This window comes from Corynebacterium sp. KPL4035 (assembly GCF_037908325.1).
Taxonomy (GTDB): Bacteria; Actinomycetota; Actinomycetes; order Mycobacteriales; family Mycobacteriaceae; genus Corynebacterium; species Corynebacterium kefirresidentii.
In genome coordinates, this window is the sequence record NZ_JBBMGF010000001.1 from 114,158 (window position 1) to 171,828 (window position 57,671).

The following is a 57,671-nucleotide window of genomic DNA, read 5'->3' on the forward strand; positions in this document are numbered from 1 at the left end:
TGGCCCAAGCTCAGGCGGATGAAAAGGGCTGTGACCAGGTGGTCTGGTTGGACGCTATTGAACGCCGCTACATCGAAGAAATGGGCGGAATGAACCTCATGTTTGTCTATGGCTCCGGCGAGAATGTGGAGATTGTTACGCCAGAACTATCCGGTTCTTTGTTGCCGGGCATCACGCGCGAATCTCTTCTGCAAGTTGCCCAAGACCTGGGCTACAAGGTCACCGAACGCCGCATTACGGCCGAGGAATGGCAGCGCGATGCAGAATCCGGCGCAATGTCGGAGGCCTTTGCCTGCGGTACTGCCGCGGTTATCACCCCGGTGGGCCACGTGCTGAGCGATTCCGCCGATTTCCAGGTCAATGGCAATGAAGCAGGCGAGATCACCATGACCTTGCGCGAGCGCCTAACCGGAATTCAGCGCGGTGCCGTGGAAGATACCCATGGCTGGCTGCATACCCTGGTGAAATAGGCCGCGGCTTAGGCGTCTGCGGCGATCTCGACTCCGGTAAGTAGCATCGGCAGCGCCGCTAGGGCGCCGAGGGTGGGCTCCGGCTCCATTGCCAGTTGGTGCAGTGGCTGGAGGCCCAGTTTTCTTAGCGCCAACTCATGGGCAGGGGCGGTGGATAGGGTAGTGGCGAAGAGCCACTCTTTCACCCCAGGGTTGTCGCGCTCGGCAAGGAGCGCCGCGGTTGCGGTCAAGGGGGCATCGATAAGGAGGGGCGTGCGACGCTCCGCGGCTCGGGTAATGAGCCCCACCGCAGCGGCCAGCACCGCAGACTGGCAGGAGGCTACGAGCTCCATGCCCTCGAGGTTGCGGGCGCGGAACATAGCATCTCGAATGGCAGAGACCTCTCGCTTCCAGTCTTCCACGCTGGGCTGCTTGCCGACGATCACTACCGGCTCCGTCTGCGTCATCGTCGCCATGACCACGGCGGGGACGCGGGCGCTTTCCACGCCGCCGGGAATCAGTAGGTCCGCACCGGCATCAATTTCCGCATCTGCGGTAGCGGCTCCCAAGTCATATGCCTGGGATAGATCCGTCACCGTGACTACATTCAGTCCGGCCCCGGCCCGACGCGCAGCGGTCTCGGGAGCCGGTAGCTGGGGCTCCTGCTCAGCAAAGACGATGGCTCGTATACGCTGCGGCTCCTGAGCGGGGGCGCTGCCTTGGCAGGCGGCTAGCCATTGGGCGGCTTCGGTCAGGCGCCCATAAGGCGCGAGCTGTGCGTCGTGTGCGGTACGTGCCTGAGAATCGGGCTGCGGAATGGCCATGAGCACATCTCCCTAAACGTCAGCACCGAGCTCCACGCGGGGGCGCGGAATGCGCCACTTGCGCGGCTGGCTGGCGCGGGAATATGCATAAAAGCCCAGGCTAAAGCCGGCTTCAGTGGTGCCAGGGAACTTGGTACGCACGGCATTATTGCAGCGGCGGGCCAAGATGATGCCCTCGATGGCAAAGATAATGAGGATAACCATCGCCACCGCGTTAATGACCGTCGCGATGCTTGGTACCGCGTAAGTCAAGAACACGACCACGATGAGAACTAGGGCCATTGGCATAACCCAATTGCTCAAGCTGCGGCGCGCATCTACCCAATCGCGCACATAGGCGCGTTCTGCGCCCTGATCGCGAGCGGGAAGGAAACGCGGATCACCGTCAGCCATGCGGGCCTGCTGCTCACGGTTGGCCTGCTGGCGCTCTTGGCGCTCCTTTTTCTTATATTCCTTCCACTCGTCCTTGCTCATGGACTTCTTCATGTCCTTGCGGTGCTGGTAACGCTGTGCTTCGGACATGCCATGGGGATCGCGCTTTACGCCGCGCGCGATCTCTTGTTCGGAGCGCTTTGGCGTAGGACGACCCTTCGGTGGGGTATAGCCCTTGCGCTGGGGCTCTTTCTGAATTTCTTCCTGCGCCTTGTCCTGCGCAGGAGCGGGCTCAGTGGAGGTCTTGTCATCTTTTTGCCACGGGAGTTTCACGCTCCTCACACTACAAGGTTTAGGCGCGAATAGGGGAATAGGCCCGGCCCAGTAGATGTTGTAGCAGTGGGCTACCTTTTCCCACCTGAAAGAAGCGGGTAGGGTAGTGGCAACGAAACCAATACTTATTGAGGAGAAGTGATGACCGCTCCAGCTTCCGCAACCGGCGTCATTCTGACTGAAGCAGCAGCCGCTAAGGCAAAGGCGCTGCTTGATCAGGAAGGCCGCGACGATCTCTCCCTGCGCATTGCCGTTCAGCCTGGTGGCTGCGCTGGCCTGCGCTACCAGCTTTACTTTGATGATCGCACCTTGGATGGTGACAAGGTCGACCAGGTAGGCGGCGTAAACCTCGTCGTGGACAAGATGTCCGTTCCTTACCTGACCGGTGCCAAGATTGACTTCGCTGACACCATCGAGTCCCAGGGTTTTACCATCGATAACCCGAATGCCACCGGTTCTTGCGCCTGTGGCGATTCCTTCAACTAAAAAGAAGGACAGCAAAGAGGGTGGGTGCCGATGGCACCCACCCTCTTGTGTATGTGTGGAAGGCTCTTAGAGCTTGACTGGATAGTCGCGCTGCTCGATCTGCGGATCGATGCGCTTTTCCACAAAGATGCCGTGCCAAATCATAAAGGACAGTACGGTCCACAAACGGCGGGAGTGGTCGGAGACGCCGTCGCGGTGCTCCTTGAGCATCTCGAGAACTTCCTTCTTATTGAAGATGTCCTCGGTCTGGGATTCGTTGATGGTGTCTTGGGCCCAGCCGTAGAGCTCGTCGCCGGCCAACCAGTGGCGCATCGGCACGGGGAAGCCCAGCTTCTTGCGGTGCAGAACGTGGGCCGGAACGATCTGCTCCATTGCCTTGCGCAGTGCGTACTTGGTGGTGCCGTGGGAACTCTTCAGGTCATAAGGGATGGACTCGGCCACCTTGAAGACTTCCTTGTCCAAGAAGGGCACGCGAAGCTCAAGCGAGTTGGCCATATTGATCTTATCGGCCTTGACCAAGATGTCACCGCGCATCCAGGTAAAGAGGTCTAGGTGCTGCATGCGTGCGACCGGGTCAAAGCCCTCAGACTGGGCGTAGATGGGCGCAGTAACCTCACGGTGGTCCCATTCGCGCTTCGCCCACGGGATAACCCGCTGCATCTGCTCAAAATTGAAGGAACGTGCGTTGCCATAGTAGCGCTCTTCCATGGTCATCGAGCCACGGTTGAGCAAAGACTTGCCCTTCATGCCTTCTGGCAGCACCTGGGAGAGCTTGCCCAACCCTCGGCGCAGTGGGGAAGGGATCTTCTCAAAGGGAGCGAGGGACAGTGGCTCCTTATAGATGGTGTAACCACCAAAGAGTTCGTCCGCGCCCTCACCGGAAAGAACAACCTTGACGTGCTTGCGGGCTTCTTGGGCCACGAAATAGAGCGGCACCAGCGAAGGGTCAGCTACCGGATTGTCCAGGTACCACATGATCTTCGGGATGGACTCGGCATACTCCTCCGGGGAGACAATCTTGACGATGTGCTCCACGCCAATAGCTTCCGCGGACTCTGCCGCGACATCGACCTCAGAGTAGCCCTCGCGCTCGAAGCCGGTGGTGAAAGTCAGCAGATCAGGGTTGTGGCGCTTAGCCAGGGTGGCAATAGCTGTGGAGTCAATGCCGCCCGACAAGAAGGAGCCTACGGTGACGTCGGCGCGCATGTGCTTAGCTACGGAATCCTCCAGCGCCTCCGCAATCCGGTTAAAGAGTTGCTGCTCTTCACCTTGCTTTACCTGTTGAACAGGGAAGCGGGGCTTGAAGTAGCGCTCGGAGACAACCTCTTCGCCTGGACGAAGGGTAACGGTGCAGCCGGATTCCACGCGGCGGATATTCGCGTGGAGGGACTCCGGCTCCGGGACGTATTGCAGGTCGACGTAATGCTCAATGGCGCGGCGGTCAAGGTTGAGCTCTAGACCGATCTCGTCTGCCATTTCCAGAATGCACTTCATCTCGGAGGCAAAGACAGTGCCAGCGTCGGTGGTGGCGTAGTACAGCGGCTTGATGCCGAATTGGTCGCGGGCAGCAAACATCGTCTTAGTGTGGGTGTCCCAGATGACGATGCCGAACATGCCGCGCAGGTGGTTGACCACGTCCTTGCCCCAGTGGTGGTAGCCCACCACGATAGGCTCACCATCGCCTTCGGTATGGAAGGTATAGCCGAGGCCCTTGAGCTCTTCCCGTAGTTCTACGTAGTTGTAGATTTCGCCGTTGAAGGTCATGGCGTAGCGGTCAGGCTGGTCCTCCGGACCCCAGCGAAGGGGCTGGTGGGAGTGTTCTAGGTCAATGATGGACAGGCGATTGAAGCCAAAGGCAGCATCGCCGTCGTGCCAGGTGCCTGCCGCATCTGGGCCGCGGTGGCGCATGCAAGGCAGGGAACGTTCTAGCGCGTCAACGTACTTATCTACGTCGCCCGTGGCGGCGAGCATGCCAAGAAGTCCGCACATGTAAAGATTGCTCCTTAATATAAGCGTCTATTGCTAGTCACCCACTTTACGGCTCGAGAGGTGCAAACTAGAACACGCCACGGCTTAAGGAAAGCTGTTGGCTGCCTTGGAAATAGCTTCCCCGATAGGGTGCGAACTTTCGGTTGATGTATCCCCGGGCAAGCTGTGAATTGACACACATGGCCGTGTTGGAACCTTAGGGTCCGGTTGGAACATTGTGCAGGTGGGGCGGTAACCTACAAGAAGGAGAATATGAAATGAGTGCACTAGGTGCCCTTTTATGCCTTTAAATAGGCTGGGAATCTGGCAATTTTCCTCTATTCTGATTGGGTAAGAGTGCTCTGTGAGTATTCGAGAAGTTTTGTGTGGACAGAAAGGCAGAACACACGTGGGACAGCGTAATAAGCGCACCTTTGCCCGCAAGGCGGGCGTAGCTGGCGCACTTGCTCTGGGTGGACTCGCTCTGGCAGGTTGTGACGTTCAGGCGCCAACTGCTGTAGAGAACCTCCTAGGATTCGGTTGGCCAAAGGGTATTACCCCTGAGGCAGAGGCCATGTACAACTTCTGGATTTGGGTCTGGGTTGCTGCATGGATCGTTGGTTTTATTATGTGGGGCCTATTCCTCACCGCTATCTTCCGCTGGAGCGCGAAGAAGGCGAAGAAGGATGGCAAGGGCGAGTTCCCGCGCCAGATTCAGTACAACGTACCGCTTGAGATGGTTCTGACCATCGTTCCGATCCTCATTATCATGGGCCTGTTCTTCTTTACCGTTCAGACCCAGCAGAAAGTTACCGCCTTGGATAAGGATCCGAAGGTCGTCGTCGACGTCACCGCTTTCCAGTGGAACTGGAAGTTCGGTTACGCGGAGAACCACGTTAACGGTGAGAACTATGACGGTGCTGATAAGGAACGTCAGGCCGAGGCAGAAAAGTCTGCTCACGACCCAGAGGGTATCGATAACCCGAACCCAATCCACGGCAAGTCCATGGGCGACCTTTCCTACCTGAACTACAACAAGATTGAGACCGTCGGTACTACCGAAGAGGTTCCGGTTCTGGTTCTTCCTTCCGATACCGCGATTGAATTCCGTCTCGCTTCTGGGGACGTATCCCACGCATTCTGGGTACCGGAGTTCCTATTTAAGCGCGACGTCTACGCACACCCAGAGGCAAACGCTCAGGAGCGTAGCTTCCAGGTGGAAAAGATTGAGAAGCAGGGCGCATTCGTTGGTCGCTGTGCCGAGATGTGCGGTACCTACCACTCGATGATGAACTTTGAAATCCGCGTTGTATCCCCAGAGGACTTCAACAAGTACATGAAGTTCCGCGAGAACAATCCGGAAGCTACCAACGCCGAGGCTCTCAAGGAAATCGGTCAGGACCCATACGCGGTTACCACCCACCCGTTCTCCGGCGAGCGTGATACCGCTAATGGTGACAACTTCGTCAACACGGCGGCATAAGAGATAAGGACACAACACAATGCGTGCAACATCGAAAGTCTTTTACTCAATCGCGACCTACCTTCTTGTCTCGCTGATTGTCTACATCTTCGGCGTTACCTTCGTTAAGGACGACGGCTACCTGTATGGTGCCGAGTGGGTTGGCATCGTGGGTATGTTCCTTGCCTTCCTGCTGTGCATGATGCTCGGTGCTTACCTGCACTTCACCGATAACCGCAGCGACGTCCTGCCAGAGGATTGGGAAGAGGCAGAGACCGAGGATGCGGCTGGCATCCTAGGCTTCTTCTCTCCAGGCTCCATCTGGCCGCTGGCTATGACCGGTGCTATCGCCCTCCTTGGCCTGGGTATCATCTTCCTCTACTTCTGGTTGATCGCTCTCGGCGCTGTCTGCCTCATCGCGGCATGCACCGGTCTTTCCCTGCAGTACGGTCTGCCAAAGGAAAAGCACTAGTTCTTCACTCTGAAGAAATCTCCGCCTAAAACTTCTCCGCCCTCCTAGCTTTGGAAGCTAGGAGGGCTTTGGCGATCGGTAGTCGGATGTTCCGCGAAAAAGTTCCCTAGATTCCAAAAAACATTTCTGTGGTGGGGTAGTGGCTGGATATCTAGCAAGACTGCTACCTGACTGTCTACGTCATTCGGGCACGTAGAGGCGACTTTTCGCGGGGGTCGACCGAAAGTTGTAGACCTGCGGGTTTGGGGTGGTGAGTGGGTGTGATTTATCTCTCCAGAATGTATCAATCTCGCGTACTTATTAATGCATCTACAGGTCAGAATTACTGAGGTGGGGGCGCTCGGGAATTCCTAAGCGTGGGGCGTCGTGTGTTGTCACCTGCATCGATGGGGCGTCGTAAAGCAGAGGAAAAAGTTCCCGGCGGAAAAAATAAAAATATCGCAGGGAACTGGCTGAACGTCTGCTGGCTAAAGCATCAAAAATGAATAGTGATAACGGGGGGAATCGAGGTGACTTTGCCGCCCAGAACAGCCATAATGGCCTCTGTGACGAGCGTAGTTTCTAACCAAGGTATGACAGCACCACGTGCTGCCTCACTGAACCGACCAAATATGGTCAGTGTGGGCACCATCGTGTTCCTGTCTCAGGAATTGATGTTCTTTGCCGGACTGTTCGCGATGTGGTTCACCTCGCGAGCAAACGGTCAAGAAGGCGACTGGGCGGAGCACACCGCCCATATCAACCTGCCCATGGGTTTCCTCATTACGGCAGTGCTGATTACTTCTTCTGTGACCTCTCAGTTCGGCGTGTTTGCCGCAGAAAGGGGTGACGTTTACAAGCTTCGACTCTGGTACACCGTGACGCTGGTACTGGGCGTTGTGTTCCTGTGCATCATGGCATTCGAGTGGACCGAGTTGATTCACGCAGGTGTGACTGTGCAGTCCAGCGTCTTCGGTTCGGTGTTCTACATCATCACCGGCTTCCACGCTGCGCACGTGACCGCAGGTCTGATTTCTTTTGCAATCATCCTGGCGCGCGTTGCTAAGTCCAAGTTCACGCCGGCGCAGGCGACCGCCGCAATGGCAGTGTCTTACTACTGGCACTTCGTTGACGTTGTGTGGATCGGCGTCTTCACCGTTATTTACTTGGTCCAGTAGAACTGGCCACTATCCCCAAACAGTCCTCCCGTGTTCGAGTTATCTAAAGGAAAATGATGGATAACAATTCGCAGTCCGTGGCAGTGGAGCAGACCACTGCGGCGGCTAAGAAGACCCGCCGTCGCCGCAAGGCGAAGCGCACCATTGCCGGTGGCTTCGCTTTGGCGATTGGCCTGTCCGGTGCGGGCGTCTTGGCTTCTGCCTTGACCCCAGACGCACAGGTCGCCACGGCGGAAAAAGATGACCAAGCCCTCGTTCAGGAGGGCAAGGACATCTATGACACCGCTTGTATCACTTGCCACGGTGCCAATCTGCAGGGCATCGAAGGCCGGGGTCCCTCCCTCGTTGGCATCGGCGCTGGTTCTGTGTACTTCCAAGTACACTCTGGCCGTATGCCGATGATGTCTAACGATGCGCAGGCAGAGCGCAAGGCTCCGCGTTACACCGAGCAGCAGACTCTGGCATTGGCTGCATACGTAGCAGCCAATGGTGGCGGCGCAGACATCGTTTACAACGATGACGGAAGCGTTGCCCAGGAATCCCTGCGTGGTGCTAACTACAATGGCGAAATCCAAGCAGAAGACGTAGCGAAGGGCTCTGAGCTCTTCCGCATGAACTGTGCATCTTGCCACAACTTCACCGGCCAGGGTGGCGCGCTGTCCTCCGGTAAGTTCGCTCCTGAGCTTGCCCCGGCAAGCGAGCAGGAGATTTACCAGGCAATGCTGACCGGCCCGCAGAACATGCCTAAGTTCTCCGACCGCCAGCTGACTGCAGACGAGAAGAAGGACATCATTGCCTACCTCAAGTCTGCAAAGGAAACTCCTTCCCCAGCAGGTTGGGACCTTGGTAGCCTCGGCCCCGTAGCGGAAGGCCTGGCAATGTGGATTATCGGCATTAGCGCCCTGTGCGCCGCCGCTATGTGGATTGGATCGCGCTCATGAGCAATGTAAAGAAGAATTACACTAATGCTGAGCTCGATAAGATGAGCAACGATGAACTCGCTGCTCTAGGTACCGAGCTCGATGATGTCACCGTCGCGTTCCGCAAGGAGCGCTTCCCGGTTGAAGGCGACCCGGCTGAAAAGCGTGCGGGCCGCAACGTCGCCATCTGGCTTTTCCTGTCTGTCATCGGCGGGCTGGGATTCCTCGGCGTTTACCTGTTCTGGCCGTGGCAGTACAAGCAGCTAGGGGAGGAGGGCCACATTTGGCACACCCTCTACACTCCTTTGCTGGGTATTACCGCCGCACTCGCAATTTGTGCGTTGGGTATCGCCATTGTTCAGTACGTTAAGAAGATCCTCCCAGAGGAGATTTCCGTACAGCGTCGCCATGACGGTCCTTCCGAAGAGGTTGACCGTCGTACCTTGACCGCGTTGCTGAATGATTCTTGGAAGACTTCCACTCTTGGTCGCCGTAAGACCGTTCAGGGGCTGTTGGGCGGAGCCGGCGTTCTGTTCGGCCTGACTGTGATTGCACCGCTGGGCGGCGCAATCAAGAACCCATGGAAGGTTCGCCACAACCTGAACTACGCCGGTGACGGAACTCTGTGGACCTCCGGCTGGACCCTTCATAATGAAGGTGTCAAGCTTTACCTGGCCCGCGACACCGGTACCATCGCTGAGAAGCACTCCGGTGAAACCGGCGAGCACTACAGCACCAAGGGCGTTACCCGCCTGGTTCGCGTGCGTCCGGAGGATCTGGCAGCAGGCGGTATGGAGACCGTCTTCCCGCTGGCAGAAGAAGACGTCAACGATGGCGATAAGTACGATGCCGAGCGCGATGTCTACGAGCACCACATGCACTCAATTCACGGCAACCGCAACGCCGTGATGTTGATCCGACTGCGTCACAACGATGCGCAGAAGGCCATCGAGCGCGAAGGTCAAGAAGACTTCCACCACGGCGACTACTACGCCTACTCCAAGATCTGTACTCACATCGGTTGCCCGACCTCTCTCTATGAGGCTCAGACCAACCGAATCCTGTGTCCATGCCACCAGTCGCAGTTCGACGCTTTGCACTACGGCAAGCCGGTCTTCGGTCCTGCAGCCCGTGCACTGCCACAGCTGCCTATCACGGTGGACGACGAGGGCTACCTCGTTGCACAGGGCAACTTCATTGAGCCTGTCGGCCCGGCATTCTGGGAGCGTAAGTCATAATGAGCAATAAACTCGCCCAAATGGGCAACAATATGGATGAGCGTTATAGCGCCGCCGGTGTGCTGAGGACTCAGCTGAACAAGGTCTTCCCGACCCACTGGTCCTTCATGCTCGGTGAGATGGCGCTGTACAGCTTCATCATTCTTGTACTGACCGGTATCTACTTGGCGTTGTTCTTCGACCCTTCCATTACGAAGGTCATTTACGACGGCACCTACGCACCGTTGAACGGTGTGGAAATGTCTCGCGCTTACGCCACTGCGCTGGACATCTCTTTTGAGGTTCGTGGCGGTCTGTTTGTGCGCCAGATGCACCACTGGGCAGCCCTGCTGTTCATGATGTCCATGGTGGCTCACATGCTCCGCATCTTCTTCACCGGCGCATTCCGCCGTCCACGTGAAGCAAACTGGATCATCGGCTGCGCACTCATCTTGCTGGGCATGATCGAGGGCTTCCTCGGTTACTCCCTGCCGGATGACCTGCTTTCCGGTGTTGGTCTGCGAATCATGTCCGCCATCATCCTCGGCCTGCCTATTATCGGTACCTGGCTGCACTGGGCAATCTTCAGCGGTGACTTCCCGTCTGACCTGATGCTGGATCGTTTCTACATCCTGCACGTTCTGGTCATTCCGGGCATCATCCTCGGCCTGATTGCTGCCCACCTGATTATGGTTTGGTTCCAGAAACACACCCAGTTCCCCGGACCGGGCCGTGCCGAGAACAACGTCGTTGGTGTCCGCATTATGCCGGTCTTTGCTACCAAGGCAATTGGCATGGGCATGATGGTCGCCGGCGTACTTGCTCTGATGTCTGGTCTGCTGACCATCAACGCCATCTGGACGCTTGGACCATACAACCCGTCCCAGGTCTCCGCCGGTTCTCAGCCGGATATCTACATGCTGTGGACTGATGGTGTTGCCCGTGTCATGCCAGCTTGGGAGCTCTACATTGGCAACTACACCATTCCTTCCGCGTTCTGGGTTGCTCTGCTGTGTGGTCTGATGGTCGTACTGCTTATGGCATATCCATTCTTGGAGAAGAAGTTCACCGGTGACGATGCACACCACAACCTATTGCAGCGTCCGCGCGATGTTCCTACCCGTTCCGCTATCGGCGCAGCTGCCATCGTATTCTTCTTGCTGGTCACGCTGTCCGGTGGTAACGACCACGTAGCGCACTTCTTCCAGATTTCGCTCAACGCGATGACCTGGGTTGGTCGTATCGGCTTGATCATCTTGCCTCCGATTGCATACTTCATGACCTACCGCATCTGCGTTGGTCTGCAGCGCTCCGACCGTGAGGTTCTGGAGCACGGTATCGAGACCGGCGTTATCAAGCAGATGCCGAATGGTGCCTTCATTGAGGTTCACCAGCCGCTCGGCCCGGTTGATGCCGATGGTCACCCAGTTCCCCTCGAGTACGCAGGTGCTCAGGTTCCAAAGCAGCTCAACCAGCTCGGCTTGGCGGATTCCGAGACTCAGGGCACCTTTAGCCCTGACGATGAGGCGCTCATGCACCGCGTCCATGAAATCCACTCGGATAACCACGATGAGGAAGCGGAGATGTTCCGTCGCCTCAACGAGGCTAACCGCCGCGAGGACGAGGAAAACGGCCGCATCTAAGCCCTTTTCCTGAGGATTACTCGAAACACGCTCATAGACCCACCCTGCTCCTGCTGAAGGAGCAAGGGTGGGTTTTGCGTTTTGCTGGCCCAATACTTCTCTAGGTGCTGTTGTTATTGAGGTGTAATGCCGAAGCGCAGAAAGAGTACTGGAATGGAGCCCCTGCGCGGTGAGCGGCCTTGGAGCATGGAGGAGCAATGTTTAGACGATAAACGCGTGAGAAGTCCATGGAGTTCCTCGGCAGGCGTTCATAGCCGGGCTTGTTGTTTTCGTTTGGCGTTGTCCCTACGGGCAGTCAGGCTTCGATGCTGCTTCTTGTAGGGGCTTTCTAAAGTTCCTTGTAGTTACGCCCTATTTTCTAGTCTCGCGGTGACCTTCACTATGGGTTTCGGTTAAAGATCTGTACGCGGCGAGAGGCCGATACTGCTCGGCTATGTAGGGAGGTTCGACTGTCGTGAAGGGGCTACAGTGCGGTGGAGTAGAAGGGGTTAACTTACGGCTAAATAGGGCCATCAAATGTGTTAGTGGCTAAAGTCACAAATTAGAACTTGCTTAATTGTTGAGTGTCAGCATTGTGAACATACGGCTTTGAGCGGTGTGGTCTGAGCTTTGATATTTATGCAGGTAGTAGGTTTATAAGTTCTGCTAGCGGTGAACTTATTTCGTTCTATGGGTGATAAGTCTCGTCTAGGTCAAGGGAAGGTAACGAACCGATAACAAAGCAAAATTGGGTAGTGCGAATGGACATCGGTTGTAATGATTTCGTAACCTATTCGAGACATTGAGTTACCGCCCGAAAGGTGCTCAATCTAAACAGAAGAATTACAGCGCCGCATCTGGCTCCTCCTACTGAGGGGCCGAGTGGAGGAAATCCTAAAGGAACGGATTTCCAACGAACGCTAGTCCCCCAGGGTCAGAGCTTCTCTTAGTAGAGAAGTAGGCGCGCAGGAAGAATTGGAGTTTTTCTCATGGCACAGCACCGTCGTCAGGGCATTAAGAACACCCGTCGAATCGCATCTACCGCAGCACTGGCTGCCACCGCAGCTGTCGTTGCGCCAGGCGTAGCGCAGGCGGCAGAGGTCGTCGTACCTAATACTGACTACCGCTTCGAGGTAGCAGGTCTGGAAAACGTCCCGAATATTGACCAGGTCCCGAACATTGACCGCTACGTTCCGTCTTTGGGCCAGGTTTCTGACCAGCAGAACACCAACTACGCAGCCGCCGGCCACAAGCAGGCAGCTCCGACACAGCAGACCGTTGGTCAGAAGGCGCTGGCAGCAGCCCGCTCCGTTATCGGCTCCCCGTACGTTTACGGCGCTGCAGGCCCTAACGCCTTCGATTGCTCCGGCCTGACCAGCTGGGCATACGCTCAGGCTGGCAAGCAGATTCCGCGTACCTCTCAGGCACAGGCCTCCGGTGGTACTCCGGTTTCGCTGGATCAGCTGCAGCCGGGTGACATCATCGCTTACTACGGTGGTGCTTCCCACGTCGGCATCTACACCGGCCACGGCACCATCATTGACGCTTTGAACTCCGGTGTTCCGGTTCAGGAGCGCGACATGAACTACATGCCGATTCACTCCGCTGTCCGCTTCTAATAGGTTGCGGATAGAGCCCTCCCTTCCGTGGGAGGGCTTTGTTGTGCATTAGGGGGTAAAACCCGCTATAATTGATGCGATTTTTAAATTCCTCTTAGTCTAAGGGTCCTTACGTGTCTAAACGAGTACTTCCCGTAGCTGCAATCGTGGCAGCTCTTGCTGTGTCGTCGGTTTCTGGGATTTCGCAGGTAGTTGCGCAGGAAGCGGCGCCGCAACAGGAAAACGCCACGGAAGATATGGACGCGTTGGTGGAGCGCGTTGGCGAGGTTGCGCGCAAGGTTTCCGCCAAGAATGAAGAAGTAAAAGAGCTAGAAATCAAGCTCGAGGAAAAACAGGCGGAAGTCTCTGATTCTGAGAGCGCAGCCGCTGAGGCGCAAACTCGGGCGGATGAGGCGAAGGGTGACGTGACCGCGCAGCAGAGCCGCGTCGATGACCTCGCTCAGTCGCGCTACCGCGGCGATTCTCGCTCCGCTGTATCGGGAGCGCTGGCTGCAGAAAATCCTTCCGATGCAGTTGAGCGCATGGGTTACCTCGGCGCGCTTTCCCGCCAGGCGCAGCGCACCCTTGATGCAAAGGCGAGCGCCGCTTCGACGGCGGAGGGAGAAAAGCACAAGGCTACTGAAGCCGCTACTAAGGTACGCGAGGAAAAGAAGGCGCTAGAAGAGCAGCGCGAGAAGCTCCTCAAGGAAAAGGAGGAGCTGGAAAAGCAGCAAGAGGACATCGAGAAGCAGGTAGACGCCCTCGATGAGCAACAGCGTCAGGCCTGGGAAGGGCAGTTCGGCGGTACCGATAAGCCTGATATGGATTTGGGCGAGGTTGCTGATGGTGCCGCTTCCGCTGCTCTGTCGAAGCTGGGTGCACCTTATGGCTGGGGCGCTGCAGGCCCAGATCAATTTGATTGCTCTGGGCTGATGTTCTGGGCGTATCAGCAGATTGGCAAGTCGATTCCACGTACGTCGCAGGCTCAGATTGCTGGCGGCACCTCGGTACCGCTAGAGGACCTGCAGCCGGGCGATATTGTGGGTTATTACCCTGGTGTCACTCACGTGGGTATGTACATCGGTAATGGGCAGGTGGTCCATGCCTCTACCTATGGCGTGCCTGTTCAGGTGGTGCCGTTGAAGTCCATGCCGATTACCGGAACGGCGCGGTACTAAGTGGCCCGCGTTCTGCTGGTAACCAATGATTTCCCGCCCAAGATCGGCGGGATTCAGTCTTACCTCCGGGATTTTTTAGCAACCTTAGATCCGCGCGGCGTCGTGGTATTTGCCTCGACTCAGGAGTCGCCGTCGGAATTCGATGCCGCGGTGGACTACAAGGTTATCCGTTGGCCTCGCCGAGTGATGCTGCCGACGCCGGCCACGGTGCGCCGCATGCAGGAGATTATCCGCGCCGAGGGCATTGACATCGTGTGGTTCGGTGCAGCTGCGCCCCTTGCCTTGATGGGCAAGGCCGCTAAAGAGGCAGGAGCCACCCGTGTGGTTGCTACAACCCACGGACACGAGGTGGGGTGGTCGATGCTGCCCGTCGCCAGGCAGTGCCTGCGCCGCATTGGTGATCACGCCGACGTCATTACTTATATCTCTGAATACACCCTGCGTCGGTTGCGCCGAGCATTTGGGCCGAATCCGCGGTGGGAGCATTTGCCTTCCGGCGTGAGTGTAGAAGGACTTTTCCCGGCCACACCGGAGCAACGTGCAGCTGCAAAGGCTGAGTTCGGTGTCAGCGGGCCGACTATCGTGTGCATATCGCGGTTCGTACCCCGCAAAGGCCAGGATCAGCTCCTACGCGCCATGCCCTTAGTACGTGGAGAATTCCCCGATACGCAGCTACTTCTTATCGGGCGCGGGCGCTATCGCCGGGCCTTAGAGGAACTGGCGGATATCTACTGCCCGGATGCAGTGATTCAAGAAGCAGAGAGCATTGAGACTGCCTTGCACGCGGCGGATATCTTTGCCATGCCGGCGCGCACTCGCGGCGGCGGTCTGGATGTTGAGGGCCTAGGCATTGTCTACTTGGAGGCCCAAGCGTGCGGCCTGCCGGTTATTGCCGGAAACTCCGGCGGAGCACCGGAGACAATGACGGAGGATACCGGAGTCGTCGTCAATGGCTCATCGGTGCAGGAACTGGCAGAGGCAGTAAAGGCTCTTTTGGCTGATCCGCAGCGTAGGCTCAGCATGGGGCAAGCGGGGCGTCGCCATGTAGAAGCTCATTGGACCTGGCGGATTATGGGCCAGCGATTGCGTCGGCTGATGTCCTGATGTGACCCTAACCAGGTTGTCGGTATATTCTGTTATGCATGCTTAAGAACAACTCCGCCGATCTCACTATCGGCTTTGACGTCGGTGGCACCAACGTGCGCGGTGGAGTGATCACTCGGGAAGGGGAAATTCTCGCCAGCCGTACCGTTCCCACTTCTATGGACGTCGAGCAACTGGAAGCGGACATAGTGGGTATCGTCGAGGAACTGCGCGCTGAATATACAGTGGATGCGGTTGGCCTCGCATTGGCGGGATTTCTGGATCCTTCGTGCGAAGTAGTGCGCTTTGCCCCGCATCTTCCATGGCGGCAAGCCCACGTGCAGGAATCGCTTTCGCGCAAGCTAGACATGCACGTGCGCTTGGAGCATGATGCAAATTCTGCTGCGTGGGGAGAATGGCGCTTTGGTGCTGGTCGTGGCGCGGAAGATTGGGTCTTTTTTGCAGTGGGAACCGGAATCGGCGCCACGCTGATGACGCATGACACCATTTACCGCGGTGCGTTCGGGACCGCACCAGAGTTTGGGCATATCGTGGTGTCTCCTAATGGGCGGCAGTGCTCGTGTGGCAAGCGTGGCTGTTTGGAGCGTTATGCCTCCGGGACTGCCTTGCCGGATACCTGCGCCGATCTGCGTGAACATTATGAGACTTCGTTGCCGGCGGAGCCTACAGGTAAAGAAATTACCCAGGCAGCGCGTAGGGGAGACCCGCTTGCTGTAGCGGTGATGGAAGACTTCAGCCGGTGGCTAGGCCAAGGCCTGTCCATTGTGGCCGATGTCCTCGATCCAGAGCTCATAGTGCTTGGCGGCGGCGTATCTCAAGACGCGGACTTGTACCTCGAAGGGGCCACCAAAGCCATGGGGCAAGATATTGTCGGGGCAGGGCATCGCCCCCTCGCACGTGTTGCCACCGCGGAATTGGGGTCTGCAGCGGGTATGATTGGCGTAGCCGATTTGGCCCGTAGCGGCCGTTAGAACGAACAAAGGACGACCTGGCGATGAAAAACAAGTGGTACTGGGCTTTTAAGTACATATTCTTCGGACCTGTCCTGCGCGTATGGAATCGCCCGTGGACCGAGGGAATTGAAAACATCCCAGCGGAAGGGCCCGCGATTTTGGTCTCGAATCACCAAGCTGTGATGGATTCTTTCTTCTTTCCTTTGGTATGCCCTCGCCAGATTACCTTTCCAGCTAAGTCGGAATATTTCACCACCCCTGGGTTCGTCGGTAGCTTGCAGAAGTGGTTTTTTACTTCGGTAGGCCAAGTCCCCATCGAGCGCGATAGTGAAGACGCTGGCGATGCCATTGTGCAAACCGCAGAAAGCATCTTGTCCCGCGGGGACCTTTTCGGTATTTACCCGGAAGGCACCCGTTCTCCGGATGGTCGCGTTTATAAGGGCCGCACCGGCATGGCGCGCATTGCGATGGAGACTAACCAACCGGTTTTCCCCATTGCGATGATCAACACGCGCAAAGCTAATCCCATTGGCTCGTGGATTCCTCGCCCCTTCAAGGTCGGCGTGCGGGTGGGCGACGCCATCTGGCCGCATGAGTGGGCCAAAGAGCGCGGTATGAATCCAAAAGAGCATGAGACGATCCGTGCCTTTACTGATTTTGTGATGCGCAATTTGGCCGAGATGAGCGATAAGCCTTATGTTGATGTGTACGCCTCCGATGTGAAGGCTTCACTCAAAGCTGGCCATGGTTACCCCGCCGGCGCAGAATACAAGGGGAGGTAATCACTATTCCCAAGGCCCGCTTAGCCTGGCCAGATACCGCTAAAGGCGTATCCATTATCGGCGTCGTGCTGCTGCACGTCACGCTGGTAGTTCCAGAAGGTGAGCTAACGTGGTTGGCTGCCCTAAACGTATGGCTGGACCCGCTCCGCCTACCCTTGTTCTTTCTCGTATCCGGCTATTTCTCTACCAAGATTTTTCGCTATTCTTTTAGCGAGCTATTTACTCGACGCCTGTGGTTTTTCCTCGTTCCCTATACGGTGTGGATGACCGTTGAACTATGGACCAAGCGCATCGAGTATCACTGGGTTTTCGGTGATCCCTATCTCCAGGTTACTGAGCTACTGTATAACCTGCTTTTGGGGCACACGATGGCTTGGTTTATTCACTCGCTCATTTTGTTCAATATATTTTTGTGGGCCGTGCGCAAGCTGCCAGCGTGGGCGGGCATAGGACTAAGTTTTGCACCGCTGCTTTTTATAGCCTGGCAGGACCACTATTTTTTCATCGGCAAGGCAATTATGTTCTTGCCCATTTTCGTGGGGGCGGCCTATTTGCGTGGACCAATTACGCGGTTTGCCGACGCCGCCGAAGCACCCTTCAAGGGCAACTTCCACACAGGATCGCTATGGGTATATTGTGCGGCCATCATTAGCTACATCACGGGACTGTCCCTCCGCCAAACCTGGAATGCTATCGAAGGTGACGTAGCTGTGCAGTGGCCATTGCCAGGTGGGGACGTCCTCGGCCGGGGCGATTTAGATCTCTTGATTCGCTTTGCAGAGCAAACGCTCGAAACCCCAGCGGGCATCGTCGGTGCGGTCATCATCAGCCATATTCCGGCGCTTTCCACCTTCGTAAAATTTGTCGGCCGGCACACGTTGCCCATTTACTTGGCCCACCCCATTGGTATGACGGTGGGATTCGGGTTCTTCATGGCCCACCGAGACTACGCGGTGAGCCTGGCCGGCGCGTGGCCCATGGAAAATACCTGGTTCTGGATTGGAGCCTGCTTTTTCTACTCGGCAGCGGCCTCGGTGGCACTGTGGGCGCTGGGCAAGGTACCTATCCTTGGGTGGACGCTGGTTCCACCGCGGATTGATAAGCGCCGGCCCGTCGTAGAGCCAATGGTAGCGAACAAAGAACCAGCAGGGCAGTAACGATGGCGTAATCATTGCCCACGATGTGCTGCCACCAGGCCCAGCTTAGCTCTTGGCCATTGGCATGAGGCACGAGCCAGTGCCCGCGAGCCAGAAGCGCCAGCCACGTTAGTGCGGCAAACCCCCAGTGGCGACGGGCCACCAGAAGCACTCCCGCCAAAACGAGCCAGGTAAAGTGGTGCGACCACGACACCGGCGAGCACAGCAGCGAAACTGATGCGGCCAGAAGCATGAGCACCGCTTGGTTCTCCTGTGAGAGACGCTCCATGGTAAACCAGACGAGGGCAATGACGAGGAGAACAGCTACGAGCCATAGCTTTTCGGCGTGTTCTGGGGCTAGGCGGCTGAAGAATCCGCGCAGAGATTGGTTGGAGCTATAGGCAAGGCCGCCAATGCGGTTGGAATCGCGCAACGTATCGCTCCAGTACTGGATGGAACTATGCGGATTGCAAGCAAAGGCAAGGAGACCCGCGGCTAGGAAGGCGCCTAGCGCGCTGAAAAATGCGCGCCATTCCCTGCGGACAAAGAACACGGCGAGGAATACTGCGGGGGTGAGCTTGATAGCCATTGCAATACCGGTCAGCACGCCGCGGCCACGGCTGGGGCTAAGCCAGAGGATATCCACCACCACTAGTGCGGTCAGCAAGATATTGACCTGCCCGAAGCTAAAGGTCTCCGTGATCGGCTCAGTAAGCATTGCGGCCAAAAGCGCCCAACCTGCCCAGCCAGGGCAGCGCAAAGCACGCAGAACGAGGGCTACGCAGCCCCAAAGCGCAGCAAAGGAAGCGATAGATATGAGGATGCTTGCGACGGTGAGGGGAATCCAGCTCAATGGGACAAAAAGCAGCGCCGCAAACGGCGGGTAGGTAAAGGGGAGAGAGACATCGCGATTGCTGCCCACTAGGTAATCTTTGGCATATAAATCGCTGCCAAAGCCGGCACCGCCTTCGCGGTAAACGTCGAGGTCAATGTGGTAGTAGGTGGAGAAATGGCCGGAGAAAAGCTCCGGAATATCAATCAGCCACCAAAGGGCCACGAGGGCAGATAGGCACAAGGGAAATGCAGTAAACCACACAGACTTCTTCACGCCAGAAGTGTACAACTGTCTCTTTAAGGGGCCAATTTACCGCCCCGGATAAGGCGACGCTAGGCTTGGGAGACGTGCGCTACTTCTATGACACCGAATTTATCGAAGATGGACAGACCATTGAATTGGTCTCCATCGGCATCGTCGGTGAGAATGGCAGCGAGTACTACGCTGTGTCTACGGATTTTGATCCGGCAAAGGCCAATTCTTGGGTAAAAGACAATGTATTAGCCAAGTTGCCCAGCCCCCGGGATCCAGTGTGGAAACCTTTGGAGACCATCCGCACGGAGGTCTTTGAATTCCTGACCCAAAGTTCCACTCCGATAGAGCTGTGGGCGTGGGTGGGAGCCTACGATCACGTGGTATTGGCGCAGTTGTGGGGAGATATGGCCGGGCTGCCTAGGCGGATGCCGCGCTATACCCGCGAGCTCAAGCAGTACTGGGAGTTTGCAGGACGACCAAGCTTGCCCGCCGTGCCAAAGGGCAATCATGATGCGCTTGTCGACGCCCGCCATAACCTTGCCAAGTTCCGTGCCTGCGCCCAGGTGCTTCCGCTCTCTAAGGGCAATAGAATCAATATCTAGAATTTAACTAACGCGCTATAGGTCCTTAATGGTTAAATAGCAGTGTGAGTTGGACAGTAGATATTCCGCAAGGCGTTCTCCCGGACCTTCCACCATTGCCTGAGGGCATCGAGGAAGTCTTCCAAGACGTCATCAAGCGTGATGCAAAGCAGCAGCCAAGCTGGGATCCCTCCCAGGCCAATAACGTGCGCAAAATTCTCGAATCCGTGCCTCCTATCGTGGTTGCGCCCGAGATTGAAGCGCTCAAGAAGAAGCTGGCAGACGTTGCCCTAGGCAAGGCTTTTTTGCTGCAAGGCGGCGACTGTGCAGAAACGTTTGAGTCAAATACCGAGCCGCATATCCGCGGCAACGTGAAAACGCTGCTGCAGATGGCCGTGGTGTTGACCTATGGTGCCTCGGTTCCCGTGGTGAAACTGGGCCGCATCGCCGGCCAGTACGCCAAGCCGCGTTCCTCTGATACGGATTCTAACGGTCTGTTGAACTACCGCGGTGACATTGTCAATGGCGTGGAGCCAAGCGAGGAGGCGCGCCGTCACGACCCCGCCCGCATGATCCGCGCCTACGCAAACTCTTCGGCGGCAATGAACCTGGTACGTTCGCTAACCTCGTCTGGAACTGCGGATCTCTACCGCCTGCATGAGTGGAACCGTGAGTTCGTGCGTAAATCTCGCGCTGGTGCCCGCTACCAGGACCTAGCCCGTGAGATCGAAAACGGCCTGAACTTTATGAATGCCTGCGGCGTGCACGATGACACCTTGCGCTCTGCCGAAATCTACTGCTCGCACGAAGCATTGCTGAAGGACTACGAGCGCTCCATGCTGCGCTTGGGCTTGGATAATAACGGCGATACCAAGCTCTACGATCTTTCTGCGCACCAAGTATGGATTGGTGAGCGCACTCGAGGTATCGAGGATTTCCACGTGAATTTTGCGGCGATGATTGGCAACCCAGTGGGCATCAAGCTGGGGCCAGGGGTAACCCCAGAGCAGGCCGTGGAGTACGCAGAAAGGCTCGACCCGAACCGCGAACCTGGTCGCCTGACCATGAATTCGCGCATGGGCCACGATAAGGTCCGCAGCGTTCTACCTGCCATCGTGAAGGCAGTGGAAGACTCAGGCCACAAGGTGGTTTGGCAGTCTGATCCGATGCACGGCAATACCTTTACCGCATCCAATGGTTATAAGACTCGCCACTTTGACAAGATTGTGGACGAGGTCCAAGGCTTCTTTGAGGTCCACCGTGAACTGGGCACCCATCCGGGTGGCGTGCACCTCGAGTTCACCGGTGAAGACGTCACCGAGTGCCTAGGCGGTGCCGAGGACATCACCGACGTGGACCTGCCGGGCCGCTATGAGTCTGCCGTAGATCCGCGCTTGAATACACAGCAATCGCTAGAGCTGTCTTTCCTCATTGCGGAGATGCTGCGTAACTAAATCCACAGGTTCGGCGTCATGCCATAAAGCGAAGAACCGAACCACCACCCGCCGATCGCCACCGCGCCAACAGCAATCGCTACCACTAGTAGGAAAAGAACTAGTGAAAGCGGATTGCGGTTGGTCAACGGACGCTCGGCGGGTTCTTCTTGTGCGCTGTGGACCGGTTGCTCAGGGACAGACGCCGGCACCGGTGGTGGCGCAGATGCAGCTGCCGGGGCAAACGGCTCGAGGGGGGACTCGGCCGTGGAATATGGCTGCGGTTGTGGCTGCGGCCCTGGAGCGGCCCCCGCCTGAGGCATATCCAGTTTTGTTTCAAAACTAAGGCGCTGCGGCGGGATGACTTCTGTCGGGCCACCGTCAAGATGTTCCGTTTCGTCCTGCGAGATGCTGCGAGTGGGCTCAAAGATCTCGGTGGCTCCTGTGCCAGAAAAATCCGTAGGAGCCTGTGCCGTGCGCGCTGCCGCAGCGTTCCTTGGCACGGGGATGGTCACGTCTGGGAGATCGAGCTCTCGGCAGACGTCATCGAGCGCCTCGAGAAACTCGCCGGCGTCGGAGAAGCGCTCACGGGGATCACGGGCGGTGGCGGTGGCCACGAGGGCGTCGACAAGCTTGGGCACACCAGAGATACGCGACGACGGCGCGGGGACGTCGGAACTTAAGCGGGCCGTGGCATGCGCCATGGGAGTATCGCCAGAAAAGGGAACGGTGCCGGTAAGCAGCTCGAAGAGGACAATACCGGCTGAATATACATCTGAGGCCGGGGTAATTTCCTCACCTGTGACTTGCTCTGGCGCAAGGTAGGACACGGTGCCCACAATCATGTTTGTCGTGGCTTCGGCATTGGTGGCGCGCACCAGCCCAAAATCGCCCACCTTTACTCGGTGGTGGGAGGTAATAAGCACATTATCGGGTTTGATGTCGCGGTGGATGAGCCCGGTGGAATGCACCTCCTCTAGGCCGCGGAGAACATTGCGCAGGGTAGAGGTGGCTGCCTGCACCGGGAAGGGGCCGCCTTCGGCCAGAAGCTCGCGCAGCGTACCGCCATCGATGAGCTCCATGATGAGGTAGATGGGCTCACCATCGGCCGAAAAGTCGTGAATAGCCACGAGGTTGGGATGCTGCAAACGAGCCATGGCGCGGGCCTCGCGCGAAAAGCGCTTGATAAAAACTGGGTCATCGGAATAGCGCTCGTCCATGACCTTGGCCGCTACCGCTCGCCCAAGCCGCATGTCCACGCAACGATAGACGGTAGACATGCCACCGCGGGCAATGGGGCGATCGATGCGGTAACGGTTTTCCAGCACGTCACCAATTTCCAACCTAGTCATGCTTCCCAGTATGGCTGATCCTCTAGCCCGCGTTAAAGTAGAGAACGTGACTAATGCAGAAAAATCCCTAGATACCTTGCTCTCTAACGAAGAACTGCTCAGCATGCAGCAAGTAGCAGAAAAGCTAGACTTGCCCATTACGCGCGCCTATGACCTGCTGCAGGACCGAAAGTTCATCGCCTGGGATTCCCCAGAAGGAAAGCGGGTGCCGCTGGCCTTCTTCAATGATAAAGGTGTCATTGCCAAGCATGTGACCGCGGCGATTACCGTATTGACCGACGGCGGCTATAAGGACACCGAAATCTTCAAGCACCTCTTTACTGAGGATGATTCACTGCCGGGCCGCCCCATCGATGCCTTGCATGGTCACCTCGCCCGCGAGGTTATCCGGCGTGCTCAGGCTGCCGCTTTTTAGGCACGCCTTCAAATATCCACTGAATGGCAAACCATGCCACCACGATCATCCCGATGACCCAGAACCAGTTGTAGAGCTGGTGATTGCCATCGCCGGAGAAGGAGACGCCGATAAACAGGGCCACGCCGGAGGCGAATTTAATAAGCCATAATGGCGGCCGGAACGTGCCCATCAGGGTAAAGATGGAGGCGTAATACCACGGCAAGGTCACGGCATTGAAGACAAAGGCGACCTGGTAGGCGGCCGCGGTGCCCATGACAGCGTCGCGGTCGTCCTTGCGGCATAGCCACCACACCGCCACCAGTCCGATGAGCATGCAGGCCATTGCGATGCTGCGCAAGACAGCCAGGATGGCGTTATAGGAAGCATCCGGCATAAAGATTTGCACGGCGGGGAAGATTACATCAGTGGCTAGGGTTGGCCCCGCAAGCGGGTTGATCACCTTGGAATTGCCGCTTACCTGAGACAACCAGCCCCAAGACGTTCCCGAAATCCATGTGATGAGGGCTACCGCAGCGATGATTTCTACCAGCGCAGTTAGGCCAGAAAGCACAAAGACGAATAGCGACCGCCACTTGCTAGAGCCTTTGGGCGCGTAGTAGTGAAGCATCATCCATACAATGAAAGGTGCCGCAATGACGGCAGTGGCCTTCATCGCCACTGCCGTGCCTACGAGGAGGAGGGCGGCGTGGAAATGCCTGTTCAAAGCTGCTAGCAGCCCGATAGATACGAGACCCACCATGAGAGATTCATTGTGCATGCCGCCGATGAGGTGCAAGATAATGACTGGGTTTGCCACGCCAAGCCACAAAGCTACCGCCGGATCAGCGCCGAGTTTCGAAGCGATGCGGGGGATAGACCAAGCGATGGTGATAAAACCTAATAGGGAAAGAACCTTATACGCGGCGACACCTGCGGTGACGTTGTCACCCACCAAGCCGGTGACCAATTCACCTATCCATAAATGAAGGGGGCCATAGGGCGTGGTGGTATTGCGCCAGTCCTGGGAAACCTCAAGAAGGAAGGGGCCTGGATTGACAGCAGCACCTTCGGTATAAGGATCGAAGCCGTCGCGGACCATTGCGCCCTGCATGAGATAGGAATACACATCGCGCGAAGCCAGGGGACCGGCAAATACAAGGGGAGTGACCCAGGCAAAGAGGATGCGCTGGATATCGCGTAAGCCGCCCTTGGGGCGAGGGTTAGTAAGCTGCGGGCGAATAATGGTGCGCCCAGCGAGTACCCAAGCCGCAGCTAAGAGGAAAATGCCCACCCAGTACAGCGCAAGACCGAGATTGCGCCCGTGACCATAAGACAAGAAGCCAATATTTAGCGCCTCAAGGAGCCCGCCGCGGTTCCGGGTAGCGCCGCCGGAGAATGAGGCAAACAGCAAAATACAGGATGCCGATAATCCCAGTGGTAGCGCGCGCGGAATGGGAAAGGAGTACGTCTTTGACACGGCAAAAACCTACTTGTGGCGAGCCGTGGCCTTGATTGCCAACTGCTCTAGGGTTTCGGTTACCGCGGGATCTACTCGTGCGGCGCGCAGGTGCTGCAAACCGGATTGCGTCAGTGATGCGATGCGGCGCTCAATCTCTTCCGGTGCGCCCGAATCAGCGATAATCTGCGCTAAGCGCGATAGCTCCTGGGGATCTGAGGTGTGACCGATGAGCTTGCGTAGGGTGGCCGCAGCCTGCGGGTCGGATTCATCCGCGCGACGAAGCGCTAGCGCCAAAAGCTCGGTGCGTTTTCCTTCGCGCAGATCATCACCGGCAGGTTTGCCGGTTACGGCGGGATCGCCAAAGACACCCAATTGATCGTCGCGCAACTGGTAGGCAATGCCGATATCTTGCCCGTAGCCGCGGAAGGCTGCGGTAAGTTCTTCGCTAGCACCGGCAATCGAGGCGCCCAAGTGCAATGGGCGTTCAATGGTATAGGCGGCCGTTTTATAGCGGTTGACGGAATTGGCAAGCTCTACGGATTCGGAACCGGCCGCCTCCAAAGAGATATCTAAAAGTTGTCCGCCAATGACTTCAGTTCGCATGCCGCGCCACGGGCTGCGAGCTCGGTGTAAAGCTGCCGCACTAAGACCGGAGTCCTGGAACATGTCCTCCGCATACACCAGCGCTAGATCGCCGACCAAGATTGCTACGGACGTGCCAAAAAATTCTGGGTCCCCCAAGTATCCCGACTCGCGGTGCAGCTTTTCGACGCCTCGGTGCACCGTAGGATTGCCGCGCCGGGTATTTGAAGCATCGATAATGTCATCATGGATGAGCGCACATGCCTGGATAAATTCCAGGGAAGCGGCCGCGCGGAGCATGGCCTCCGGGTCTTCTTCTCCGCGACCAGCAGCGAGGTAGCCCGCCCAGGCATAGGTGGGGCGCACCCGCTTGCCGCCGTCAAGCACGAAGGATTCCAAAAAGCTCACGGCCTTAGTTACAGGGGCACCAATTGCGGCCACCTGCTCTCGGCGTTGATCAAGAAAGGCAGCGAGTTCTTCGTGTACCGCACCGGGAATGTCCGCCAGCTCAGGAATATTTTGCATAGTCACATCCCACACGATACCGCCTAGAGCACTTAAGAAATAACAGAGGTTTACAGCGGCAGCCTAGCGCCCAAGATGGCAAAAGGGCGGGCATCGGCGGGGTAGAGGTGATTGCGGAGGACATCGAAAAAACCGGCGGACCTATAGAGGCGGAAGGCACCGTTGTCCTCGTTTGGTACTTCAGGCGTGGACAATAGGGCATAACGCGCCGGGGCATTCCATAACAATCCCTCTAAGAGCTTTTTACCCAGGCCGTGTCCCTGGTATTGCGGCAATACGTGGATCTCCGCCAATTCGTAGTAGTTGCGTACGATGTCCCACTGCTCTTCAGTGGGACCGCCTTGCAAACGTAGCCCGCGACGAAGCTCAGCGTCCCACCAGCTATCCGGAGAACCTAGAAACCCATAGGACACCCCAACGATGCCGTCGTCCTGGGTGGCTATCTGCGCGCTGAATCCAGGGCGCGTCAAGTCACGTCGCCAGCTGGAGATGCGGCTGTGCACGATGGCGGGGTTGTAGTTCATTGCCTCGATATGGATTTCAACCAATTGAGGGGCCAGTAAGGAAAACTCCGGCGGGGTTAGGCGGCGAATTTCAAAGCTCACAGTATCTATGACACCAGAAGTCTGGCCCAGAGGCGGACAGTGGGGCGAACTCTGTCTTTCGGACGCGGTGTTAAAAAGTCGAACAATCGGCCTTATAGAACCTTGTGCGCAGGGTATACCCTTGTCTAATTCGAACAGGTGCACTATTCTTAAGGGTGAAATGTCCGGCGGCTTCCTTAGGGTCAATGGGCAAAACCAACGACGTTATTTATTTAGTTAAGGACAAAGGCAATGGCACAGATTATTTCGGCAACGCGTACCCGTTCTAATGGCCGGGCGGGCGGCAAGCGAGCGCGGTTCCTCTTTCAGGCTCGAGAATTATTGGATGCCGCACGCGGTTATGCGGCTGAGGGGAGGTTCGATCAAGCTTTAGAGGTGGCGTACCAATCGGCCCTTCGCACCGCGGGGGCGCGGGTAGCTGCATCGGCGGTGGCTCGACGTCGCCGCCTCCCCTCTAGCGCATGGGACCGGCTAGCGCTCGTAGGTGTGGAGGAAAAGCGGTGGGCTGAATCTTTTAAGGGCTATTCGCGTACCCGCGCTCGCGTAGCATCGGGCTTGGATGAAGTCCCGGGCGAGGATTTTGTCTACGGTCTTATGCAGCGTGCTGCACAGTTCTTGGATGAAAGTGAGTTAGAGACTTCTTTTGGCTCTTTTGCTGCGTAGTCACTGCGTGGGGGCGCTCACTACCTTTTAGGGAACATACTGATTATTCTGGGCGTTAGTATAAGTAGAACTATTGCCGCCCGAAGCCCAATCCCTAGTTGGAGGAACAGTGTCTCTTTCTGAACAGGAGCAGCGTACGCTCCGTGAAATTGAGGAATCGTTACTTGCTGATGATCCTAAGTTTGGCGCTTCCGTTTCTGAGCCTGCGTCGTTCGGTGGCTCTGGCGGCGCGGTAACCCTGCGTGGTGTAGCACTCGTTGTTGTCGGTCTATGCATGCTCATTGGCGGTGTTGCCCTCGCGCAACAGAGTCTGTGGTTTATTGCGCTTTCCATTGCGGGCTTTTTAGTGATGTTTGCCGCTGGTGTGTGGATGCTGCGCGGTGATGGCTCCGGCTATTCGGTGAAGAAGCGTGATTCTGGTGCCCGTGCAAAGAAGTCTGCCGCCCGTAGGGGCGGAGTCAGCGATAAGCTGGAGGAAAACTTCCGCCGCCGTTTTGAGGGGCGTTAGCGCTTCTCATTTTCAAGCTCACCCCCGGTCGACCTAGCAAAGGTTGACCGGGGATTTTTTGTATCCAACCAAAAATCCCCACTTTGCCCCACTGGAGAAGCGTTCGGTGGGCTGTTGTGGGGTAGCTTTCCCGTAGGCCCAGTCAAAACGCCTTGATAACACAGGATATGGGGGAGGTGAGGGAATCGGGGCGCATTATATTGGTGTTGCGGGTGGGGTGTAAGGGGTGGCGGTAATGGGCTGTCAAGGCTTTTAGGGGATTTCTTCCCACTGAAAAAACTGCTATCTAGCTGCGGGAAATTGTGGACTAACTGAAGGACACGCGGTAATAAGTGGGTTAGGTGGGGGAAAGTGGGGTAGAGTGGGGCGCAGCGGAGGAAAGAGGGGCTTCAACGTCTCGATTCTGAAGTGAGAGAATCCGGAGTTTTCGAGTAAGGAAGGTGGATGCCGGGATGTTTCTCGGAACCTACACTCCGAAGCTCGATGACAAAGGACGTCTTACGCTTCCGGCAAAGTTTCGCGATGAACTCGCGGGTGGCCTCATGGTCACCAAGGGGCAGGACCACTCGTTGGCCGTGTACCCACGGGAGGAGTTTGCGGCACGAGCACGGAAGGCAGCGGCGGTTTCTCGAACCAACCCAGAAGCACGCGCTTTCATTCGCAACTTGGCAGCAAGTGCGGACGAACAGCGACCGGACGGGCATGGTCGAATCACGTTGTCCGCGGGGCATCGGGAGTACGCGAACCTGTCCAAGGAATGCGTTGTGGTTGGCTCTGTGGACTTTCTCGAAATTTGGGACGCGGCCGCGTGGGCCGAGTACCAGTCGCAAACTGAAGATGCTTATTCGGCCGCAGATGCCGATGACGTACTGGCGGGCTTGCTCTAAGCCTGCACAAGAGTGCGTGTAAGGACTCTGTCCGAGGCGGATGATTCTGGTGTACTTCCCCGATATCAGAAACCTGCCTCGGACAGGGCCCTATACGCACTCGCATGCTTTCCACCACTGGAAGTCCGGGATTCGAAGAAAGGGGGTTGCGGGGAGACATGGCTATTGAAAACCTAAATTATGACGTGGCTGATAATCACGGCCATGTGCCTGTCATGCGCGAGCGCATGGCCGATCTCCTGCGCCCCCAAGTAGAAACGGCGGGGGATAATGCCGTGCTTGTTGACGCCACCTTGGGCGCCGGCGGCCACACCCGCTATTTTCTAGAAGCTTTCCCCAATGTCCGAGTGATTGGCGTAGACCGCGATCAGCAGGCGCTGCGCAACGCAACCGAACGTCTAGCTCCTTATGGCGATCGCTTCATTGGCGTCAACGCTCGCTTTGATGAGTTGGGCAGTGCCATTGCGGAAGGCGAGGGCTATAACTTTGATTTGGCCCGCAGCGTTGGCCTTGCGGGAGCCCTCTTTGACCTTGGCGTTTCTTCGATGCAGCTCGATCAGGCGGATCGCGGATTCGCGTACAAGACGGATGCACCGCTGGATATGCGTATGGATCCCTCGCAGGGGATTACTGCGGCGGATGTGCTCAACACCTATTCGCACGGTGATTTGGCTCGGATCCTCAAGACCTATGGCGATGAGCGTTTTGCCGGGAAAATTGCCTCGGCTGTACTGAAGGAGCGCGGTAAGGAGCCTTTCACTAACTCCGCGCGCTTAGTTGAGCTGCTTTACGACGCCATTCCGGCCGCGACCCGGCGTACAGGGGGACACCCCGCGAAGCGCACCTTTCAAGCCTTGCGCGTCGAGGTCAACCGCGAGTTGGAGGCTATCGAAAATGTGCTGCCGGTTATTACCCAAGCACTATCGGTAGGAGGCCGTGCCGTATTTATGAGTTACCAGTCCTTGGAAGACCGCATCGTGAAGGCGGCCTTTAAAGAATTGACCACGTCCACAACTCCGGCCGGACTGCCAATGGACCTTCCTGGCACCGCGCCGAAATTCACAATCGTGACGCGAGGCGCGGAAAAGGCCTCCGAAGAGGAGATTGCAGAAAATTCCCGGGCCGCGTCGGTGCGTGTTCGTGCCATCGAAAGGCTCGAGGGAATGCCAGAATTTCTACCGCCGGGAGGCAGGCCATGAGCACAATCCCACGTCGAAACCACCTAAAGACTGACAGCCGCGACAGAGAGGCCACTCGCACCATGGGCGCCAGCCGAGACTTCACCACCGGAATCGATACCGGAGCCCCGACGGCGCTGCGTGAGCGTCCCAGCACGAAGCGTGCCCCGAGCCGCACCCGGGTGCCGCACCGCAGCCGCAGCACGAACCGCCTGGGATCGAAGCAGGTTGTTAGCTTCCGCGGCCGGCAGCTGCAGCCGCAGACTAAGAAGAGCGGGCTGTTTGCCCGCCTGTCTGTCATCGCGCTTACGCTTCTCATCGTCGGCGTAGCTGTGGCAATGTGGCTGTCCGGTTTGTCTACCAAGCAGACCTTTGCCATCCAACAGCTCACCGTTCAGGATTCCCAACTGGATAACCAGATTGAAACCCTCAACCGTGATGCAGAAAATCTCAGCTCTTCTGCAGACATCGCGCGCCGTGCGGATGAAATGGGCATGGCCATTCCTAAGCAGCCAGGTATTGCGGAAGTTGGCGGCGATGGAAAGATCGTCGATAAGCGCGAAGGCACCCCGGATACGGAAAAGCTTATTGACGTAAACGGAGAACCTATCCGCCCCGGCCAAGCTTCCAGCGACCCGAAGGATACTGAAGGCCTCTCGGATTCCTTAAACGCCGTGCCGCAAGGCCAACAGCGCACCACCCGCGGCGGTGATGCCGGGAATACCGGCGCCGCGCAGGATGACGCGCGCCCCAACCTTCCCGCACGTGCGCCGTACGCCAGCCGCGCCGAGTAGCCGGAGTAGCTAGGAAAGAATATTCGGTGAAAATGATGATGCTCGCGCGTGGTGGCGCGGGCATTCTGACTTTTGTAGGGCACAATCAATACACGCAAGAAATTGTGGCGGAAATAGGGAAGGTGACATTGGACTGTGACTACGCCAAGTAGGGCTAGGCGCCGCCCGCGCCGCACCACCAGCTCCGCGGTGCCGCAAAAGAAGCTGATGCGCAAGCGTCTGCGCATTATCGTCTCCGTGGTGCTCGTGGCTATGGTTGTCCTTGTCGGCCGACTAGCCTGGGTGCAGCTCGTATGGGGTCCGGACCTTTCCGCCAAGGCCGTAACTCAGCGCGAGCGCGTCTATATTGAGCCGGCCCGTAGGGGAGAGATTTTAGACCGCGACGGCCAGCGCTTGGCTTATACGATGAAGTCTCGGTCCTTGACCGTCTCACCTACTCGTCTGCGCGATGAGCTAAAAGACAAGGCCGAAATCGAGGCCCAGAATGACGGCTCGACTGAGGGTATGGACGATAAGAAGCTCGATAGCTTCCTCAACCAGAAAATGGAGGAGACCCTCAAAGACATGGCGGAGGGAATCCCGAAGATGATTGAGGATTCGGGAGCTTCGACCTCCAAGGTGGAAAAGGAAGACATTCTTAATAAGCTCAAGGCCGATACCCAATACGAGGTATTGGTGCGCAATGTCGATCCGGATGTAGCCGTAGAGATTTCCAATAAGTACCACGGAGTGGCAGCGGACCGGCAAGACATTCGCCAGTACCCCAATGGCGCTATTGGGGAGAATGTCGTGGGCAAGGTATCCATGGATGGCCATGGCCAATTTGGCTTCGAGGCCGCGCGCGATACGGAACTAACCGGCATTGACGGCCAGTCAACCGAGGACGTATCCGCGGATGGCCAGGTTATCCCCGGCACGCTCCGTGATGTCGTTGATACCGTTGATGGCCGCGATGTCACCCTCACCCTCGATTTGGACCTGCAGACTTATGTGCAGCAAAAGCTGGAGAAGGCCAAGGCCAACTCCAAGGCTTCTGGCGCGGAGGCTGTGGTCCTTGATGCTGCGACCGGCCAAGTTCTCGCCATGGCCAATACCGATACCGTAGATCCCAACAAGAATATTGAGGATCAGCTCGATGAGGGCAAAGACTTTGAAAACCACAGCGTCTCGCACCCTTATGAGCCAGGCTCTGTAGCCAAGGTGGTTACCGCTGCTGCCGCATTGCAAGAGGGAGTGACCACCCCGGACGAGGTGCACCAGGTTCCGGGATCCATCGATATGGCGGGTGTGACCGTTAACGATGCGTGGCAGCACGGCACCGAGCCCTATACAACGACCGGCATCTTTGGTAAATCCTCCAATGTGGGCACCTTGATGCTTGCCGATAAATTGGGCCAAGAAAAGTACGCGAAGTACTTGGAAAAGTTTGGTTTGGGTAATACCACCGGCGTAGAACTACCGAATGAATCTGCCGGTAGCGTGCCGGACCTGGAGCAATGGTCCGGCGGCACCTTCGCCAACCTGCCCATTGGTCAGGGCCAGTCCTGGACCACCTTGCAGATGGCGAGCGTGTACCAAACATTGGCAAATGGCGGCGAGCGCATCGAGCCGCGCATCATTGACTCTGTGAAGGGGCCAGACGGCAAGGAAGAAAAGCTGGAGGAGCCAAAAAAGACCCAGGTGATAAGCCCTGAAACCGCCAAGACAACGGTGGATATGTTCCGGGCCGTCTTCCAAGACGATGACGCTGGCCTGCAAAATGGCACGGCCGGTAATGCGCAACTCAAGGGTTATCAGCTCTCCGGCAAGACTGGTACAGCTCAAAAGGTCGATCCGAATACCGGGGCCTATTCGAACTCCGCCTATTGGATCACCTTTGCCGGTATCGCACCGGCCGATGATCCGCGCTTCGTCGTTGCCGTCATGTTGGATGAACCCAAATCCGGTGTGGAGGACAATGGAGGCGGCGGCCAATCGGCAGCGCCGATTTTCCGAGACATCGCCTCCTGGCTGCTCAACCGTGACAATATTCCGACTTCGAAACCAGCACCGCGGCTGACCCTGCGGGCACAATAGGAGCTTAGTATGACCGTTTCATTGGATACTCTCGCCCAGCTTTCTGGCGGGCGCGTCATTGGTGATGCCTCCGTGGAGGTCTCCGCGTGCGGGCTGGATTCTTCCCGTCTGCCTGAGGGCGCGCTCTTTGCCGCCCTGCCGGGTACCCGTGCACACGGCGCGCAGTTCGCCCGCGATACTAAGGCTGCGGCTGTGCTTACCGACGCCGCCGGACTCGACCTGCTCAGCCGGGCCCAAGAGACCCGCCCCATTGTGGTGGTGGACGATATTCGTGCCGTGCTCGGTCCGATTTCCGCTGAAATTTATGGCCACCCCACCCGGGAACTGACGGTCATTGGCGTCACCGGTACCTCCGGCAAGACCACCACGAGCTACCTGCTTGAAGCTGGCCTGCTCCATGCTGGGCATTCCGTGGGGCTTATCGGTACCACCGGTACTCGTATTAACCGCACCCCGGTTCCTACCTCGCTTACTACTCCCGAGGCACCTACCTTGCAAGAGCTATTCGCGCGCATGAAAAGCGAGGGCGTCACCCACGTGGTGATGGAGGTATCTTCGCATGCACTGGAGTTGGGGCGTGTTCGCGGAACCCGGTTTGCCGTGGGCGGGTTTACGAATTTAAGCCAGGATCACCTTGATTTTCACCCCACCATGGAGGACTACTTTGAAGCTAAGGCCAAGCTCTTTGCTGGGGAACAGGCGGCCGAGCAGGCTGTAATCTGCCTCGATGATGAGTGGGGCGGGCGCATGCGCGGCGTCGCCGAGAGCGCTGGCCACCCCGTAACCACGGTGGCCACTCAGGGGGCTGCGGCCACGATTTCTGCGCACCAAACCGCCACCGAGGCTACCGGCGCCCAAGAGGTCGCCTTGAACTATGACGGTGCCGATTTCTCCTTCCGGTTGCCACTGCCTGGCGAGTTCAATATCGCCAATGCCTGCTTGGCGCTGGGCATGGCCGTAGCGGTAGGAGAGGAGCCGGCGGAGTTCCTCTCGGGCGTGGAAAAGGTCGCTGTTCCCGGTCGTATGGAGCGTATTGACCGGGGCCAAGACTTTGTGGCCGTGGTGGACTATGCCCATAAGCCGGCAGCTATCGCCGCGGTGCTTGATACTCTGCGCGGCCAACTAGAAGGAACCAAGGGGCGCGTCGGCATCGTCGTCGGTGCCGGCGGAGACCGTGATAGCTCAAAACGCCCCATCATGGGCGCTGCCGCGGCCACCCGCGCTGACCTCACTGTGGTCACCGATGACAACCCACGCTCTGAGGACCCTGCCACTATTCGTGCTGCGGTGGTGGACGGTGCACGCGAAGCCGCGCCCCAGGGCGATATTCGTGAGGTAGGTTCTCGTGCCCGTGCCATCGATGAAGTCGTTGACTGGGCCGAGCCAGGCGATGCCGTCATCGTCGTCGGCAAGGGCCACGAGGCGGGCCAGCTTATTAACGGGAAAACCTTGCACTTTGATGACCGCGAAGAAATGGCACGCGCCATCGAGGAGAAACTGGCCGGAACCCTACAGCGCGATACCCTTAGGGATGCGAAGGAGTAGTCATGATTCCACTTTCTATTGCCGATATTGCCGAAATCACCGGGGGCAGCCTCGATTGCGTTTCCGACCCAGATCAGCGCGTTACCGGGTTCATCGAATTCGATTCCCGGAAGGTAACCAAAGGTGGGTTGTTTCTAGCCCTGCCCGGCGCCCGAGTGGATGGCCACGACTATGCGGAAAAGGCCATTGAGCAGGGCGCTGTAGCGGTGCTTGCCGCGCGGCCGGTCGGCGTTCCGGCGGTCGTCGTCAAGCCTCAAGGCCGCGTTACCGGTGATGCTGCGAACGCGGATATCTATGCTCACGACGAGGACGGCTCTGCCGCTGCGGTTGTCCAGGCGCTGTCCGATATTGCCAGGGAAGTCACCCGCCGCCTGACCGCGGAGCAGGGCCTAGAGATAGTCGGTGTGACCGGCTCAGCCGGAAAGACCTCCACCAAGGACCTGCTGGCCACTATTTTCCGCGCAGAGGGCGATACCGTTGCCCCTCCTGGTTCCTTTAATAACGAGGTCGGTCTGCCCTATACCGCTTTGCGCTGTGATGAGCACACTCGCTTCCTTGTTGCCGAAATGTCTGCCCGCGGAATTGGCCATATCCGCCACCTGACAACTATTACCGCACCCACCGTGGGCGTAGTGCTCAACGTCGGCACCGCTCACCTAGGCGAGTTTGGCTCGCGTGAAAACATCGCCCAAGCCAAAGGCGAGCTTGTGGAGGCCCTGCCCTCGGCCGCTGAGGGCGGGGTCGCTGTGCTCAATGCCGATGATCCCTTTGTCGCCGGCATGGCGCCACGCACCTCAGCAAAGGTGGTTTACTACTCGGCAAATAAGCCGCCGGCTGCCGACGCCCAGTACTACGCCAGTGAAATCCAGCTCGATGATGTGGCCCGCCCCTCGTTCGTGCTGCATGCGCCGGGCACAGACCCGCTTCCAGTAAAACTGCAGGTCTTTGGCCGGCACCAAGTATCTAATGCTTTGGCAGCGGCGGCCGCAGCCATTGAATCAGGCATGGACCCGCAGGTGGTAGCCAGCGCGCTATCGGGGCACCAAAATGCCTCCGAACACCGCATGGACGTACGCACCCGCCGCGATGGAGTCACCACCATCGATGACTCCTATAATGCCAATCCCGATTCCATGCACGCGGCGATTGCCGCGCTGGCCTATACCTCAGCCGCTCGTCCGGATGCCCGTGCCATCGCCGTGCTCGGTGAGATGGGAGAACTCGGCGGCGAAGCGGTGGCTGCCCACCGCACATTGGGCGAGGTCCTTTCCAAATACCACGTTGGCTACCTCGTGGCCGTGGGAGATAACGAGAATATGAGGGCGATGGTCGAGGCCGCACAGGCGCAGGGTATAAATACTACTATCAGCCCAGATGTTGACACCGCTGCGGCGGCGGTCGAAGACATCATTAGGGTAGCGCCTGCCGGCATCGAAGACTGGGCGGAGCGCGAGGCCAAAGACGTTGTCCTCATCAAGTCATCGAATGCCCAGCGCCTGTGGCGCGTGGCAGAAAAGCTCAATCGCCGTTAGTCCTCAGTACAAGGAGAAAGACCTCTAGCAATGACTCAGATCATTATCGCGGGCATCCTCAGCTTCCTCGTCGCGATTTTTACCACTCCCATGTTGGTCCGCTATTTTTCCGGCGTAGGCAAGGGGCAGGAAATCCGTGAGGACGGGCCACAGCTGCACCTACGCAAGCGCGGCACCCCAACCATGGGCGGACTGGCGATTTTGCTCGCCATCACTGTGGCCTACCTTGTGGTGGGCATTTACGCCCGCGTGACGGGCAACGGTGGCTTTAGCCCCTCCGGTCTCTTGGTCTACTTCCTCACCATGGGCTTGGGCGGACTGGGCTTTGCCGATGACTTCATCAAGCTGTTTAAAAAGCGTAACCTCGGCCTCAATAAGACCGCCAAGCTGGTAGGTCAACTAGCCGTCGCGCTTATCTTCGGCATCTTGGCACTGCAGTTCCCAGATGCACACGGCTTGACCCCGGCGTCTACAAACCTGTCCTTCGTCCGTGATTTTGACACCTTCGATATCGCCGTGGGCGGCGCCATTATCGGCACCATCGTTTTCTTGGTCTTTCTCTATCTACTCATCGCGGCGTGGTCGAATGCCGTAAACCTCACCGATGGCCTCGACGGTTTGGCCGCCGGCACCACTGCGATGGTCATGGGAGCCTACGCGCTCATTTCCTTCTGGCAGTTCCGCAATTCTTGCGCGGTGTCGCCTGCGGCGGGGTGCTATGAGGTCCGTGATCCACTCGACCTCGCCGTGCTGGCTGCAGCTGGCCTGGGCGGTTGCTTGGGCCTTTTGTGGTGGAATGCCGCACCGGCGAAAATCTTTATGGGCGATACCGGCTCACTAGCACTCGGTGGTCTCGTCGCTGGCCTGTCCGTGACCACCCGTACCGAGCTGCTCATGATCATCATCGGCGCCATCTTCGTTATTGAGACGGTCTCCGTGGTTATCCAGATCATCGTCTTCCGCAGCACCGGAAAGCGCTTTTTCCGCATGGCGCCCATCCACCATCACTTTGAAAACGGTGGCTGGGCAGAGACCGCCGTGGTCACTCGCTTTTGGTTGCTCAGCGCCATGGCCGCCATTGCCGGCGTATGCATCTTTTATGGTGACTGGCTGTCCGCGGTCGGTTTTAGTTCTTAAGACTCACGCCTTCTAGTTTTATCGAGGAAAGCGGAAAAACAGATGACCGAGTTGCCATCCTCCTTGCGCGGTCGCGTGCTCGTGGCTGGGGCGGGAGTATCCGGGCGCGGTTGCGTCGCTATGCTCACCAGACTCGGCGTGGATACTACCGTGGCAGATTCCAACGAAGATGCTCTAGAGGCGTTGGCGGAGGACTACGGCGTAGCTACGGTTTCCGTTGACTCCGCTGCCCAAAGCGAGTTTGACCTCGTGATTACCTCGCCCGGCTGGCGTCCTGACTCGCCTTTGTTGGTTGCTTTTCAGAACGCTGGGGTAGAGGTGATCGGCGATGTGGAGCTTGCCTATCGCTTGGACCGATCCGGCGTCTTCGGGGCACCGCGCACCTGGTTAGTGGTCACCGGAACTAACGGCAAAACCACCACCACCGGAATGTTGGCCCAGATTATGCAGGCCGATGCCGAGCGCACCGGCAAGCGCGCACTGGCGGTGGGCAATATTGGCGTTTCGCTTTTCGACGCCCTCACCGCCACCCCTCGCGTCGACGTCCTTTGTGCCGAGCTTTCTTCTTTCCAGCTGCACTGGTCTAGCCAGTTGCGCCCAGATGTGGGCGTGCTGTTGAACTTGGCAGAAGACCACCTCGATTGGCATGGCTCGTTCGACGCTTATGCGCAGGCCAAAGCCAAGGTGCTCGACGGCCAAGCCGCCGTCGTGGGCAAGGACGATGCCGCGGCGGTGCGCTACGCCGAGAATACAGCTAATCTATACGGCTTTACCGCCGCTGAACCTGCAGAGGGGGAGGTAGGCGTAAGCGCCGGCCGCCTTCTCTCTCGGCTCACCCAGGAGCGGGAGGATCTCGCTTCCGCCGAGGGTATCGAGCCCGCTGGCTTGGCAGGAGTCTTGGACGCTGCAGCCGCAGCAAGCGTCGCGCGCTTGGCAGGCGCTAGCCCGCGCTCCATCGCGCAGGGGCTGGCAGCGTATACCGTCGCCGGGCACCGTGGCGCTGTGATTCATGAGCATTCCGGCATCAGTTTCATCGATAACTCCAAGGCCACCAATCCACACGCAGCGGATGCAGCGCTAAAAGGGCTCAATTCCGTTGTATGGATTGCCGGCGGGCAGTTGAAGGGGGCGGAGGTAGACGGGCTCGTCGCCAAGCACGCCGCCCTAATCAAGGCCGCGGTAGTTCTCGGCGCGGATAGGCAAGAAATCGCCCAGGCACTGGCCGAACACGCACCACATGCACCTGTAGACGTTATCGAAAGCAACGACCCTGCCGCGGCCATGAATGCAGCGGTGGATGCTGCACTGCAACACGCCGAAGCCGGGGATACCGTCCTTTTGGCACCGGCTGCGGCATCGTTGGATATGTATACCGGCATGGCTCAACGCGGTGACTTCTTTGCCGCAGCCGCGCGGGAGCTCACCCGTGACTAGAGCTTGATATTGAAGATCAGGAGAACATATGATGGCCACCTCCCAGCAGCGCCCGCGCTCCAAGAGCTTTGGCGACCGCGTTCGTGAGCTGCGCGAGCAAGCCCGCCAGCAGGCCGGCCTAGATTACCAGCTGTTGCGCTTTATCATTTTCACGCTCGTGGGCATTGGTGTGCTCATGGTCTTTTCCTCTTCAATGGCCACGTCATTGACCGAGGACGGCGGGGTGTGGAACCAGGCGCTACGGCAGTGCGTCATGGTGTTTTTTGGTCTCCTTGCCTTTTGGCTGGGCCTGCAGGTCTCGCCACATACTTTGCGCAAATGCGTGCCGTGGATCGTGGGTCTTTCTATTATTTTGCTCATTGCGGTGCTCATCCCCGGTGTAGGCACCGGCCGTGAAGAGGTGGGTTCGCAGTCGTGGATTTACCTCGGTCCGTTTTCCTTGCAGCCCTCGGAGCTCGCGCGCATTGCCGTAGGCATGTTTGGTGCGAGCGTCCTGGCCGACAAGGAACACAAATCCATGAAGCTTTCTGACCCCTTCATGATGTATTCCTTTATTTCTGCAGGAATGTTTTTGCTCATCGTCGGTCAAGGGGACATGGGCATGGCGCTGTCCTTCGCCATCGTGGTGGTCTTTACCCTCATTTTCGCCGGCGTTGACTGGAGAGTCCCCGCAACGATCGGCGTTGCCGCGGTCTTGGGGTTGATCGGGATTTTCTTGAAAGGCGGTTTCCGCTCGAATCGCTTCCACACCTATTTCGACGCCTTGTTGGGCAATATCTCCGATACTCAAGGCACTGGTTTCCAGTCTTATCAGGGCTTTCTCTCGCTTGCCGACGGCGGCTTCTGGGGCGTTGGTATCGGCCAATCCCGCGCCAAGTGGTTCTACCTGCCAGAGGCGAAGAATGACTTTATTTACGCCATCGTGGGTGAGGAGCTTGGCTGGTGGGGCGGCGCGCTCGTTATCTTCCTCTTTGCCGCTTTGGGATATGTGGGCCTGCGCACCGCGATGCGGGCACAGAATCAGTTCCAATCTTTGCTCGCCGCCTCGTTGACCATCGGTGTGGTTACCCAGGCCTTCGTCAATATTGGCTATGTCATTGGCCTGCTGCCAGTGACCGGTATTCAGCTGCCCATGATCTCCGCCGGCGGTACCGCGGCGATTATCACCATCGGTTCGATGGGCGTGCTGTGCAATGTAGCGCGCCACGAGCCGATGCAGATTTCCGCAATGCAGAACTTTGGCCGCCCGTTTTTTGATCGCCTCTTTTTCATCGGCGAGCCGCAGCCGGTGTCTAAGCCGAAAAAGAAGCAGCGGGGGCGTCACGCCCGCCCGCAGGAGCCACGCTCCCGTGTGCGCGAAGAGCAATTTGGTCGCCCGGTGACTGGAAGCGGCCGCCGCTATCCGCGCGCCGAGCGCCGCTATCGATAGGTGGCGCTGGTAGCCTTTAGGCTATGAATTCCACGCCTATTTCCGTCGTCATTGCAGGTGGCGGCACTGCCGGACACATTGAACCCGCCCTTGCCGTGGGCGAAGCTTTGCGTGAGCGCCACGGCGCTCGCATCACTGCTCTCGGTACCGAAAAGGGCCTTGAGCGCGATATCATTCCCGCCCGAGGCGTGGACCTTAGACTGATTACCCCCGTGCCGATTCCGCGCAAAATCAACGCGCAGCTTTTCAAGCTACCGTTTAACCTCTCCCGCGCGGTGAGGGAGGCCAAGCAGGTACTCAAGGACGTCGAAGCAGACGTTGTCTTTGGCACCGGCGGCTACGTGGCCGGCCCAGCCTATATTGCTGCGGGTTCCCTCGGGATCCCGTTCTATGTTTTGGAAACCAATGCCTTAGCCGGAATCGCCAATAAGCTCGGCGTGAAAATGGGCGGCATCGGCCTAAACGCCCACCCGGACTCCGGAATGCCGGGTGAGGTCGTGGGCATTCCCGTGCGCCCGAGCTTGGCGGAGGACCCGGAGGGGACCCTTGCTGCAGGCGCGCGCACCAAGTGGAACTTGGCCGAGCTTCCCACCGTCCTCTTTACTGGCGGCTCCCAAGGCGCAGCCAGCATCAACCGCGCGGTTGCTGGGGCAGTGGAAGACCTAGCCAAGGACTTCCAGCTCCTGCATGCTTATGGCAAGAAGAATGAAGAGCCCGCAGCACATCCGAACTACGCTGCTTTGCCGTATATCGAGGATATGGGCTCGGCCCTTGCGGTAGCCGATCTCGTCGTATGTCGCTCCGGTGCTATGACCGTTGCCGAAGTATCTGCCGCAGGGCTGCCAGCGATTTACGTGCCGTTGCCGCATGGTAACGGTGAACAAGCGCTCAATTCCCGTGAAGTGGTCGAGGCGGGCGCTGCCATCCAGATTCCCGATGCGGAGCTGACCCCTGAGCGTCTTATCTCTGAGGTGCGCGGCATTCTCGATGACCCTAAACGTCTAGCATCGATGACGCATGCCGCCGCCCACGCCAGCGCCGGCGACGTGGCCAATACCATCGCAGACCGCATCGCTGCCCGCGTGTCCGAGGCCGAAACCGCCGCCGGAAGGAAGGAAAAATAAATGACTGATCCCGCACACTACGATCTCCACCGCGTTCACCTTATCGGCATTGGTGGCTCTGGCATGTCGGGGCTGGCGCGAATTCTTGCCACGCGCGGCGCCGTGGTTACCGGTTCCGATGTAAAAGACTCCACCCCGGTGGAGGTGCTGCGCACCATGGGCGCGAAGGTCGCCATCGGGCACGCTGCCGAAAACCTGCGCCTATCGGGTGAACTGCCGACCGTCGTGGTGACTTCCTTCGCTGCCATTCCGCAAGACAATCCGGAGCTAGTAGCCGCGCAGGAAAACGATATCCCCGTCATCCGCCGCTCCGATTTGCTCGCCGCATTGATGGAAGGCCACAAGCAGGTATTGCTAGCCGGCACGCACGGCAAAACGTCCACTACGTCGATGACCGTGAGTGCGATGCAACACGCAGGTCTCGATCCTTCCTTTGCCATCGGCGGCCAGCTCAATCGCGCGGGCACCAACGCCCACGGCGGCACCGGTGAGGCCTTTGTCGCCGAGGCTGATGAATCCGATGCCTCCCTGCTGCGCTACAGCCCCGATGTTGCGGTGCTGACGACCATCGAGCCCGATCACCTCGACTTCTTCCACAGCGAGGAGGCTTACTTCAAGGTCTTCGATGACTTTGCTGGCCTGGTCACCCCAGATACCGGCTATCTTGTTGTCTGCGCCGAGGATGAGCACGCCGCCCAAGCAGGCGAGCGTGCGCAGGAGCGCGGCATCAACGTCGTGGCCTATGGCGCAGCGGACAAGTCTTTTACCTCTACCGTGCCGCTGGCCGCTGAGCTGGAACGCGAGGAGACCACCGCTGAAGGGATGGACACCACCGTAAAGGTTAACCTTCCTGGCATCTCTGAAACTGTGCGCTACGAGCTGCAGATCCCGGGACACCACATGGTGCTTAACTCGATGGGTGCCTTGTTGGCTGGTGTGCTTTCCGGTGGCGCCCCGGCTGCCATTGCTGAGGGATTGGCTGATTTTAGCGGTGTGCGCCGGCGCTTTGAGTACCGGGGGAGCGTCGACAAGCAGGGAAAGCCCGTGCGCGTCTTTGATGACTATGCGCACCATCCCACCGAGGTTGCTGCAGTTCTGCGCGCCGCTCGGGCAAAGGTTGAGGCCGAAGGCCACGGCGGCCGTGTCATCGCCTGCTTCCAGCCGCACCTGTACTCGCGCACCATGGAATTCGACGCCGAGTTTGCCCAAGCGCTCTCGCTTGCCGACGCCGCCGTAGTCCTCGACATCTACGGCGCGCGCGAACAACCCGTGGAGGGAATTACCTCCCGCATCATTACCGATAAGATGCCAAGCGACATGCAGGTCATCTTCGAACCAGATTTTTCTGCCGCTGCCCGCGACGTTGTTTCGCTCGTAGAACCTGGCGATGTCGTGCTGACCATCGGTGCTGGCTCGGTAACTATGGTCGCGGCAGAAATTCTCGATGAATTGCGGGCGAGCTAGTGCGCGTATCCACCAAGCTCATTGCCGGGATCAGCGCAGTTGTCGTTGTCGTAGCCTTGATCATTGCCGTTGTAGTATGGACGGTGCCCATCTTAAAAGTCCGCCATTTTCAGGTGGAAGGTACCCAGCAGCTTGATGCCGCGCAGGTAGAGGAGGCCGCTGGGGTTGCCGAAGGAGAAAACCTCCTGCGCGTAGATGCTGGCAAGGCAGCCTCCGGTGTTGCTGGATTGGAGTGGGTTGATTCGGTAACTGTCTCGCGCGATTTTCCCTCCACCTTGACTATCAATGTGGAAGAACACAAGGCTGTGGCTTTTGTAAAGCGCGATAATAAGCCTTTCCTGATTGATGATAAGGGCGAGGAATTTACCTCCGCGGAGCCTCCCGCCGGCGCGGTTGAGGTTACTGGTTCTGTTGATAGCGGCTCCCGCCAAACCCAAGACGCGGTGCGCGCGATCGCTGCGTTATCGGATGATCTGCGCAACCAAGTAGGAACCCTTGATGTGGCCGATGAATACTCGCTCGTCTTTACCACTAAGGATGGCCGCCGCGTCTTTTGGGGTGCGAGCGACTCCAATGATGATGACAAGGCGCGTGCCTTTGCCACCGTGTTGAAGATGGAAGGTCGCGAGTGGAATATTTCCAACCCTGAGTTGGTCACCACCCGCGGATAGGGGACGGGTGCCCCCGCGCGCATTTTTTATCCCCTCTCTGGTCTCTGCAGCGCCGCTTAAGCGCGTGCGCTGCAGGGGCCTTTTGCTCTGGCACCAACGTGGGGCGGATGGTGCGGGTGTGACTAACAAAACCGCAGGTGAACAACCCTAAAGTGCAACTTGAGGGTCTCGACACGCGCAAAATGTGCGTGAAAATTACACGGCTGTCGTTAAAGATGGAAAGGAACGCGATTCGCCTTCGGCGGACCGCATTACATTCCTCGTTTAATGCACGTGCAGACTTAAAGTAGCGAAAGGTGAGACCAACTCACATGATCTCTTCCAATAACAATCTCGCGGATATCAAGGTCGTCGGCGTCGGCGGTGGCGGCGTCAACGCCGTCAACCGCATGATCGAAGAAGGCCTCAAGGGCGTTCAGTTCGTCGCCATCAACACTGACTCTCAGGCCCTCATCTTCTCTGATGCCGATACCAAGCTGGATATCGGCCGCGAGGCCACCCGTGGCCTCGGTGCCGGCGCTAATCCTGAGGTGGGCAAGACCTCCGCAGAAGATCATAAGTCCGAAATCGAAGACGCCCTGCAAGGCTCCGATATGGTCTTCGTGACTGCTGGCGAAGGCGGCGGTACCGGCACCGGTGCCGCTCCGGTTGTGGCATCCATCGCGAAGAAGATGGGCGCGTTGACCGTGGGCGTTGTCACCCGTCCGTTCAAGTTCGAGGGTGCCCGCCGTACCCGCCAGGCTATGGCCGGCATCGAAGAGCTGCGTGAGGTATGCGATACGCTTATCGTTATTCCGAATGACCGCCTGATGCAGCTCGGTGGGGAAGAGCTTTCCATTGTTGAGGCTTTCCGCGCCGCCGATGAGGTGCTGCACAATGGTGTGCAGGGTATTACCAATCTGATCACCATCCCAGGCATGATCAACGTCGACTTTGCCGACGTCCGCTCCGTCATGTCCGACGCCGGCTCTGCCCTGATGGGCATCGGCTCTGCCCGCGGCGATAATCGCGCCATGACCGCTGCCGAGCAGGCCATTAATTCCCCGCTATTGGAATCGACGATGGAAGGCGCCAAGGGCGTGCTGTTGTCCATCGCCGGCGGCTCCGACCTTGGCCTGCACGAGGTTAATGCCGCGGCTTCCATGGTGGAGGAGCGCGCTGACGAAGACGTCAACCTTATCTTCGGTACCATCATCGATGACACCTTGGGTGATGAAATCCGCATCACCATCATTGCCACCGGCTTTGATGCCGAGGCCAATATGACCCAGGCCGCTGCACAACCGCAGAAGCAGCAGGAACAGCGCAAGCCAGGGTCCCTTTTTGACAATCGCCAGCGCGCGGCCGCAGAGCCCGTCACCCCGGCTCCGGCACAGCCTGGTGCGGCCGAGCCGGTACAAGATGACTACTCCCCGCGCCACTCCTACGAGCCGCGTGCCGGCCAGGAGCGGGAGCGCTACACCCCAGAGCGCCCTGCCGAGGAGCGCCGCCCAGAATCTACCGGTCTGTTCACCAATTCTGACCGTTTCTCCCGCGAGGAGCGTCGTGATGACTACCGTTTGTCTCGCCCATCCCAGCGCCGCGATGATGATGGCGACGACGATCTGGACGTGCCTTCCTTCATGCGCTAAGCGCAAAGCGCTACGCTGGTGTGCATGCCAGTAAACGAGGAACATCGCACCAAACGCCCCGTCCGCATGGTCTTTACCAGCCGTGCCGGCGGGGCGTCTGCTATTCCATATGACTCTTTTAATTTAGGGCACCATGTTGGCGATGACCCCGCCGCGGTTGCTGCGAATCGAGATCGCCTAAAACGCGTGACCGGCGTGGACGATATCGTGTGGATGGAACAACTACACACCAATACAGTCACCGTTATCGATGGTCCACAGGATGAACCTGTGCCAGCCACCGACGCGATTGTCACCACGCAGCGCCGCCTTGGCTTGGGCGTCCTTGTTGCAGATTGCACGCCGGTTCTGCTTGTCGACGTCGCCGCTGGTGTCATCGCCGCCGCCCACGCCGGCCGCTTGGGCGCCCGCAACGGCATCGTCGTCAATACCGTGCGCGAAATGGAGAAACTCGGCGCTCAGCCCGAGCGCATCCAGGTGGTTATGGGACCAGCTGCCTCCGGCAAAAACTACGAAGTCCCGAAGGAGATGGCTGAGGATGTAGAACGTCGGCTGCCCGGTTCGAAGACGCGGACGTCGACAGGAACCTGGGGAATTGACGTTCGCGCAGGTTTGATCCGCCAGCTCATGGAGCTTGGCATCACCGCGATTGAATCCGATCCGCGCTGCACAATTGAAGACGAAGACTTCTTTTCCTATCGCCGCGAAGGCACGACCGGCCGCCAGGCCGGGCTGATCTGGTTGGAGGCTAACTAATGGCAGACCGTAAAGCACAGCTTCGAGAAATTCTCGCCGCCACTCGAGCCGAAATTGAACGGCTATCGGCGCAAGCAGACCGCAAGCCCCCGCAGCTACTGCCGGTGACGAAGTTTCATCCAGCTGCGGATATCGCCCTTCTTGCTGAACTCGGGGTTAGTGACGTTGCCGAAAACCGGGAGCAAGAAGCTCGCGCCAAAGCGGCTGAACTGCCACAGCTGCGCTTTCATATGATCGGCCAGATCCAGACCAAAAAGGCCAATCACGTGGCTCGTTGGGCGGCCAGCGTTCATTCGCTTGATTCCCTCAAACTTGCTCAGGCTTTGGAACGGGGCGTCGCCTTGGCAAAGGAACGAGGGGAACGCGAGAGCAACCTGCCGGTCTTTGTCCAAGTGTCTGCCGATGGCGATGACGCTCGCGGAGGCGTTTCTCGCCACGCGCTCGACGAGCTCGTCGAAGCAGTAGAAGGAAGCGAACATCTCGACTTCGCTGGCCTCATGGTAGTCCCGCCCCTCGACGCCGATGCGGACGAGGTCTTTCGCGGTGTGCGAGATGAGGTCGACCGGCTATCTGCCGCGCTGAAGCGCCCGCTGAAATTGTCTGCTGGAATGAGCGCGGACATGGCCGAAGCAATTGCTGCGGGCAGCGATATCGTGCGTGTCGGAACCAGTATCATGGGGCCGCGGCCAGTAGGTTGAAAGCATTGCAAAAGCGCATTTCACAGCGTAAATCACATGAGTCACACTAGACACATTTTGCGCGTTTAGACTTGTACAAATTTAGGTCAGAGGGAGACCCAAAAATGTCATTCATTGATAAGACGAAGGATTTCTTCGGGCTGGGCCCGGTGGACATCGAAGAAGACGATGCCTACTACAGCGAGGAGCCGCGTTATTCCGAAAATGCCTCCTCCGCCTACGCCCCGCGTCGTGCTCCGCAGTCTTATGAGCCTGCTCCGGTGAAAGAAGAGTTTGTGCCGACCATCGTGGCTATTTCGCTGACGTCTTTCAAAGACGCTGCCAAGGTGGGCGAGCCTTTCCGCGACGGCGACGCAGTGGTCTTTGAGCTTACCGACGCCGACAAGGCCACCGCAAAGCGCTTCATCGACTTCGCTGCCGGTCTCTGCTTCGGCTTGGAAGGGCGCATGCTTAACCTCACCAAGGGATTGGATACCGAGCGCAAGGTCTTTTCTATCGTGCCGAAGTCTGCGGACATCGCTAGGCACGAGCTCGAGCGCGCCGCCGGCCTGCGCTAAAGCGGTAAGTTTCTCTTGACCCCCGCGGGGTGCCGATTGGGTACCTGCGGGGGTCTATTAGATAGGCTCGGTTATTGTGACACAACTCGGAATTATTCTTATCCTGCTCGTGCAGATTTATACGTGGGTTCTCATCGCCCGCATCATCATTGAGATGATTCAATCCTTCTCCCGGCAGTTTAACCCGCCACGTTGGTTTATGGTTGTGGCGGAGCCACTGTTTGTAATTACGGATCCGCCGGTAAAGGCGCTACGCCGTTTGATCCCGCCGCTCCAGATGGGCGGGGTGGCCCTCGACGTATCGGTGCTCGTGCTATTTATTTTGCTTTCGATACTTACACGAATCTTGCAAATCGTATTTTTCGGTTAGCACCCCCGTCGCCTCGCAACCTGTGGTAAACGTTGAGACTCGGCGGGGCGTCGATTATTGTGGTCGTTTGGTTACGATAAATCGCGATAACCCGTATTATGAACCACATGTACCTTTGTGGGGAAGGTTTAGTTAGACCTGAACCGCAGCTCCTAAGGCCCTGGAACCTCCGGGGTTGTATCAACCTGAAGGGGAAGAGAAGACATGCCACTGTCACCAGCTGATGTTCACAACGTCGCGTTCAGCAAGCCGCCCATTGGCAAGCGCGGCTACAACGAAGACGAGGTGGATCAGTTCCTCGACCTCGTAGAGGATGCGCTCGCCCAGCTGCAGGATGAGAACGAAGACCTACAGGCACAGGTCAGCGATCTCAACTCTCAGGCCAAGGCTGGCGCTGGCGCCGGTGCCGCTGGTACCGCAACGGCAGCGTCCGCTCGTACCGATGAGGCTGCACTGCGCAAGGAGATTGAGGCCAAGCTGCGCGCCGAGTACGAAACCAAGCTGGCGGACTCCAAGTCCGAGCTGTCCCGCGCTAAGGAAGAAACCAAGAAGGCGCGCGAACAGGTAAAGGCAGCCCAGGCGGAGGCTTCCAAGGCACAGGAGACCGGCTCTGCTGCCGCTTCCGCTTCTGCAGACCTGAAGGCCGCTCGCAATGAGGCAGCACAGGCAAAGAAGGAAGCCGAGGCAGCTCGTGCAGAGGCTGCACAGGCAAAGAAGGACCTTGAGGCTTCCAAGAAGGAAAATGATGAGCTGAAGAAGTCCGCTTCCGCAGCTGGTTCTTCCAAGGCCGGCGTTGCAGCTGCAGGCCTTGCAGGCGCTGGTGCAGCTCAGACTGCAGATGGTCTGGCTACCCCAGAAACCCACATGCAGGCCGCTCGCGTTCTGGGTCTGGCACAGGAGATGGCAGACCGCCTGACCTCCGAGGCCCGTGCGGAGTCCGAGTCCATGCTGTCGGAGGCACGCACCGCCGCCGAGAAGCAGCTGACCGACGCAGACTCTCGTTCCAAGGCGCAGCTTGCCGACGCCCAGAAGAAGTACGATGCCCAGCTGCAGGACGCGGATTCCCGCTCCAAGAAGCTGGTGTCTGACGCCGAGGCTAAGGCAAAGCAGACCGAGTCCGATGCGTCCTCCCGTGCTGAGGCACAAATCCGTCAGGCTGAGGAGAAGGCTGCTTCCTTGCAGGCCGATGCTGAGCGCAAGCACACCGAGGTTATGAACACGGTCAAGCAGCAGCAGACCGCACTGGAGGCTCGTATCTCCGAGCTGCGTACCTTCGAGCGCGAGTACCGCACTCGCCTGAAGACCTTGCTCGAGTCTCAGCTGGAAGAGCTGGCTACTCGCGGCACCGCCGCACCGAACGGCGAAGCTGGCAATAACTAAGCCACCGCGTTCTCTCTAGCGCCCCCGCCACCGCTGCGGGGGCGCTATTGTTGTTTTAGACCGTGGTGCTCTATCCCGACCTAACCGAAAGGAACCATTGTGCTTGTTGCCGCCTTAGTTCTCGCCCTCGTGGCATTCGTAGCCTTGGTCAATTTCGTCATCTCGGGAGCCGATTGGTCGCTGTATGTCGTATTCGCCGCCGCTGGCCTCGGTCTGGTGTGCTTTATTCTGGACTGGGCGCATAAGCACCGCAGCGATAAAGCCCGGGCAGCACAACACCCTGAGCAAGATTCGTTGCGCGAGGCTTTACGCGAGAACTAAAATGGCACGCCAAAAAGGCGCTCGAGGCGCCTTATTTCGCGGTCTTGTCCTAGCAGTCAGGGGGCTGCCACCGAATCTGTCCATTCGTGCGGCTAAGCCGTCCGCGTAGCGGCGGGGCGTTGGGATCGTCGTCGTTGGCTCCATTGTGGTAGGCGCAGGCTGTGGATAAGTTTGCGATATTGGTCAATCCACCCTGTAGCCAGGGGTCCAAATGGTGAATTTGGCATTCGTCGGCGGGCTTAGCGCACCGCGGCCACGGGCACACAGGATTTTCTGCACCCGCCATCAATCGCTGCTTAGCATTGGCGAAGCGCTCCGTGCGATACAGGTTCACCGCGCCTTCGTAGGGGCTGACCAGCGTGATGAGTCCATGTTCCTTTAACGTGCGGCGCAAGTATTGCGCACCCGAAAGCGTTGCCCCGTTTGTCATCTGCAGGGTGATTTCCTCACCGTCACCGTTGACGATGCGTACGTAATCTTCCAGCCGCACGATAACATTGGTTACTACGGTGCTCCGTTGTGCGCTATCGTCCCCGAAGAAGGTATCTTCCACCACATCTAGCGGCTTTTTATTCTGGTTTTCTACCGCTGCGTGCAAATCCGCAATAAACGAAGACGATCCATCGATCGCAAGCGTCCACGGAGCATCTTTGCGTCGGATGATGCGCACGCCTGGTTTCACGGTGCGCTTTTTCTTCGGGACTTTGGACTGAGCCAGCTTCTCCAGCGCCCCTGCTGTGGCCTTGGTAGTGCAGAGTTGTTCGCGGAGAACCCAGGCGTCGAAAAGCGTAGGCATTTTCCGCGCATACTTTTCAATGATGGATAAGGCAACAATGGAATGCCCATTGTGCTGGGCGCCTTCGATAGCGCGGCGACGTTTCCCCGTGAACTTGGTCGTGCCGCAGTATGCTTCCTTTAACAAGGCCAGCTCGCGGGCAGTCTTTTCGGCAGCGCCCCGTGCGCAGAGGTCGTCCTCAGACATGCCTGCGCACCCAAGGACGATGTCCATCCCAGGTGCCATGGCTGCGAGGTAAGTATCTAGCGCGTTCACGACTCACAATTTATTGCCCCGCGCAAGCCCCCACAAGGGAAAATTTTTAGCCTGTGGATAACTATTGTGCACGAAGATTCTGGGGCGCTATACTTTGTGCTACATGCAGTGATCCGGCCATCACCGGGGAGCAATTCAGAAGAACAGCCAGTGCGGCCTAGTAGAACTGAACGGGTGGGACCGTCAACTCCTTCACCGAAACGAAGCGGAGCCTTCGGGCTCAAGCAGGGTGGTACCGCGAGCCTGACAGGCGCGTCCCTGCACCGAGTGATGAGTGAAGGATTGTAATGGCGAAAAAGATTTACCCCAAGGTTGACATGACCGGAGGCTCAAGTCGCTTCCCGGATATGGAAGAGGAAGTTCAGAAGTACTGGAAGCAGGATGATACCTTCCAGGCTTCGCTAGAAAAGACAAAGGATTGCCCAGAATACATCTTCTATGATGGCCCTCCCTTTGCTAATGGCTTGCCGCACTATGGTCACCTGTTGACCGGTTATGTAAAAGATATCGTTCCGCGCTATCGCACCATGGCAGGCAACTACGTGCCTCGTGTCTTCGGCTGGGATACCCACGGTCTGCCCGCCGAGCTGGAAGCGGAAAAGCAGCTGGGTATTACTGATAAAGCGCAGATCGAGGACATGGGCTTGGAAAAGTTCAATGAATACTGCGCTAAGTCCGTGTTGGAATACACCGACGAGTGGGAAGAATACGTCAACCGCCAGGCCCGCTGGGTGGACTTTGATAACGGCTACAAGACCATGGACATCAACTACATGGAATCGGTCATGTGGGCGTTCAAGGAGCTTTATGACAAAGGCCTGATCTACAAGGGATTCCGTGTCCTGCCTTACTCTTGGGCAGAGCATACTTCTCTGTCCAACCAGGAGACCCGACTGGATGATTCCTATAAGATGCGCCAGGATCCGACCCTGACGGTTACCTTCCCTGTGGAGGGTGCTCGTGAGGGAAGCGCGGCAGAAAAGACGCTGGCGGAGCACCCCGCGCTTGCCGACGCCTCCTTCCTCGCCTGGACTACCACCCCCTGGACCTTGCCTTCTAATGAGGCTTTGGCGGTTCACCCAGAGGTTACCTACGCGCTCTTTAAGGCCACCGAGGGTGATTTCGCTGGCCGTACCTTCATCATGGCGGAAAACCTGCTGGCTACCTTGGAAAAGGAACTAGGTGAGGCCGAGGTACTGGAGACCTTTACCGGCGCGCAGCTCGAGGGCTTTACCTATGAGCCGATCTTTGGTTTCTTCCCGGATTTGCGCAATGCTTACCAGGTATTGGTTGCTGATTACGTCACCACCGAGGACGGCACCGGCGTGGTTCACCAGGCTCCGGCGTTTGGTGAAGACGATATGAATACCACTAACCAGTACGATATCGAGCTGGTTATCCCAGTGGACGAGGACGGCAAGTTCACTTCGCAGGTACCGCCGTATGAGGGACAGCTGGTCTTTGATGCCAATAAGGACATCATCAAGGACTTGAAGGCCGCTGGGCGAGTGGTGCGCCACGTGACCATCGAGCACTCTTACCCGCATTCGTGGCGCTCGGGTGAGCCGCTAATCTACATGGCTCTGCCAGCCTGGTTTGTGAAGGTAACCGAGTTCCGCGATCGCATGGTGGAGCTCAACCACAATGAGATCGAGTGGCTGCCGGAGCACATTCGGGACGGTCAGTTTGGCAAGTGGCTCGAGGGGGCGCGCGACTGGAATATCTCGCGTACCCGCTACTGGGGTGCGCCAATCCCGGTTTGGATGTCCGATGATGACAATTACCCACGCATGGATGTCTACGGCTCCTTGGATGAGCTGGAGCGTGACTTCGGCGTCCGCCCGGAGTCCCTGCACCGCCCGCACATCGATGAGTTGGTGCGCCCGAACCCGGACGATCCAACCGGCAAGTCTATGATGCGCCGCGTGCCGGACGTATTGGACTGCTGGTTCGAGTCCGGCTCGATGCCGTTCGCGCAGAAGCACTACCCCTTCGAGAATAAAGAGTGGTTTGAAACCCACTCGCCGTCTGACTTCATCGTGGAGTACTCCGGTCAAACGCGTGGCTGGTTCTATGTGATGCACGCGCTGTCCACCGCGCTGTTTGATCGTCCGGCATACAAGAAGGTCGTAGCCCACGGCATCGTGCTGGGCAACGATGGCCTCAAGATGTCCAAGTCCAAGGGCAATTATCCAAACGTCAATGAAGTCTTTGACCGCGACGGTTCGGATGCCATGCGCTGGTTCCTTATGTCTTCGCCTATCCTGCGCGGAGGCAATCTCATCGTGACCGAGCAGGGCATCCGCGAGGGCGTGCGCCAGGCTATCTTGCCTATTTGGAACGCCTATACGTTCCTGCAGCTCTACGCGGAAAAGGAAGCTAAGGTCGACACCACCTCTACGCATGTTCTGGACCGCTATATCTTGGCTAAAATCCACGATGTCGTAGCTAAGGTGGACGCGGCGCTTGCCGATACCGATATCGCTACGGCAACCGAAGAGGTGCGCCTGTTCGCAGACGTTTTGACCAACTGGTACGTGCGTCGCTCGCGCGAGCGATTCTGGGAGGGAGAGGAAGCCCATCCTGAGGCATTCAATACCTTGTACACCGTGTTGGAAACCGTGACTCGCGTGGTCGCGCCACTTTTGCCGCACGTGGCGGAAGTTATCTACCGCGGGCTAACCGGCGAGCGTTCCGTCCACTTGGCGGACTTCCCGCAGGCCGCGGATTACCCAGCCGATGCAGATCTGGTGTCTGCGATGGATACGACCCGTGCGGTAGCCTCGGCGGCATCGTCGGTGCGCAAGTCCAATAAACTGCGCAACCGCTTGCCGCTGCCGAAGCTGACGGTGGCTCTTGAAGAGGCACAGCGTTTGGCGGGCTTTGCCGATATCATTCGCGACGAGGTCAACGTTAAGGAAGTTGAGCTTACCGATGACGTCGATTCGGTGGGCACCTTCCAGGTAGTCTGCAATGCCAAGGTCGCTGGTCCGCGCTTGGGTAAGGATGTGCAGCGCGCCATCAAGAACCTTAAGGCGGGCAACTATGAGCGCCGCAGCGATGAGGTAGTAGTTGACGGCGATATTGTGCTTGGTCCGGATGAGTACACGGAGCGCCTGCAGGCGGCGAACCCGAAGTCGACCGCGCGTATCGACGGGCTCGATGGCCTTGTGGTACTCGATACTGAGGTGACCGAAGAGCTCGAGGCCGAAGGCTGGGCTGCTGACGTTATCCGTGGCCTCCAGGACGCCCGCAAGGCTTCTGGATTCGAGGTTTCGGATCGCATCGCGGCCGTACTTGCCGTACCGGAGGCGAAGAAGGCATGGGCTGAGCGTCACGCCGACCATATAGCCGGTGAAGTACTCGCCACCGACTTCCAAGTGACCACCGAGGCGCTTGATGGCGAGGGCGTGCACGAGGTGGTTAAGGGGGTTAGCGCTACCGTCGTCAAGCAGTAGCGCGCTAGCTGCCACCTAAAAATAATTGCCCAGCCGGCGTGGCTGGGCAATTTTTATGAGTGATAGGACTTAGCGGACTGGACCGGGCAGGTGAGCGCGCCAGCCGAAGACCGCGTTAACTAGGCAGCACAGTGCAAGCACGGCGCCAATGAGGAATAGGGTGGTAAAGCCGAGCAGCGGGGCGAGCGCGCTGAAGGCCATGGGGATAAAGAAGCCGGTGTAGGACACCGAGTAGTACACGGCGGTGAGGCCAGCGAGTTCTTCAGGGCGGGCGATGCGCTGGACCTCGGATAGACCGGCGACAAGGGCTAGGCCATATCCTGCACCCATGACGGCTGCGCCGGCGATACCGAGCGGCAGCGAACGGGTACTAGAGGCAACCGCACCGAGGATGGTGCCTACGGTGATAACTCCCATTGCCACCGCGGAAGCACGGGCGGACCGGCTGGTGTCAATGACCTTGCCGAGCATTTGGACGCCAACGCCGCAGCCCAAGGTGATAACAGTCATGAGGCCGGAGAAAGCAATGGGTGCTTCACTGGCAGACTTGGACAAAAGTTGGGGCAAGAGCGCGTAGGCGGCACCAGCGCAGCCGAAGACCCACGGTGCTACCGGCAAGACGATGCGCACGAAGCGGCGGTGGGCTGCGGAGGGAATGTGCAGCATGCGCAGCATGTCGCGGATGCTCAGGTCGAGGAAGGTATCTTTTACCGTGGCGCCACGTGGTGGGCGAGTCTCCGGGGTATTCATCAACCAGATGGCGGTGGCTACGGTGAGGAGAATGTGCAGGATATAGGCCAGATGGGTTGGCCACGGGCCCCATTGGGCCAGCACCGATGCGAGGCCAGCGCCGATGAGAAAGCCTAGGGTTAGGCACATCGAAGCGTGGCGCGGGCCAGCAGCGGGGTCGCCGCCGGCGCGGGTGATAAGCTCCGCCACCCACGTGGAGCCGACCGCCATGACGATGCCTAGAGCCAAGCCACACATGATGCGGCCCACGGCGATGACGAGGGGCTCATTCGGCGCGATGGAGAGTAGGAATGAACCCAGCAGTGATAGGGGTGCGGCAGGCAGCATTGTGGGGCGGCGCCCGATGTAGTCCGAAAGCGGGCCAGAGATGAGCAGCGCCGGCACGATGCCGAGCACATAAGCGGCTAGGAGCCCGTTGACAGTGACCTGCGAGAAGTGTGATTGCTCGCGGTACATAACTAGGAGGGGGGTGAACTCATTGCCGCCCCACGCCACGGCAACCATGCTGCCGGCGACGGGAAACCATGAGTGCTGGGCAAACTTTTCGGTCATAGTTGATTCCTTGAGTTGGTTAGGTGGGTGTCCAATGTGGAGAGGTAGGCGTCGAGGTCGCCGGTGCGGAGGGCATCGGCAAGCGTGCGGTGCTGGTCCACGAAGGTGCGGGCACGGGCCACATTGCGGCCAATGGCTGTGGCGGTAAAGCGCTGCTGGCGTTCGCGCAGCTGGTGTCCCAGCCCGGCTAGCAGGCTATTTGCCCCGCCATCCATGATGATCTGGTGGAAACGTGCGTCCAGCTGGGCATAGGCGCGTAGGTCTGCGCCGTCTAGGGCGGTGTCTTGCTCCGCGATGGTCGCATCCAGCTGATCAGCAATGTCCGCGCGCTCGGCATCTGACATTGCACAGATTTTTTCGGCGCAGTGCCTGTCTACGAGTAAGCGCGCCTCATAGACCTCGCGGATTTCCTGCGGGCTAATCGGCACGATAAGTGCACCTCGCCTGGGGTAGAGCTGGAGGAAGCCTTCGACCTCTAGGCGCAAAAAGGCTTCATGCATCGGGGTGCGGCTAATCCCCATCTCGGTAGCGAGTGAGGCCTCGGAAAGCATCTGCGAGGGCTCGAAGGAGCCGTCAATGATCTTCTCTTTGACGAAGTCATAGGCACGCTCCGCAGCGGGTTGCATTCGTTCATTGGACATGCATCCATCTTGCATACAAGCTTGCATGCAAGCAAGCGTGAAGGTGTACTTTGTGGGGAACGAATCTAGTTAGGCAATCGTGTGACGTGGCACGTATCGGGGTCGAAGAGTAAGCCGTGGCCCATGCCGACCCAGCCGATGAAGGGGGCGTCGGCAAGCGTGTGCGGGGTGTGGACGTGCCCAAGGATCCAGGCATCGGCCTCGCAGGCCTGTAGCTCAGCCACGGAAAGCGGCAGGCAGGTGCCTTTAGAAAACTCACCGGTGACGGAAGAATGTAGGAGGCCGAGGACGGGGCCGTTGCTGCGGCGGGGAGGAAGCTGGAGGCGGCGCGGGTCCGGATCGGTGGCCACCGCTGCGGTTAGGACCGTGGTGTTTCCTATGCGAAAGGTATGCACCTGCGTGCCGTGGACTGTCACCTCGGGCGGGAAGTCCAGGTGGTGGTGGGTATCGTGGTTGCCGGAAATGAAGTGGACTTCGCTGAACAAAGTGACAGCATGGGCCATAACGGTGCGGGCCTGAGGCACAAACTCGGCCGAGTTAGCGTTGCGGTCAATGATATCGCCCAAGCACACGCACGCTGTGGCCCCTCTGTTGGCGGCAACCTCGAGTGCCTGCAGGGCCCAGTCCAAGCCGGGGGCGCCCGCGCGGCCTAGGTGCAGATCGGCAAAGACAAAAATGCTAGCGGGCATGTGCGGCCTTTCGGTTTTGCCACCACGTGATAGCTACCAAGACAATTGTGGACGTTCCGACACCGATGAGCGTCATAGCCATGGCCTCGGCACGGTGTCCTTGATCGAATTGGTTCATAATCCACGGAGCCAAGAGGTTGACCTGGCTGGGGCGAATGAGCGAGGACATGACCAGCTCGCGGATTCCTACGAAGAAGGCGAGGAGCCAGCCAGCGAAGATGCCAGGAGCAAGCAAGGGCAGGGTAATGCGCCCAAAAGTTTGCAGAGTTGAGGAACCCGAAATCGCGGCGGCCTCGTACATGGTGGGGGAGATGGACTCGGCTGAAGTCTTGATATTTTGAATAGTCATGGGCAAAAAGAGCACCGTAAAAGCCATGACCAGCATGCCCATCGTGCCGTAGGGCGACCAGGGCAGCCAAGGAGAGTTCCACAGCAAAATAAAGCCAATGGCCAGCACAATGCCCGGCACGGTATCGGGGGCGACGGCCAAGAAATCGCTCAGCTTTGCGCCTATGAAGCTTTGGCGGCGGGTGAACACCGTGACGAGGACACCTAGTGCTACGGCAGCGGTGGCGCCAAGGGCGCCCAGGCCGATGGAGCGAATCAGCGCTTCCTGTGCGGTGGGCATCTGCACAACGATGGAGAAGTAATCGAAGGTGAGGTTATTGAGCGTAGGTGGGGCCGAGCGCAGGATGGTCATCGCGGACAAAGTGATGGAAAGATAGGGAATGACCACCGAGGCCAAGAGGATGACTGCGGCAATGAGTGCGCCGAGGATAGAGCCGACTGGGCTGAGGCGGATGAGCACGGGGCGGCTTACACGTCCGCCGCCGGTGAGATCGTGGCGCGAAATCCACTGTTGGAATGCCCACGCAGCCACGCCAATGGCAAAGAGAACCGAAGAGGACGCGGCGGCGCTGGAAAAGTCGAGGGGGTCGATGGTGACGTCTTCATAAATAGAGGAGACGAGCACCTTGTATCCGATGGCATTGCCCAACGTAACTGGGGTGCCAAACTCGCCGGCGGCCTTGATGAAGATGATGAGTGCACCAAGGGAATATGGCCCAATAACATTTGGGGCGATGATGCGCACGGCCTGTTGCCAGCGGCTCGCGCCGGCTACCTGGGCCATCTCCAACGTTGACGCTGGAATGCAATTCAGGCAGGTGCGCAGGATGAGATATAAGAAAGGGAAAAGCTCCACGGCCATGATGAAGGCCATGCCCCACACCGAGTAAATGACATCGTGGGCGAGTTTGCCAGCGCCGTGGCCGAGAAGCATCTCTGCGACACCACCGCGGCGGGTGAAATCCATCCACGCCATTGCCGCCGCAAAGGGCGGAGTCATAAACGGGATCATGACGGCGATCTCGATCCAGTTGGCCGAGCTAAAGCGCGTCCACGCACGTAGAAAAGCGAGCGGGGCGGCCATGAGCGTGGCAAAAGCCACGACCAGCACGGACAACAAGATGGTATTGCCAAGGATGTGCAGCATGCCCGGTTGGACAATGTTGCCTAGGGCTGAGGGCTCATCGTGGTAGCCCACGGCCGCGTTGACCAACACGGAAGCCAGTGGTGCGGCGACGAGGGCGAGCAAGATAAGAAGGATCCCGTATATCCCAAGGCGACGTCGGGGAGTGGTGGTGGAGCTCATTGGTTATTTCAAATAGCGCTTGGCAAAGGTTTCCTTGATGTCCTTGGACTGAGAAACCAGGCCATCGAGGTCATCGTTGAGGGTATTAATCTCATCCAACTTCGGGCCATTCTTTGGAGCGATGTCCTTATTGGCCGGAATCATGTTCTTGGAGGCGGAAATTTCTTGTGCCTCTTCGGAGAACATGAAGTCCACGAAGGCCTCTGCGGCTTCCTTGTTATCGGAGGACTTGAGGATCATGACTGGGCGCGGGGTGACCGTGGTACCGGAAGTAGGGATGGCGACCTCGAGCGGCTCACCCTTTTTCTGCGCGGAGTATGCGGAGTAGTCAACGCCGCCGAGGACGATGCCACGGGAACCGGAGGTGACCTGGTCGAGCGCTGGGCCATTGGCACCTTGGACGATCATGCCGTTGTCAAAGAGCTTGTCAAAGAGGTCCCAGGTCTTCTCCTCGCCCCATTGGTCCACCATGGCCGCGATGAGGTCGGCTGCGGTACCGGATTCGCGCGGGTCCGGCATGATGATTTGGTCTTTGTACTTCTCATCGGTGAGGTCCTCCCAGTCTTTCGGGGCCTCGTCCACGACGTTGGTGTTGGTTACCAGTGCTAGAGCCGAACCATCGCGGCCGGTAAACGTGCCGCTTTCCGACGCCCACTTGGACTCA

The 57,671-nt window shown here is 58.2% G+C and carries 53 protein-coding genes (2 of these 53 running past the window's edge); 39 read left to right on the forward strand and 14 right to left on the reverse strand.

Features of this window, described 5'->3' with window-relative positions; all coding sequences use genetic code 11:
• Window positions 1–470 carry the final stretch of a branched-chain amino acid aminotransferase gene (locus WMP96_RS00530; RefSeq protein ID WP_445292936.1) on the forward strand. The gene continues 628 nt to the left of window position 1, outside the view, so only the last 470 of its 1,098 coding nucleotides appear in the window; its start codon lies beyond the left edge, outside the window; the stop codon is at window positions 468–470.
• A gap of 8 nt (window positions 471–478) precedes the next feature.
• Here the strand turns inward: WMP96_RS00530 and WMP96_RS00535 are convergent, their stop codons facing one another.
• Together WMP96_RS00535 and WMP96_RS00540 are read right to left on the reverse strand one after the other, a co-directional pair.
• Window positions 479–1,273 (reverse strand): nicotinate-nucleotide--dimethylbenzimidazole phosphoribosyltransferase, encoded by a 795-nt coding sequence (locus WMP96_RS00535; RefSeq protein WP_200288853.1) that lies wholly within the window; start codon window positions 1,271–1,273, stop codon window positions 479–481.
• 12 nt (window positions 1,274–1,285) lie between these two features.
• Window positions 1,286–1,978 (reverse strand): DUF3043 domain-containing protein, encoded by a 693-nt coding sequence (locus WMP96_RS00540; RefSeq protein ID WP_200288854.1) that lies wholly within the window; start codon window positions 1,976–1,978, stop codon window positions 1,286–1,288.
• Window positions 1,979–2,119: 141 nt separating this feature from the next.
• Here WMP96_RS00540 and WMP96_RS00545 point away from each other — a divergent pair, with 141 nt between their 5' ends.
• On the forward strand, window positions 2,120–2,464 hold the full coding sequence (locus WMP96_RS00545) for a HesB/IscA family protein (RefSeq protein WP_005324455.1): 345 nt from the start codon (window positions 2,120–2,122) through the stop codon (window positions 2,462–2,464).
• A gap of 66 nt (window positions 2,465–2,530) precedes the next feature.
• Here WMP96_RS00545 and asnB read toward each other — a convergent pair whose 3' ends face one another.
• Entirely contained in the window at window positions 2,531–4,453 is a 1,923-nt protein-coding gene (asnB, locus tag WMP96_RS00550) for an asparagine synthase (glutamine-hydrolyzing) (RefSeq protein WP_340431823.1), read from the reverse strand.
• Between the two features lie 388 nt (window positions 4,454–4,841).
• Between asnB and ctaC the strand changes: the two genes are divergently transcribed.
• From ctaC to WMP96_RS00610, 12 genes are all read left to right on the forward strand, one after another.
• Complete coding sequence (ctaC, locus tag WMP96_RS00555; RefSeq protein WP_049361049.1) at window positions 4,842–5,915, forward strand: aa3-type cytochrome oxidase subunit II; 1,074 nt, start codon at window positions 4,842–4,844, stop codon at window positions 5,913–5,915.
• Window positions 5,916–5,934: 19 nt separating this feature from the next.
• A complete protein-coding gene (gene ctaF / locus WMP96_RS00560) occupies window positions 5,935–6,366 on the forward strand; it encodes an aa3-type cytochrome oxidase subunit IV (protein ID WP_049361050.1) in 432 nt (143 codons plus the stop codon).
• Between the two features lie 545 nt (window positions 6,367–6,911).
• Complete coding sequence (gene ctaE / locus WMP96_RS00565; RefSeq protein ID WP_432417960.1) at window positions 6,912–7,523, forward strand: aa3-type cytochrome oxidase subunit III; 612 nt, start codon at window positions 6,912–6,914, stop codon at window positions 7,521–7,523.
• Window positions 7,524–7,576: 53 nt separating this feature from the next.
• Complete coding sequence (gene qcrC / locus WMP96_RS00570) at window positions 7,577–8,464, forward strand: cytochrome bc1 complex diheme cytochrome c subunit (protein WP_049361051.1); 888 nt, start codon at window positions 7,577–7,579, stop codon at window positions 8,462–8,464.
• Window positions 8,461–9,681, forward strand: a complete 1,221-nt coding sequence (qcrA, locus tag WMP96_RS00575) for a cytochrome bc1 complex Rieske iron-sulfur subunit (protein WP_023021176.1) — start codon at window positions 8,461–8,463, stop codon at window positions 9,679–9,681. The genes qcrC and qcrA overlap by 4 nt, the downstream gene beginning before the upstream one ends.
• Complete coding sequence (gene qcrB, locus WMP96_RS00580) at window positions 9,681–11,303, forward strand: cytochrome bc1 complex cytochrome b subunit (protein WP_023021177.1); 1,623 nt, start codon at window positions 9,681–9,683, stop codon at window positions 11,301–11,303. The genes qcrA and qcrB overlap by 1 nt, the downstream gene beginning before the upstream one ends.
• Window positions 11,304–12,271: 968 nt before the next feature.
• Window positions 12,272–12,901 carry a C40 family peptidase gene (locus tag WMP96_RS00585; protein ID WP_301715592.1) on the forward strand — a complete coding sequence of 210 codons (630 nt, stop codon included), beginning with the start codon at window positions 12,272–12,274 and terminating at the stop codon, window positions 12,899–12,901.
• Between the two features lie 113 nt (window positions 12,902–13,014).
• Window positions 13,015–14,058, forward strand: coding sequence for a C40 family peptidase (locus WMP96_RS00590; RefSeq protein ID WP_200288858.1), 1,044 nt, complete (start codon window positions 13,015–13,017; stop codon window positions 14,056–14,058).
• A complete protein-coding gene (locus WMP96_RS00595; RefSeq protein WP_301715593.1) occupies window positions 14,059–15,162 on the forward strand; it encodes a glycosyltransferase family 4 protein in 1,104 nt (367 codons plus the stop codon).
• A gap of 38 nt (window positions 15,163–15,200) precedes the next feature.
• Window positions 15,201–16,133, forward strand: a complete 933-nt coding sequence (locus WMP96_RS00600; RefSeq protein WP_239204393.1) for an ROK family protein — start codon at window positions 15,201–15,203, stop codon at window positions 16,131–16,133.
• Between the two features lie 23 nt (window positions 16,134–16,156).
• The gene (locus WMP96_RS00605) at window positions 16,157–16,897 is read left to right on the forward strand and encodes a lysophospholipid acyltransferase family protein (RefSeq protein WP_023021182.1); all 741 of its coding nucleotides are present in this window, start codon (window positions 16,157–16,159) and stop codon (window positions 16,895–16,897) included.
• A gap of 65 nt (window positions 16,898–16,962) precedes the next feature.
• Window positions 16,963–18,054, forward strand: coding sequence for a hypothetical protein (locus WMP96_RS00610; RefSeq protein WP_023021183.1), 1,092 nt, complete (start codon window positions 16,963–16,965; stop codon window positions 18,052–18,054).
• Here the strand turns inward: WMP96_RS00610 and WMP96_RS00615 are convergent.
• Complete coding sequence (locus WMP96_RS00615; protein ID WP_301715595.1) at window positions 17,960–19,141, reverse strand: glycosyltransferase 87 family protein; 1,182 nt, start codon at window positions 19,139–19,141, stop codon at window positions 17,960–17,962. The two genes, WMP96_RS00610 and WMP96_RS00615, sit on opposite strands and share 95 nt — an antisense overlap.
• Window positions 19,142–19,215: 74 nt before the next feature.
• Between WMP96_RS00615 and WMP96_RS00620 the strand changes: the two genes are divergently transcribed.
• Together WMP96_RS00620 and WMP96_RS00625 are read left to right on the forward strand one after the other, a co-directional pair.
• Window positions 19,216–19,725 (forward strand): polyadenylate-specific 3'-exoribonuclease AS, encoded by a 510-nt coding sequence (locus tag WMP96_RS00620; RefSeq protein ID WP_239204554.1) that lies wholly within the window; start codon window positions 19,216–19,218, stop codon window positions 19,723–19,725.
• 44 nt (window positions 19,726–19,769) lie between these two features.
• A complete protein-coding gene (locus WMP96_RS00625) occupies window positions 19,770–21,158 on the forward strand; it encodes a class II 3-deoxy-7-phosphoheptulonate synthase (RefSeq protein WP_301715596.1) in 1,389 nt (462 codons plus the stop codon).
• On the opposite strand, the gene WMP96_RS00630 is transcribed toward WMP96_RS00625, so the two are convergent.
• The gene (locus WMP96_RS00630; RefSeq protein WP_301715597.1) at window positions 21,155–22,489 is read right to left on the reverse strand and encodes a protein kinase domain-containing protein; all 1,335 of its coding nucleotides are present in this window, start codon (window positions 22,487–22,489) and stop codon (window positions 21,155–21,157) included. The genes WMP96_RS00625 and WMP96_RS00630 overlap by 4 nt on opposite strands.
• A gap of 10 nt (window positions 22,490–22,499) precedes the next feature.
• Here WMP96_RS00630 and WMP96_RS00635 point away from each other — a divergent pair, with 10 nt between their 5' ends.
• Window positions 22,500–22,904, forward strand: coding sequence for an Rv2175c family DNA-binding protein (locus tag WMP96_RS00635; protein WP_301715598.1), 405 nt, complete (start codon window positions 22,500–22,502; stop codon window positions 22,902–22,904).
• Here WMP96_RS00635 and WMP96_RS00640 read toward each other — a convergent pair.
• Genes WMP96_RS00640 through WMP96_RS00650 form a run of 3 tightly spaced genes read right to left on the reverse strand, consistent with a single transcriptional unit; the run spans window position 22,873 to window position 26,057 of the window.
• Complete coding sequence (locus tag WMP96_RS00640; protein ID WP_239204385.1) at window positions 22,873–24,363, reverse strand: alpha-(1->6)-mannopyranosyltransferase A; 1,491 nt, start codon at window positions 24,361–24,363, stop codon at window positions 22,873–22,875. The genes WMP96_RS00635 and WMP96_RS00640 overlap by 32 nt on opposite strands.
• Before the next feature lie 9 nt (window positions 24,364–24,372).
• Window positions 24,373–25,452, reverse strand: a complete 1,080-nt coding sequence (locus WMP96_RS00645) for a polyprenyl synthetase family protein (RefSeq protein ID WP_340431837.1) — start codon at window positions 25,450–25,452, stop codon at window positions 24,373–24,375.
• 50 nt (window positions 25,453–25,502) lie between these two features.
• The gene (locus WMP96_RS00650) at window positions 25,503–26,057 is read right to left on the reverse strand and encodes a GNAT family N-acetyltransferase (RefSeq protein WP_023021191.1); all 555 of its coding nucleotides are present in this window, start codon (window positions 26,055–26,057) and stop codon (window positions 25,503–25,505) included.
• Window positions 26,058–26,288: 231 nt separating this feature from the next.
• On the opposite strand from WMP96_RS00650, the gene WMP96_RS00655 reads away from it, so the two are divergent.
• The 21 genes from WMP96_RS00655 (at window position 26,289) to WMP96_RS00755 (ending at window position 48,212) form a co-directional block, all read left to right on the forward strand.
• A complete protein-coding gene (locus tag WMP96_RS00655; protein ID WP_086587385.1) occupies window positions 26,289–26,720 on the forward strand; it encodes an SAV_6107 family HEPN domain-containing protein in 432 nt (143 codons plus the stop codon).
• 109 nt (window positions 26,721–26,829) lie between these two features.
• Window positions 26,830–27,228 carry a DUF3040 domain-containing protein gene (locus WMP96_RS00660; protein ID WP_086587386.1) on the forward strand — a complete coding sequence of 133 codons (399 nt, stop codon included), beginning with the start codon at window positions 26,830–26,832 and terminating at the stop codon, window positions 27,226–27,228.
• A 452-nt stretch (window positions 27,229–27,680) separates the two neighbouring features.
• Entirely contained in the window at window positions 27,681–28,115 is a 435-nt protein-coding gene (gene mraZ / locus WMP96_RS00665) for a division/cell wall cluster transcriptional repressor MraZ (protein WP_005324499.1), read from the forward strand.
• Window positions 28,116–28,273: 158 nt separating this feature from the next.
• Window positions 28,274–29,314: a 16S rRNA (cytosine(1402)-N(4))-methyltransferase RsmH gene (rsmH, locus tag WMP96_RS00670; RefSeq protein WP_275436251.1), complete on the forward strand. Its 1,041-nt coding sequence runs from the start codon at window positions 28,274–28,276 to the stop codon at window positions 29,312–29,314.
• Window positions 29,311–30,087 carry a hypothetical protein gene (locus WMP96_RS00675; protein ID WP_259825123.1) on the forward strand — a complete coding sequence of 259 codons (777 nt, stop codon included), beginning with the start codon at window positions 29,311–29,313 and terminating at the stop codon, window positions 30,085–30,087. Before rsmH ends, WMP96_RS00675 begins: the two co-directional genes overlap by 4 nt.
• Before the next feature lie 207 nt (window positions 30,088–30,294).
• A complete protein-coding gene (locus tag WMP96_RS00680) occupies window positions 30,295–32,163 on the forward strand; it encodes a peptidoglycan D,D-transpeptidase FtsI family protein (protein WP_034655422.1) in 1,869 nt (622 codons plus the stop codon).
• A 9-nt stretch (window positions 32,164–32,172) separates the two neighbouring features.
• Window positions 32,173–33,708, forward strand: a complete 1,536-nt coding sequence (locus WMP96_RS00685) for a UDP-N-acetylmuramoyl-L-alanyl-D-glutamate--2,6-diaminopimelate ligase (protein WP_301715600.1) — start codon at window positions 32,173–32,175, stop codon at window positions 33,706–33,708.
• Between the two features lie 2 nt (window positions 33,709–33,710).
• A complete protein-coding gene (locus WMP96_RS00690; RefSeq protein WP_301715601.1) occupies window positions 33,711–35,240 on the forward strand; it encodes a UDP-N-acetylmuramoyl-tripeptide--D-alanyl-D-alanine ligase in 1,530 nt (509 codons plus the stop codon).
• A gap of 30 nt (window positions 35,241–35,270) precedes the next feature.
• Window positions 35,271–36,377 (forward strand): phospho-N-acetylmuramoyl-pentapeptide-transferase, encoded by a 1,107-nt coding sequence (gene mraY, locus WMP96_RS00695; protein ID WP_340431844.1) that lies wholly within the window; start codon window positions 35,271–35,273, stop codon window positions 36,375–36,377.
• 42 nt (window positions 36,378–36,419) lie between these two features.
• Window positions 36,420–37,811, forward strand: coding sequence for a UDP-N-acetylmuramoyl-L-alanine--D-glutamate ligase (gene murD / locus WMP96_RS00700; RefSeq protein ID WP_301715603.1), 1,392 nt, complete (start codon window positions 36,420–36,422; stop codon window positions 37,809–37,811).
• A 28-nt stretch (window positions 37,812–37,839) separates the two neighbouring features.
• The gene (locus WMP96_RS00705) at window positions 37,840–39,240 is read left to right on the forward strand and encodes an FtsW/RodA/SpoVE family cell cycle protein (protein ID WP_248099881.1); all 1,401 of its coding nucleotides are present in this window, start codon (window positions 37,840–37,842) and stop codon (window positions 39,238–39,240) included.
• A gap of 23 nt (window positions 39,241–39,263) precedes the next feature.
• On the forward strand, window positions 39,264–40,364 hold the full coding sequence (gene murG / locus WMP96_RS00710) for an undecaprenyldiphospho-muramoylpentapeptide beta-N-acetylglucosaminyltransferase (protein WP_340431847.1): 1,101 nt from the start codon (window positions 39,264–39,266) through the stop codon (window positions 40,362–40,364).
• Window positions 40,365–41,828, forward strand: a complete 1,464-nt coding sequence (gene murC, locus WMP96_RS00715) for a UDP-N-acetylmuramate--L-alanine ligase (protein ID WP_301715605.1) — start codon at window positions 40,365–40,367, stop codon at window positions 41,826–41,828.
• Window positions 41,828–42,499, forward strand: coding sequence for a cell division protein FtsQ/DivIB (locus WMP96_RS00720; RefSeq protein ID WP_301715606.1), 672 nt, complete (start codon window positions 41,828–41,830; stop codon window positions 42,497–42,499). Before murC ends, WMP96_RS00720 begins: the two co-directional genes overlap by 1 nt.
• Before the next feature lie 311 nt (window positions 42,500–42,810).
• A complete protein-coding gene (gene ftsZ, locus WMP96_RS00725; protein ID WP_023021205.1) occupies window positions 42,811–44,130 on the forward strand; it encodes a cell division protein FtsZ in 1,320 nt (439 codons plus the stop codon).
• A gap of 24 nt (window positions 44,131–44,154) precedes the next feature.
• The gene (pgeF, locus tag WMP96_RS00730) at window positions 44,155–44,886 is read left to right on the forward strand and encodes a peptidoglycan editing factor PgeF (RefSeq protein WP_301715607.1); all 732 of its coding nucleotides are present in this window, start codon (window positions 44,155–44,157) and stop codon (window positions 44,884–44,886) included.
• On the forward strand, window positions 44,886–45,584 hold the full coding sequence (locus WMP96_RS00735; protein ID WP_340431851.1) for a YggS family pyridoxal phosphate-dependent enzyme: 699 nt from the start codon (window positions 44,886–44,888) through the stop codon (window positions 45,582–45,584). Before pgeF ends, WMP96_RS00735 begins: the two co-directional genes overlap by 1 nt.
• Before the next feature lie 104 nt (window positions 45,585–45,688).
• Window positions 45,689–46,141 (forward strand): cell division protein SepF, encoded by a 453-nt coding sequence (locus WMP96_RS00740; protein WP_340431853.1) that lies wholly within the window; start codon window positions 45,689–45,691, stop codon window positions 46,139–46,141.
• A gap of 76 nt (window positions 46,142–46,217) precedes the next feature.
• Entirely contained in the window at window positions 46,218–46,511 is a 294-nt protein-coding gene (locus WMP96_RS00745; RefSeq protein WP_239204361.1) for a YggT family protein, read from the forward strand.
• 204 nt (window positions 46,512–46,715) lie between these two features.
• The gene (locus tag WMP96_RS00750) at window positions 46,716–47,891 is read left to right on the forward strand and encodes a DivIVA domain-containing protein (RefSeq protein ID WP_239204359.1); all 1,176 of its coding nucleotides are present in this window, start codon (window positions 46,716–46,718) and stop codon (window positions 47,889–47,891) included.
• A 99-nt stretch (window positions 47,892–47,990) separates the two neighbouring features.
• The gene (locus tag WMP96_RS00755) at window positions 47,991–48,212 is read left to right on the forward strand and encodes a zinc-binding dehydrogenase (RefSeq protein ID WP_239204357.1); all 222 of its coding nucleotides are present in this window, start codon (window positions 47,991–47,993) and stop codon (window positions 48,210–48,212) included.
• Between the two features lie 49 nt (window positions 48,213–48,261).
• Here the strand turns inward: WMP96_RS00755 and WMP96_RS00760 are convergent, their stop codons facing one another.
• Window positions 48,262–49,263, reverse strand: a complete 1,002-nt coding sequence (locus WMP96_RS00760; RefSeq protein ID WP_023021212.1) for an HNH endonuclease signature motif containing protein — start codon at window positions 49,261–49,263, stop codon at window positions 48,262–48,264.
• A gap of 287 nt (window positions 49,264–49,550) precedes the next feature.
• Between WMP96_RS00760 and ileS the strand changes: the two genes are divergently transcribed.
• Window positions 49,551–52,721, forward strand: a complete 3,171-nt coding sequence (gene ileS, locus WMP96_RS00765; RefSeq protein ID WP_340431859.1) for an isoleucine--tRNA ligase — start codon at window positions 49,551–49,553, stop codon at window positions 52,719–52,721.
• Between the two features lie 69 nt (window positions 52,722–52,790).
• On the opposite strand, the gene WMP96_RS00770 is transcribed toward ileS, so the two are convergent.
• From WMP96_RS00770 to WMP96_RS00790, 5 genes are all read right to left on the reverse strand, one after another.
• Window positions 52,791–54,023 carry an MFS transporter gene (locus WMP96_RS00770; protein WP_301715610.1) on the reverse strand — a complete coding sequence of 411 codons (1,233 nt, stop codon included), beginning with the start codon at window positions 54,021–54,023 and terminating at the stop codon, window positions 52,791–52,793.
• Entirely contained in the window at window positions 54,020–54,664 is a 645-nt protein-coding gene (locus WMP96_RS00775) for a GntR family transcriptional regulator (RefSeq protein WP_023021215.1), read from the reverse strand. The genes WMP96_RS00770 and WMP96_RS00775 overlap by 4 nt, the downstream gene beginning before the upstream one ends.
• A 65-nt stretch (window positions 54,665–54,729) precedes the next feature.
• The gene (locus WMP96_RS00780; RefSeq protein WP_301715611.1) at window positions 54,730–55,353 is read right to left on the reverse strand and encodes a metallophosphoesterase; all 624 of its coding nucleotides are present in this window, start codon (window positions 55,351–55,353) and stop codon (window positions 54,730–54,732) included.
• The gene (locus WMP96_RS00785; protein ID WP_301715612.1) at window positions 55,343–57,007 is read right to left on the reverse strand and encodes an ABC transporter permease; all 1,665 of its coding nucleotides are present in this window, start codon (window positions 57,005–57,007) and stop codon (window positions 55,343–55,345) included. Before WMP96_RS00785 ends, WMP96_RS00780 begins: the two co-directional genes overlap by 11 nt.
• Window positions 57,008–57,010: 3 nt before the next feature.
• Window positions 57,011–57,671: the 3' portion of an ABC transporter substrate-binding protein gene (locus WMP96_RS00790; protein ID WP_301715613.1), read on the reverse strand. The gene runs 401 nt beyond the window's last position; the window shows 661 of its 1,062 coding nt (coding positions 402–1,062); the start codon falls outside the window, past its right edge — the gene reads right to left on this strand; the stop codon is at window positions 57,011–57,013.

Excerpts from the sequence above, each read along its gene's own strand:
- WMP96_RS00535 (WP_200288853.1), bottom strand. The coding sequence starts at position 1,273 with ATGGCCATTCCGCAGCCCGATTCTCAGGCACGTACCGCACACGACGCA.
- WMP96_RS00545 (WP_005324455.1), top strand. The coding sequence starts at position 2,120 with ATGACCGCTCCAGCTTCCGCAACCGGCGTCATTCTGACTGAAGCAGCA.
- asnB (WP_340431823.1), bottom strand. The coding sequence starts at position 4,453 with ATGTGCGGACTTCTTGGCATGCTCGCCGCCACGGGCGACGTAGATAAG.
- ctaF (WP_049361050.1), top strand. The coding sequence starts at position 5,935 with ATGCGTGCAACATCGAAAGTCTTTTACTCAATCGCGACCTACCTTCTT.
- qcrC (WP_049361051.1), top strand. The coding sequence starts at position 7,577 with ATGATGGATAACAATTCGCAGTCCGTGGCAGTGGAGCAGACCACTGCG.
- qcrA (WP_023021176.1), top strand. The coding sequence starts at position 8,461 with ATGAGCAATGTAAAGAAGAATTACACTAATGCTGAGCTCGATAAGATG.
- qcrB (WP_023021177.1), top strand. The coding sequence starts at position 9,681 with ATGAGCAATAAACTCGCCCAAATGGGCAACAATATGGATGAGCGTTAT.
- WMP96_RS00585 (WP_301715592.1), top strand. The coding sequence starts at position 12,272 with ATGGCACAGCACCGTCGTCAGGGCATTAAGAACACCCGTCGAATCGCA.
- WMP96_RS00600 (WP_239204393.1), top strand. The coding sequence starts at position 15,201 with ATGCTTAAGAACAACTCCGCCGATCTCACTATCGGCTTTGACGTCGGT.
- WMP96_RS00605 (WP_023021182.1), top strand. The coding sequence starts at position 16,157 with ATGAAAAACAAGTGGTACTGGGCTTTTAAGTACATATTCTTCGGACCT.
- WMP96_RS00630 (WP_301715597.1), bottom strand. The coding sequence starts at position 22,489 with ATGACTAGGTTGGAAATTGGTGACGTGCTGGAAAACCGTTACCGCATC.
- WMP96_RS00635 (WP_301715598.1), top strand. The coding sequence starts at position 22,500 with ATGGCTGATCCTCTAGCCCGCGTTAAAGTAGAGAACGTGACTAATGCA.
- WMP96_RS00645 (WP_340431837.1), bottom strand. The coding sequence starts at position 25,452 with ATGCAAAATATTCCTGAGCTGGCGGACATTCCCGGTGCGGTACACGAA.
- WMP96_RS00655 (WP_086587385.1), top strand. The coding sequence starts at position 26,289 with ATGGCACAGATTATTTCGGCAACGCGTACCCGTTCTAATGGCCGGGCG.
- mraZ (WP_005324499.1), top strand. The coding sequence starts at position 27,681 with ATGTTTCTCGGAACCTACACTCCGAAGCTCGATGACAAAGGACGTCTT.
- rsmH (WP_275436251.1), top strand. The coding sequence starts at position 28,274 with ATGGCTATTGAAAACCTAAATTATGACGTGGCTGATAATCACGGCCAT.
- WMP96_RS00675 (WP_259825123.1), top strand. The coding sequence starts at position 29,311 with ATGAGCACAATCCCACGTCGAAACCACCTAAAGACTGACAGCCGCGAC.
- WMP96_RS00680 (WP_034655422.1), top strand. The coding sequence starts at position 30,295 with ATGCGCAAGCGTCTGCGCATTATCGTCTCCGTGGTGCTCGTGGCTATG.
- WMP96_RS00685 (WP_301715600.1), top strand. The coding sequence starts at position 32,173 with ATGACCGTTTCATTGGATACTCTCGCCCAGCTTTCTGGCGGGCGCGTC.
- WMP96_RS00690 (WP_301715601.1), top strand. The coding sequence starts at position 33,711 with ATGATTCCACTTTCTATTGCCGATATTGCCGAAATCACCGGGGGCAGC.
- mraY (WP_340431844.1), top strand. The coding sequence starts at position 35,271 with ATGACTCAGATCATTATCGCGGGCATCCTCAGCTTCCTCGTCGCGATT.
- murD (WP_301715603.1), top strand. The coding sequence starts at position 36,420 with ATGACCGAGTTGCCATCCTCCTTGCGCGGTCGCGTGCTCGTGGCTGGG.
- WMP96_RS00705 (WP_248099881.1), top strand. The coding sequence starts at position 37,840 with ATGATGGCCACCTCCCAGCAGCGCCCGCGCTCCAAGAGCTTTGGCGAC.
- murG (WP_340431847.1), top strand. The coding sequence starts at position 39,264 with ATGAATTCCACGCCTATTTCCGTCGTCATTGCAGGTGGCGGCACTGCC.
- murC (WP_301715605.1), top strand. The coding sequence starts at position 40,365 with ATGACTGATCCCGCACACTACGATCTCCACCGCGTTCACCTTATCGGC.
- ftsZ (WP_023021205.1), top strand. The coding sequence starts at position 42,811 with ATGATCTCTTCCAATAACAATCTCGCGGATATCAAGGTCGTCGGCGTC.
- pgeF (WP_301715607.1), top strand. The coding sequence starts at position 44,155 with ATGCCAGTAAACGAGGAACATCGCACCAAACGCCCCGTCCGCATGGTC.
- WMP96_RS00735 (WP_340431851.1), top strand. The coding sequence starts at position 44,886 with ATGGCAGACCGTAAAGCACAGCTTCGAGAAATTCTCGCCGCCACTCGA.
- WMP96_RS00740 (WP_340431853.1), top strand. The coding sequence starts at position 45,689 with ATGTCATTCATTGATAAGACGAAGGATTTCTTCGGGCTGGGCCCGGTG.
- WMP96_RS00750 (WP_239204359.1), top strand. The coding sequence starts at position 46,716 with ATGCCACTGTCACCAGCTGATGTTCACAACGTCGCGTTCAGCAAGCCG.
- ileS (WP_340431859.1), top strand. The coding sequence starts at position 49,551 with ATGGCGAAAAAGATTTACCCCAAGGTTGACATGACCGGAGGCTCAAGT.
- WMP96_RS00770 (WP_301715610.1), bottom strand. The coding sequence starts at position 54,023 with ATGACCGAAAAGTTTGCCCAGCACTCATGGTTTCCCGTCGCCGGCAGC.
- WMP96_RS00775 (WP_023021215.1), bottom strand. The coding sequence starts at position 54,664 with ATGTCCAATGAACGAATGCAACCCGCTGCGGAGCGTGCCTATGACTTC.
- WMP96_RS00780 (WP_301715611.1), bottom strand. The coding sequence starts at position 55,353 with ATGCCCGCTAGCATTTTTGTCTTTGCCGATCTGCACCTAGGCCGCGCG.
- WMP96_RS00785 (WP_301715612.1), bottom strand. The coding sequence starts at position 57,007 with ATGAGCTCCACCACCACTCCCCGACGTCGCCTTGGGATATACGGGATC.